This is a genomic window from Flavobacterium rarum (SeqCode) (assembly GCF_965234445.1).
GTDB classification, from domain to species: domain Bacteria; phylum Bacteroidota; class Bacteroidia; order Flavobacteriales; family Flavobacteriaceae; genus Flavobacterium; species Flavobacterium rarum.
This window is the reverse complement of sequence record NZ_OZ248479.1, coordinates 1-57,671: the sequence shown is the minus strand read 5'-3', so window position 1 is coordinate 57,671 and position 57,671 is coordinate 1. Positions and strand designations below refer to the sequence as shown.

Below are 57,671 nucleotides of genomic sequence, written 5' to 3'. Positions count from 1 at the left end.
TAATAAAGCATGTTTCTTAGCTTCGGCAATTTGACGGTCTTTGTTTACCACCACAATATCTTTACCGTGTTGCAATAGTCCAGTGTCAAATGCTTCGTAAGCTGAAGTTGATACTTTTGCCATAGCGATAGTCATGAAATATTCTTGTAAAACATTCAATTCTACATCGTTTTTACGGAATAAATCAGATGCACGCAAGGCCAATTCTTTCGAACCACCACCGCCAGGAATAACCCCAACACCAAATTCAACTAATCCCATGTAGGTTTCTGCAGCAGCAACCACTTTATCAGCATGTAAACTCATTTCGCAACCACCGCCAAAAGTCATTCCGTGGGGAGCAACTACAACTGGGATTCCGGAATAACGCACACGCATCATCGTGTCTTGGAACATTTTGATAGCCATATTCAACTCATCGTATTCTTGCTCCACTGCCATCATGAAAATCATTCCGATATTGGCACCAACAGAGAAATTCGCTGCTTGATTTCCAATAACTAAACCTTGGTATTCTTTTTCGGATAAATCTATCGCTTTGTTAATCGCAGCTAAAACATCACCTCCAATGGTATTCATTTTGGATTGGAATTCTAAATTCAAAATTCCGTCTCCCAAATCTTGGATGATCGCACCACTATTGCTCCAAACTTTTTTGCTTTCGCGAATGTTGTTCAGGATGATGAATGCATCTTGCCCAGGAACTTTAGTTTGTGATTTTGTTGGAATATTATAGAAATAAGTAGCTCCTTCTTTAATTGTATAAAAACTGGTATTTCCAGAAGCAATCATTTCGGTAACCCAAGCAGCAGGTTCTAGACCTTCGGCTTTCATGATTTCGATTCCTTTTTCAACACCAATGGCATCCCAAATTTCGAATGGACCATTTTCCCATCCAAAACCAGCTTTCATGGCATCGTCTATTTTGTATAATTCGTCTGAGATTTCAGGAATACGGTTGGAAACATAAGCAAACATACCAGAGAAACTTTTTCTGTAGAATTCACCAGCTTTGTCTTTTCCTTTTACCAGAACCTTAAATCTGTTGATTGGTTTGTCAATTGTTTTGGTTAATTCCAAAGTAGCAAAAGAAGCTCTTTTGGCAGGACGGTATTCCAAAGTATCCAAATCCAATGAAAGAATGTCTCTGTCTACTTTTTTGTAGAAACCTTGACCTGTTTTACTTCCCAACCATTTGTTTTCCATCATTTTGTTAACAAATTCCGGAAGTTTAAACAACTCGTGTTGTTCGTCTGTCGGGCAGTTTTCGTAGATTCCGTTGGCAACATGCACCAAAGTATCCAATCCAACCACATCTACAGTTCTGAAGGTAGCCGATTTTGGACGACCAATAACCGGACCAGTCAATTTATCTACTTCTTCAATAGTCAATCCCAATTCTTTTACCAAGTGGAACAAACTTTGAATTCCGTAAATTCCAATACGGTTTCCGATAAAGGCTGGAGTATCTTTGGCAACAACCGAAGTTTTACCCAAGAATTTTTCTCCGTATATCGTTAAGAAATCCAATACTTCTGTTGAAGTTTGTGGACCAGGAATAATTTCGAATAATTTTAAGTAACGAGCCGGGTTAAAAAAGTGAGTTCCGCAGAAATGTTTTTGGAAATCTTCGCTGCGTCCTTCGCTCATAAAGTGAATCGGAATACCAGAAGTGTTCGATGTTACCAAAGTTCCCGGTTTTCTGAATTTTTCAATTTGCTCAAAAACCATTTTTTTGATATCCAAACGCTCCACAACCACCTCGATGATCCAATCTACATTGGCAATCTTGGCCATATCGTCCGTAGTATTTCCAGTGGTGATTCGGCTGGCGAATTTCTGACTGTAAATAGGAGAGGGCTTCGATTTTAAGGAGTTGGCCAAATGTTCGTTTACCACACGGTTACGAACAATTTTACTTTCAAGTGTTAACCCTTTTTTGGCTTCTGCATCAGTCAATTCTCTTGGGACAATGTCCAAAAGCAAGACTTCTACACCAATGTTGGCAAAATGACACGCAATTCCTGAACCCATAATCCCGGATCCAATTACTGCAACTTTTTTAATGGTTCGATTCATCGTTACTGTTTTCTTGTTGATTAAATATGTTTTTATTCTGAATTAGTTCGTTTATTATTTCTGCTACTTCTATGAAAGTGTTTATCTTTTCTTCTGAAATGTGTTTTCTTACGGATTCATTAAAATTCAAAACGGTATTCTTTGAAAGTTCTCTTTTTTCTTTCCCAAAATCGGTCAGGTAAATCAAAACACCTCTACCGTCTTCTGGATTTTTCTTGCGGGTGATTAGCCCTTTTTCTTCCATCGATTTCAACGTTCTGGTCAAACTTGTAGCTTCCATTCCCATTCTGGGTCCCAATGCAGTTGACGGTGTTCCTTCTTCTCTGTCAATACTTAATAATGCAAATCCAGTTGCCATTGTAGCGTCATATTTTGAAGCTTCCTCATTATACATTCTGGATACAGCTTGCCAAGTTGCTCTTAGGATATAATCTATTGTTTTGTTTTTCATTTTCTACTATATCGATTTCAAAAGTAATAAAAAAAATACTATGCACGCATAATAAATTTCATTTTTTTTTAATTTTTTATAAATATAGATAAAAAACTCCTTTGAAATAAGGACTTTAGAAAATATTATGCATGCGCAGTATATTCTTATTTTAACAAAAAGTATACTTTTTTGAGTTTTGAGTAAAATGAGGTGAAAATTTGATTTGCAGTACACAAAAAGGGATTATTGGATGATCTGCTGCATTTGACTGACAACCGATAATCCGATTTATTCATTTTTTACGGATTACCGCAATTTTAAGAAATTTATTATAATTATATTTGAGGGAGTATTTTAATTATTTTTGAATTTTAGAATTGAGGGATAATCTTCTTCGAAGTAATTTCGATACATCAATCATATAGAATATTATAACAATTAAAATCTTTATATTTGAATTATAAACTTCATGAAACATGAACTGCAAAATATCATTTCAGGAAAGAGCTAAGCTAAGCATGGAGTAACTTGCCAAACAGCCACCAGTTACCTTAGAAGAAGCAAGAGCACAAGCAGAATGGCTTAAAAATAGTAGTATTTCTTTAGATAAAAAAAAGAGAATTTAAAGTTATAAATATAAAAGCGTCCCAATTCAGGACGCTTTTATATTTTTATCATCTTTTAGATTATTCACCCTTTCTTAAAATCCCCACTTTCTACATCTCTCAAAAACTGAATTAAGCTTGAGAGTTAAGTTTTTATTGGTTATTGATTTGTATTTTATTATAATTGTTTGGTTTATTGACTTGTATTTTTATTTAAAAACTGTTTTTATTGCCTTGTATTTTATTAAATATGTTATTTTTGTATAAAAATAGACATTATGTATATTCCAAGAAATATTGATATTGAGTTGATTAACTGGAAAAGTGATGAGAAAAAAAAGCCTTTACTAATAAGAGGCGCTCGACAAATTGGGAAAACCTCAGCGATTAGAAATTTAGGAAAGCAATTTACTCATTTTGTGGAAGTCAATTTTGATGAAAATCCGGAGTTTTCTCATTTGTTTGATAAAAGTTTGTCGCCAGACGATATTTGCCAGCAAATTGCAGTGATAAAGAACATTCCGATTATAGAAAATGAAACTTTATTGTTTTTGGATGAAATTCAAGCTTCTCCAAAAGCAATAGGAGTTTTGCGTTATTTTTATGAAAAAAAGCCAAATTTGCATGTGATTGCAGCTGGTTCGCTTTTGGAATTTACTTTATCAGAGATTCCTTCTTTTGGGGTAGGTAGAATCCGTTCTGTTTTTATGTACCCATTTAGTTTTGAAGAATTTTTAGTAGCATTAGGTGAAAATAGTTTATTGGAAAGTATTACCTCTGCTTCGCCTTCAAATCCTATACCATCGCTAATTCATCAAAAAACCATCGGAATAGTCAAGAAGTTTCTTGTAATTGGCGGTATGCCGGAAGCCATTACAACTTATATTGAAAAAAAAGATTTTCTTGCGGTGCAAAAAGTATTGGATGATCTCATTGTTTCTTATCAAACTGATTTTTCAAAATACAAACAGAAAGTGCCAAGTTTAAGAATTCAAGAAGTTTTTAGGGCTGTGGTACAACAAATGGGGAATAAATTCACGTATTCATATTCAAATTCGACATTAACCAGTAATCAAATAAGAGAGGCTTTAGAGTTGTTGCAAATGTCTGGGTTAGTATATTCAATAACACATTCCTCTTGTAATGGTATTCCTATTGGCGCTGAAATTAATGCAAAAAAAAGAAAATTTATTCTTTTGGATACTGGGATTTACCAAAGAATGTTGGGATTAGATTTGACTAGTATTTTTATTGAAAACGACACTGAATTTATAAATAAAGGAACCATAGCAGAATTATTTGTTGGGCTTGAATTGATAAAAAACAGTCCGGAAAACATTATTTCGGCATTGTATTATTGGCATCGTGAATCTAAAAGCAGCAATGCAGAGGTCGATTTTGTCATACAACAGGGTACCGCTATTGTGCCTATTGAAGTGAAATCAGGTACAAAAGGCGCTATGCAAAGTATGTATAAGTTTCTAGAAGAGAAAAAAAGCAATTTTGGGATTAGAACGTCATTAGAAAATTTTGGGATAGTTGAAACAATTAGAATAATCCCAATATACGCAATTGGGATTGCTGTAAGAAATAAGTTAAAACAAATTTAGTAATTATTGCAACAGGGAATTCTATGAGATCATTATGTTGTTTTTACGATTTCTTAAAACTCCCCACCATCCACGTCCCTCAAAAACTGAATCACGCCTTTGAAATAGTTTTTCTGGTCATCGTATTGCGAAAGATGGCTTCCATTAGGACAAAATATAAAGCGTCCGTTTTGCACTTCGTGGGACATCCATTCCATGTGTTTGGGATCCATAGTGTCGAATTTGGCACCTATCACCAGTGTAGGAACGGTAATCGTTTTGAGTCGGGCAGTTACATCCCAATCTTTTAATGTAGCGTTTCCGGTAATTCCAAATTCACTCGGGCCTTGCATATACACATACACAGACGGGTTGATGTGCTTGAAAGCTCTGTTTATGGATTCCGGCCATTGATCAACTGGCATTCTTAGTATGTGCTCGGTATAGTAATATTTAAACAGCAGTTCGGTGTATTTTGGGTTGGTGTAATCTTTGTTTTTTTCGAATGTTTTGATTTGGTCAAAAACAGCTTTTGGAAGTTTGGGCCCAAGAACTTCTTCGGCATATTTGTTGTAAGCAGGCGCGCTGGCCATCATATTGGAAATAATCAGTCCTTTGAGATTCTTTTGGTATTTCAAGGCATATTCCATCGCGAGGATTCCGCCCCAGGATTGTCCCAAAACATAAAAGTTGGTATTGTCACAATCGAGTGCTTTTCGAACCTGTTCTACTTCTTCGACAAAGCGTTCGTTGGTCCACAGACTATTGTCATTCGGTTGATCGGAGTAATAGGAACCCAATTGGTCGTAGTAGATATACTCAATACTTTCGTTTGGGAAATAGCCGTCAAAAGCTTCGTACAGTTCATGCGTGAGACCTGGACCTCCGTGAAGCAATAATACTTTTATGGTTGGATTATTGCCCACCGTCTTTGTCCAAACCTTGAAAGTGCCTTTTGGAGTGGTAATTGGAATCATTTTGATCCCGCCGGTAAACTGATCGTCTCTTTTTGCAAAACTCAGATAATTGGCTTTTATGCTGTCTTTGGTTTTTTCTTTACAGCCTGCAATTAAAAATAGGCTGATGAAAAGGAGGGAGTAGATTTTGATTTTCATACGTTGGTAGTATTTGTTTTTAATGGATTATGGCAGTTATCCTGCAATGTTTTTTCTCGCAAAGACGCAAAGTTTAGAACCCTTCTCTTAGCGCCTTAGCGCCTATGCGAGATATTGATTTATAAACCTTTTTTCAAAATTATTGTGAAGATAAGAAGTTTTTAAATACAAAAAGTCCCGATAGTAACTATCAGGACTTGTGAATTTTAATTTAATTGGTTTTTATTCGAAATGACCGTATATTTTAATATATAGGTTTTTATAAATTTCCAATATAATTTTTCGTTTCATTTTCAAAGTAGGAGTAAGGTGTCCTCCTTCAATCGACCAAACATCGGGTGTCAATTCAAAACGTTTGATTTGTTCCCAATTTCCGAATTTTGGATTGATATGATCAATTTCTTCTTGAATACGAGCAATCACTTTTGGATTTGCAATTACTTCTTCATTGGTTTTACCTACTTCAATTCCGTGAAGTTTTTCCCATTCTCTTATAAACTCAAAACTAGGCTGAATGAATGCTGCTGGCATTTTTTCTCCATCACCTATGACCATAATCTGCTCGATAAAACGAGATTGTTTCATGGTATTTTCGATAATTTGTGGTGCAATGTATTTTCCTCCAGAAGTTTTGAACATTTCTTTCTTACGATCGGTGATAGTCAAGAATCCATTGGCATCAACATTCCCGATATCTCCTGTATGAAAGTATCCGTCGATAATTGCTTCAGCTGTTTTTTCTGGATCTTTGAAATAGCCCATCATCACGTTTGGACCTTTGCAAAGTATTTCGCCATCTTCGGCAATTTTTACTTCAACGCCATCAATTGCTTTTCCGACAGTACCTACTTGAAAACCTCTGTTTCTCATGTCGTTTACAGTAATAACAGGTGAAGTTTCGGTTAAGCCATAGCCTTCCATCACAGGAATTTCGGCAGCAGCAAATACGCGTGACAATCTTTTTTGAAGTGCTGCACTACCAGAAACCATTAGATCCAAATTACCTCCCAAACCTTCTTTCCATTTGCTGAAAATTAATTTACGGGCAATCTTCAATTGGAATTCATACCAAAATCCATTGGCTCCATATGGTGCATAATGCAATCCTAAGTTGATGGCCCAAAAGAAAAGTATTCTTTTTATTCCTTTTAATTCTAATCCTTTAGCATAGATTTTATCGTACACTTTTTCCAGTAACCTTGGTACAGCTGTTATTACAGTTGGTCTTACTTCTTTTAGGTTGTCACTTATTTTATCAATTGACTCTCCAAAATAAACCGATACACCATAATATTGGTATAAATATAAAATCATTCTTTCGAATATGTGACAGATTGGTAGGAAGCTCAAAGCAACACTTTTTCCTGCTTCAAAAGGGATTCTTGGAGCACTGTTTAAAACATTAGAAACTATATTATTATGCGATAACATAACTCCTTTTGGTCTTCCAGTTGTACCAGAGGTGTATATTATTGTAGCTAAGTCTTCTGGTTTTACGTTGTTTTTTCGATCCTCAACTACATCTTGATTGCTTTTGTCTTCGCCAAGAACTAATAATTCTTTCCAATTTTTACAGCCTTCAATTTCATTAAATGAAAAAACATCTTTTAGCGAGGGAACATTCGCTTTGATATTGTTTACCTTGTTTAATACTTCAATATCAGAAACAAAAACATACATTGCTTCTGAATGGTTAAGAATATATTCGTAATCTTCTTGAGTAATTGTTGGGTAAATTGGAACAGTTTGGGCTCCAGTTTGCAAAACACCAATGTCCATAATATGCCATTCTGTTCTATTGTTGGTAGAAATTATGGCAATTTTATCATCTTTTTGTATTCCCATTCTCAACATAGCTCGAGAAATAGCATTCGCTTTATCGATATATTCTTGCGTTGAGGTTTTCACCCAAACACCATCTTGTTTGGTAACTAAAGCATCTGGTTTGTCGAAATTTTCTTTCTGATAATAAGGGAAATCAAAGAGGCGGGTGACAGTTATCATCGTGTATTTATTAATTTAGCTCGCAAATTAAATAAAAAATATCGATTTATTTTTTATTTTATAAAATAAAGACAAAAAATATAATTACATATTTAGCAATCAACGAAATCGATTTCTTAAAATTACGGAATAAGACTATTTTTTTGTGTTTTTTAATGCATTTCATTTTCATTTGGAGAAAAATTAAGCATTAGATTTTATTTACAAAAAGATTCTTTAATTGAGTTTACCAATTTTTGACAATCACTTTATTCAGAAGTAAGAAAGATCCAGTTTTTAATTGTAATAGTGTAGCGAATTTTTATAAAAAACGGTGTTCGTTATTGGCGAACGATTTCTGTAAATGATAATAAAAAAGTTTTTGATAAAATTTCATTGGTAAATAAAAAAGTCTAGTTTCATATTCGTCTACCCCCTTTGTCAAAGTTTAAAACTTTGACAAAGGTTAGTGATTCAACACAACGTTATTAATATTTATTTTTTTAGTTTTCCATTAAAATTTTAGGATAGCTAAAAATAAAAAAAAACAGTTTTATACCATTTAATCTTTGATTTTACTGCAATAAACACGCAACGTCTCTTCGAGTGATTTAGAATAGTAATGCGATAGCTTTACTTTTCTATCCCGATAATTATCAGGAGTATCGAGAAGCCTACAAGGTGCTGGTTCTCGATACATTTCATTAAAAAAAGCTAGCGCATTTTTTAAGGGAACACTCGAACAGACGTAGAACTAGATTGTTTTTTCAAGGTAAATTTAAAGTCTAAATGGTATTACTGATATTCGTGACTTTATAATTTACTGATTTTCTGCAATTATGGATTGAATGACTAGAAATTGATTTGTATTTTTAAAGAATGAATTACTCAATATATTCTTTGACTCTTTCGCCAGAAATATACATTTTCTTTTTATCATGGTGTACTGTGAAAGAGGTTAGAACCCATTCATCTTCTTCTTCAGATTTGGAACTGGCAGTATGAATTTTTTTATACCAAAAAGAATACGAAGCACTATTAAATCCCTCTTTGAAAATAGGTATGCCCAATTCGGAACATTCAATTCCCCAAATGATATTCTCTTTGATGAGATCTTCATTTTGCATTATACCTGAACCATCTTCGTTGAGTAAAGTTGTGGGTTCAATTTGGTTTGTATAGGTATAAAGTCCAATAATTGGGTAACCAATGGCTGTAGCAATATAATGATCTTTGTTATTGTATTTGATTTTGGTAACTTTGAGTTGAGCATAAGAATAAGTTGCACTTAGTATAAATACAACAAGTAATAATGAAGTTTTTTTCATGAATGTAGGTTGGTTTTAAAGGTATTATATTCTCAAAAAGATGGGGGCACAACTTTTGATAATTTTCAATAAAATTAATTAATATATTGATGAAAAAAAACTCATTTCAATTAAGAAATGAGTTTTTTTGGTTTTATATAAATGTCTTAAATTTTCTCAATCCATAATCTAGCATTCACAAACGCTTCATGCCAAGGTGAAACTTCATCATTTCTATCTTTTGGATAATGTGCCCAGTTCCATTGAAAAGTAGAACGTTCAATGTGTGGCATCATTACCAAATGTCTTCCAGTTGTATCGCACATCATTGCAGTGTTGTAATCAGATCCGTTTGGATTTGCTGGATAACCTTCGTAACCATATTTTGAAACAATATTGTAGTTTTCTTCCGGTTCTGGTAAATGGAATTTTCCTTCTCCATGCGAAACCCAAACACCCAATGTGCTTCCTGCCAATGTAGACAACATTACAGATTTGTTTTCTTGTATATTAACAGATGTGAATATACTTTCGTGTTTATGACTTTCGTTATGAAGCATTTTTCCGTGAACTTTGTGCTCTGGATTGATAACTTCCAATTCCATAAATAATTGGCAACCGTTACAGATACCAACCGATAAAGTATCTTCTCTTTTGAAGAAGTTTTTCAATGCTGTATTTGCTTTTTCATTGTATTTGAATGCTCCAGCCCAACCTTTGGCAGAACCTAAAACATCCGAATTGGAGAATCCACCAACAGCGCCGATGAATTGAATGTCTTCTAGATTTTCACGTCCCGAAATCAAATCAGTCATGTGAACGTCTTTTACGTCAAAACCGGCTAAGTACATTGCATTGGCCATTTCACGTTCAGAATTACTTCCTTTCTCGCGAATGATGGCTGCTTTTGGCCTTGGTTTTGAGTTGTCAATTACAGGTTTTTTTCCTGTAAAATGAGTTGGGAAAGTATAGTTTAAAACTTGATTTTTGTAATTGTCGAAACGGGCTTGAGCGGTTCCGTTTTTAGCTTGCTTTTGATCTAATAAGAAAGAGGTTTTGAACCATATGTCTCTGTATTTGGCAATGTCTAATTTGCACGGACCAAAGTCTAAAGTAGCTTCGGTTGTTGCAGTTCCTAATTTGTAGAAAGAAACTCCATTTGCGTTTAATTTAGCTTCCACTGCTTCGTCTGAATTGGCTTGGAAAACTACTGCAATGTTTTCGGCAAAAAGATATTTGATAATGTCTTTTTCTTCGAAAACTGAAAAATTAATTTTGGCTCCCAAATTCACATCAGCAAAACACATTTCTAATAAAGTAGTGATTAAACCACCACTTCCGATATCATGCCCAGCTAAGATTTGATTATCCAAAATCAATTCTTGCATGGTATTGAACGCATTTTTAAAAAATGCTGCGTCTTTTATAGTTGGAGCTTCATTTCCAATAGCATTCAAAGTTTGTGCAAACGAGGAACCTCCTAATTTGAATTCGTCTTGAGACAAATTAATATAATAAATAGAACCTCCGTCTTTTTGTAAAACAGGTTCTACTACTTTTCTAATATCAATACAATTACCTCCAGCTGAAATAATTACCGTTCCCGGTGCAATCACTTCATCGTTTGGATATCTTTGTTTCATAGAAAGTGAATCTTTTCCTGTTGGAATGTTGATTCCCAATTCGATTGCAAAATCCGAACACGCTTCTACAGCAGCATACAAACGAGCATCTTCACCTTCGTTTTTACAAGCCCACATCCAGTTTGCAGATAATGAAATTCCTTTCATTCCTTCTTTTATTGGAGCCCAAACGATATTGGATAAAGACTCCGCAATTGCAGTTCTTGTTCCTGCAACAGGATCAATTAACGAAGCAATAGGAGAGTGTCCAATTGATGTCGCTACACCTTCTATCCCTTGATAATCCAAAGCCATAACACCACAATTGTTCAATGGCAATTGTAAAGGTCCTGCACATTGTTGTTTGGCTACTTTTCCACCCACACAACGGTCTACTTTATTAGTCAGCCAGTCTTTACAAGCAACTGCTTCTAGTTGTAATACCTGCTCTAAATAAGTTGATATATTTTTTACATTATAATCTAATGCAGGATAGTTGTAATCAATAGTTTTATCTGTCATTACCGTTTTTGGGGAACTTCCGAAGAAATCTTCCAAAGCATAATCCATTGGTTTTAAACCTGTAGATTTTGATTCGAAAGTAAAACGGTGGTCGGCAGTTACGTCACCCACTTGGTACATTGGAGAGCGTTCTCGGTCAGCAATTCGCTGTAAAATATCGATGTCTTTTTGACCAATAACCAATCCCATTCTTTCTTGAGATTCGTTACCAATGATTTCTTTTGCCGAAAGTGTTGGATCGCCAACAGGCAATTTGTCCAAATCAATTAAACCTCCAGTTTCTTCAACTAATTCCGAAAGACAATTTAAATGTCCTCCAGCACCATGATCGTGAATAGAAACAATTGGATTATTATCGCTTTCTACCAAACCACGAATGGCGTTGGCAGCACGTTTTTGCATTTCTGGATTCGAACGTTGTATGGCATTCAGTTCAATACCGGAACCAAAAGCTCCTGTATCTGCTGATGAAACCGCAGCTCCACCCATTCCGATTCTATAATTTTCTCCACCAAGAATGACGATTTTGTCTCCTTCTTGTGGTTTCTTTTTTATGGCTTGGTCCAGTTTTCCGTAACCAATTCCACCTGCTTGCATGATTACTTTGTCGTAACCAACTTTGCGGGTTTTTGATTCCCCTTCTTTGGAAGGGTTAGGGGTGGTTTCTTCGTGTTCGAAAGTCAGAACAGAACCGGTAATAAGCGGTTGCCCAAATTTATTTCCGAAATCAGATGCTCCATTCGATGCTTTGATTAAAATGTCCATTGGAGTTTGGTACAACCATTTTCTAGCTGCAACAGCATCTTCCCAAGGTCTATTTTCTTCCAATCGAGAATACGAAGTCATGTAGACAGCTGTTCCTGCCATTGGCAATGAACCTTGTCCACCTGCTAAACGGTCACGAATTTCTCCTCCTGATCCTGTAGCAGCTCCGTTGAAAGGTTCTACAGTTGTTGGGAAATTGTGTGTTTCTGCTTTTAAGGAAATAACCGAATCAAATTCTTTTATTTCATAAAAATCAGGTTTGTCAGCGGTTTTAGGAGCAAATTGCTGTACTCTTGGTCCTTTTACAAAAGCTACGTTGTCTTTGTATGCCGAAACGATATCGTTAGGGTTTTCTTGAGATGTTTTTTTGATTAATTTAAAAAGAGAAGTTTCTTTTTCTACACCATCAATTACAAAAGTTCCGTTGAAAATTTTGTGGCGACAGTGTTCTGAATTGGCTTGTGAGAAGGCAAAAATCTCCGAATCTGTTAATTTTCTACCCAATTTGGTTGACAAATCATCCAAATAGTCTACTTCTTCTTGGCTTAAAGCCAAACCTTCTGTTTTGTTATAAGCAGCAATATCATCGATATTCAATATTGCTTCTGGTTGAATGTGGATGGTAAAAATATCCTGATTCAATTCGGTATATTTTTGCGAAAGCATTGGATCGAAATCATTGAAATCGGCAGTAGCTTTATGGAATTCTTCAATTCGAATAATTCCGGGAATCCCCATATTTTGAGTAATTTCAACCGCATTGGTGCTCCATGGCGTAATCATAGTGGCACGTGGACCAACAAAAAAATCCGACAAGACGGATTTTTCTATTTTATTGGAGTCGGCAAAAAGCCAGTTTAGTTTTGAAATGTCTTGAGCCGAAATTTCGTTTTGCGTATGTACTGCAAAAACAGTTTTGCTTTGGTTTTCAAAGAAATGGATCATTGTTGTGTAGTTTGTTGTATTTAACGGTGCAAATTTAGTTAATTAAGATTAAAAAAAGAATAAAAAAAAAGCGACAATTAAGTCGCTTTTTTAAATGGCACTAAATTTTTAATTAGTTGATTATTATCTTTTTGTAAATTATTTTTGAATCATCTGTTATTTTAACCAAATAAATTCCTTTTGAAAGAATGCTTATTGCTACAGTAGATTGCAGATTATTTTCTTTTGAATATATAGTATTACCTAACATTGAAAATATCTCGATAGCGAAAGGTTTATTCGTATTGTTATAATAAATGGTAAAATCACCATTTGAAGGATTTGGAAACAAAGAAATACCATCTGGTTCTATAACAGCTTCTTCTTTTATTTCTTTTGTGCTCGTTTTACTGCCAAGATTAGTGCAAGTATCTGTGGTAAATGAATCCCATTGTGTAGATAAATTAAATGTAGTGCTAGGTGAAGTGACAGTTGATTTTCTTCTCAAAGTAACATCGGCTGCAAAGTTTGATGTTCCTCCGTTGAAAGTTCCAATAACGTCGATAAGTACTCCATTTTTGAATAAACCTAAGGCATCGTTTCCATTAAAAGTTAATTCGGTTGATGCTGTCGAAATGTTGGCTATGGCTTTGTTATAACAAGCTGAAGCAATAGAACTGTTTACAAGAGTAAATTTACTTCCACTGTTTAATGTGCCAGATAAAGTTAAACCTGTACTCCAAGCTCCAGCTCCATTGGTTTGTTTTTTAACAGAATAAACAGATAAATTAACAGAGGCTCCAGTATTATTTGCGATTTCTAAAGCTTTATTGTTAGACGACCCTTCTATATATTCGGAGAAAAGTAATTCTGTGGCAGTTCCTCCGCTACTATTTGTTGTTGCTGATACAGTATTACTGGATGCAGAGGTATTTCCTGCGGCATCTTTTGCATTTACATAAAATGAATATGCTGTTGAGGCTGTCAGCCCAGTAATGGTAGCGGTTAATGTAGTAACTGTTGTTTTTAAAGTGTTATTCATATAAACATTATAACCGGTAACCCCAATATTATCTGTAGAAGTAGTCCAGCTTAATGAAACGGAAGTTGCTGTTTTGGTTGTTACCGCGAAATTTGTTGGTGCGGTTGGTGCTTGTGTATCTCCAGAAGTAGAACCCCAAATGGCTTGTACGTATTCAGGGTGATCAATAAAAGGGTTTCTGTTGTTTTGTTTTGCATAAATGGCATTGTTTCTAGCAATTTCTCTTGCACTTACTGGGTCTTGTGCGTTCCAAGTCAATAGTATATTTAGAAATGCAGTGGAGAACACTTTGTTGCTTGAACCATCAAACATAGGAAATGAATAAGTTGAAACTGTATTTTCATATCGTGTCGCAAAGTAGAAATACATTCGGGCAATGTCACCTTTGAAATCATTTATGGGTTCAAATACAGTTCCTGTATAACCTGAAACAGAACTAGTACCCAGTTTGCTGCCATTGAGCGTTGTTGTACTTGCGGTTGCAACTGTTCCATGGGGATAGTTTGACCGAATACCGTTTACTTTTCCGTCTGTTGGTGTAATAAAATGGGCATCAGATACCATTGGAGCAGCCGAATTAAAAGAGGATTGAGGTATGATGTGCTCTCTATTGTAGCAATCTCCTTCAACGGAATATGTTCCGCATCTTTGTGTAGAACCAGAAGTATAATTGTAAGGATCTGTTCCTGATGGTTTTTCGGAATACATGTCTAAAATTGTTCCGTCATTTTCATAAAAATTATCAATGTCAGAACTTTGATAAATAGTATATAAACCCGCATAACCATTATCAGTATGCCCTTTTACAATATTGTAGAGTTGCGTTTTTAAGGTATATCCTGACCCAGTTGCTGTTGAGTAATAACTACTCGGTATCTGTGCGATTCCAATAGTAAAGGTTAGTAAAAATAATAAAGAGTAAATTTTTCTCATAATTCAAAAATTAGGTTATTTGCAGTTTTATATAAAATACAAGTCTGATTATCAGAGCGGTATTTTAAATTCAAAACAAAAATATACTTTTTTGTATTCTAAGAAGTTAAGAAAAGGTAATATAATTATGTTTTTTCTGATATATTAAAATAAGATTATTACGATTTATCTTCTCTAGTTGGTTTTAACCTATTTTGTTTTTGGAAAAGGTTTGCTTTGGTAAGCACCTAAATCGGGAGGCGAAGTTCTTAGAATGCCAAAAATATCAAGTGGAATTAAATAAGTCGAATTTCCTTTTGCGAATGCAGAAGAGGTTTCGTCAATATTGAAATTATTAATATTAGGATTGAAGAATTTAGGATCTTTATTTAGGATAATTGCGTTGTAGTGAGCTGGGTCAGTGTCAAATTGATAATCGGGATCTTTTTCCTTATTGGACTTAATCAAGCAATTATTGAATTGGTAAACGAAAGACGCTCCTGTTTTTTTATTCAGAAACATCTCATTAGAGTATGAACCATAAATGATGCAATTATTAAAAGTGGCTTTGGTAAGATCTTTTGCTTCTGGTGTGGCATCAAGATTGAAATTACTTACCAAAAGTGCCAACTGTCCTGGGCTTGACCAATTGTTATTGAAGGTGCAATGTGTGAATTTGTAATTTCCACCATACGTGCACGCCAAACTAGCTTGTCCTGTATAGTTGATTACTATGTTTTCTCCTTCTACCTTTGCATTTTTGGCTTGAATTCCATAATTCGTACAATTATAAATTTGAGTGTTTTTAATACTTACTGTTGATCCATTGTTTCCATCAATCAATACTCCAACTGTGGCATTTTTTAAAGTAAGGTTTTGAATTTTATTGTTTGTACTTCCATTCTGTAGCCATATTGTTCCCCATTGTCCTGGAATATATGCAAAATCGGGCTGTAATCGATCACTACTAAAAATTACTTCATTTTCTAATTTGTCTGTAGTAGAAGCAGTACCATTTACATTTATAGCGCTATTTTTGGATACAATAAGCCCAGAATTGGCATGAAAATAGACTCTTGCTCCAGATTCAAAAGTTACGATTTCTCCTTCTGGAACTGCAGCATAACCATAAATGACGTAGGCTTTTTTGTTGTTAAAGAGGAGTTCATTGCCATGAATAGGATCATTTTTGTCTAAATAAAAACCATCAATTTTTTGGTTTCCAATTGGCAGCGTTTCAATGGTTCCATCTGCATTGCGATTCGGATATAAAAGAATAGCATCTTGTACAAGCGTTACCAATTCTACTTTTTGAAGATTGGCACCACTATCAAATTCAATTTGGTCTGTATATAAAAATTCTGTTGGTGTTGTAGTGTCACTTTGAACAGTAGTCTCGATAAAAATGTACATACTGTCTTTGGCCAACAATGTAATATTTTCGAACATTTTTCCTTGATTTCCTTGAGCTCCATCTACAGTCATTCTGTATTTTGAGCTTAATCCATTTTTGAATTTAATTATAGGTATGTTGATGTCGTCTTTGGAATGATTATAAACTTTTAAGGTGTAAGTGCTTGAACTTAAATTAGTAAAAACGGTGTCTAAATATACCGTGTCTTTGGAAAACGTTAAATTTCCGGTGCTTGGTATGGTTTCAAAATCAGATCGACACGAACAGAAAGTGAGGACAGTACCAAATATAAAAAGCAAAGAAAAGTTACGCATTTTGTTTTTTTTGTAAAAATAGGAAATAATCCTTTGGTTTTAAAGGTAACGTTTGCGATTGTGAGATGAGCAGCTTTTTTCTGAATAGAGCACGAATATAATATTAAGGAATACATCTCGATTTTGAAGGTCTCTCATTTGTTTTTGATAGGAGTTCCATTGGTTTTGGTAGGAGCTGTTATATAGTGAGACCTTTGTCAAAGTTTAAAACTTTGACAAAGGTTGCATTAAGACCATTAAGTTTTGTGTTTTTTATATCAGGTATTATCATTATATCTTATTTTTACAGTCAATAAAATTAATTTTATGGTAGTAGATAAAGATAAAATGCTCGAATATTGCAATCAATTTTCCAAAAATACGCTGATGGAAACTTTAAATATTGAGTATATTGATGCTGGAGAAGGATTTTTGGTTGCCAAAATGCCGGTAAATTCATCAGTTCATCAGCCAATGGGGTTATTGCATGGAGGGGCTTCAGTAGCTTTGGCAGAAAGTGTAGGTAGTGCCGCTTCGCATTTTTTTATAAATGCAAAAAACCAAGAAGTGCGTGGTATAGAGATTTCAGCCAATCATTTAAAAAGTATTCGAGAGGGAATTGTTTTTGGTACTGCTCGAATTATTCATAAAGGAAGAAGTCTTCATCTTTGGGAAATAAAAATTACGGATGAAGCTGGAAATTTAATTTCACTTTGTAAATTGACCAATATGGTTTTGACAAAAGAAGAAAAGTAAAATGATTGATTTTTATACGAAGATTAAAAAACAAAAAGAAGATAATCTGCCTTTTGTGTTGTATTGTAAACCTAATTCAGATAGTGTGATTGGTTTATTGCAATCCAATGATGTTTTGTATACTGTTGTTGATTTTAGTGAAAGAGGTTTTGTTTTTGCCTCATTTGATGGAAATCAAAAGTATTATATTCCAGAAAAGGATTCAGATACCATACACTTTGTTATTGAGAAGGAAATCAAAAGTGAAACTGAAATGGAGATTTCAGTTCCTAATAGTGAATCAAAAGTTTTTTTTGAAACATTAGTCAAAAATGGAATTCAAGCTATTGAAAAGAAGCAATTTAAAAAAGTAGTTTTGTCTCGAAAGGAGACTGTTACCTTAACTGAATTTGATTTAATTATTACTTTTAAAAAATTGGTTCAATTGTATCCTGTTGCATTTGTATATTGCTTTTTTCATCCAAAAGTTGGGTTGTGGATAGGTGCAACACCAGAACAATTAGTTAAAGTTGATGGTGGCATTTTTAAAACAATGGCTTTAGCTGGCACACAAAAAAACACTGATACAGAAGAGGTTAAATGGCATGATAAGGAAAAAGAAGAACAGCAATTTGTAACGGATTATATAGTTTCGGAGTTGAATAAAGTGTCTGATGATTTGTTGGTTTCAAAACCTCATAGTGTTAAGGCGGGCAGTATTTGGCACATTAAAACAGATATTTCGGGACAATTGAATTCAACAACCAATTTGGAAGAAGTGATTCGGTTATTGCATCCAACTCCAGCAGTTTGTGGTTTGCCAAAGCAAGAATCAAAAGATTTTATAGTAGAAAATGAAGATTACGATAGAACTTTTTACACGGGTTTTTTGGGTGAATTGAACACAAGTTCCGCAACAGATAAAAGGAGTTCAGATTTATTCGTGAATTTGCGTTGCATGAGTATAGACGAAGATTTTGATTCGGCACAAGCAAATTTGTATATGGGATGTGGAATTACAAAAGACAGTATTCCTGAAAAAGAGTGGGAGGAAAGTGTAAATAAATCTATGACAATGAAGAAGGTTTTGATTTAAGAGAAAAGATAACAGAAAACAGAAAACAGAAAATAAATGAAATTAGATATACTTGCATTTGGGGCTCATCCGGATGATGTTGAATTAGGATGTTCAGGAACGATTTTAAAAGAAATATCGTTGGGAAAAACAGTTGGAATAATCGATTTGACACATGGAGAACTCGGAACACGAGGTTCTGCTGCAATTCGAGATCAAGAAGCCAATGCTGCTGCAAAAATATTGGGAGTTTCTGTTCGAGAGAATTTGAATATGCGTGATGGTTTTTTTGTAAATGATGAGAAGCACCAATTAGAGGTTATTAAAATGATTCGAAAATACCAACCAGAGATCGTATTATGCAATGCAATTGAAGACCGACACATAGATCATGCTAAAGGAAGTAATTTGGTCTCAGACGCCTGTTTTTTATCAGGGTTATTAAAAATTGAAACGATTCTTGATGAGGAAATACAAAAACCATGGAGACCGAAAGTAGTGTATCATTATATACAATGGAAAAATATTGTTCCAGATTTTGTTGTCGATATTACAGGGTTTACAGAAACTAAAATTGAATCTATTTTGGCGTATCGTTCTCAGTTTTACGATCCAACTTCTAATGAACCCGAGTCACCAATATCGAGCAAAAACTTCTTGGAAAGCTTGAATTACCGTTCTAGAGATTTAGGAAGATTAACGGGTGTAGAATTTGCTGAAGGATTTACAGTTGAAAGGTATATGGTAGTCAATAGTTTAGGTGATTTGAAGTAAAATTATTGATTTTTTTTTAATATTTTGTTTGTAGAAGTGAACATTTGTTCTATCTTTGCAACCGCTAAGCGCAAATGGTGGTTGTAGCTCAGTTGGTTAGAGCATCGGTTTGTGGTACCGAGGGTCGCGGGTTCGAGCCCCGTCTCCCACCCAGAAATAATAAGCCTTGAAGAAATTCAAGGCTTTTTTTGTGGAACAAAGTTTGATTGTTATTTTAAATAAAAGTAACAGCACTACGATTTTAGAATAGAGACGAATTTCTTAGACTCCTAAAAATTAAAATTAGAAATAAAATAAACTTCTTTTTTAGAAATTGATATATAAAATATTTATTTATAATTTCGAAAAACACAAATAAATATCTTTTTTGTATTTGAACGGGAAAATAGTACATATAATCAATTATGTTGTTAAGTTTTTTACGATATTAAGAAATATATATAACTTTGCGATGTATTAATCGTTAAATCAGTTAGTTATGAAAAGGTATTTATTAATGATCGGAAAGGTATTGGGTGCAATGGTGTTTTTGTTTATGTTTACTTCTTATGACAAGAAAGATAATTCTTCAAACGATAAGGTCACTATCTGTCATATTCCTCCAGGAAATCCAGGTAACGCACATGAAATAGTAGTTAGCGCAAATGCAGTGCCAGCACATCTTGCCCATGGTGATTATTTGGGCAGTTGTTCTAATGATGAAGAGTAATGTATTTTTTTAAATTTTGAATTTGAAAATAGGAGTACGCTCTTGGTTTTGAAGTAGAATTCAGCTGCGGTAGATTTCTAATGCTGAATTTGGATTAAAGTATTAATTGTAAAAAAAACTGCCCAAAAAAAATATTTTTTCTGGACAGTTTTTTGTTTTTAGATTTGAATATTTATGTTTTAAGTTGTTGGTCAATGCAATAATCTAAACTGTTTTCATAAACATTTGGTTACTCAATACTAATTTTTATGGAGTAAAGTTTCTTACTGTAGTTTTACTGATCCAATTCTTTTTTAAAGGATATTATGAATTTTGCACCTTCATTAATTTTACTTTCTACTTCAATTTTTCCTCCCAAACTAGTAATGTGATTGTTTATTAAATATAATCCGATTCCTTTACTGTCAATGTGATTACTAAATTTTTGGTGCAAACCAAATATTTTGTCTTTTACCTGTTCCATATCAAATCCTATGCCTTTGTCTGAAAAAATTAATTGATCCCCATCATTTCTTTTTTTGGAAAATATCGATATGATTGGTGATTGCCCTGGTTTGGAGTATTTAATTGAATTTGTTATTAAATTTAGAAATATACTTTCTAGGAATTCTTTGTTAAAATTTATTTTTTCAAGTTCACTAAAATCAACAGAAAAGGATGTGTTTGAATTATGAATTAAAGAGCTTATTGAATTTATAACTGTATTTAAAGATTCATTAAAGTCCAATTCTTCTATTTTAGTAACTATATTGTCTTCATGAATTAAACTATCTACATAGTCGTTTAAAGTTTGTTTTAGATTTTCGCTAGTTGATTTTAGCATTTCGATAAATTCAAGTGTTTCTTGATCTTCAATTTTTGATAAATCTAAAAGTTCAAAAATTGAAAGCATATTGTTTACTGGTGATCTTAAATCGTGAGAATTACTGTAGCTTAACTTTTTAATTTCTTTATTGATTTTTGTGACTTTTGAAAGGAGAATGTTTCTTTCCTGTTCCAGTTTTTTGTTGTGAGTAATATTTTTTGCCACTGCATAAACTAATTTTTCACCTGCTATTGGCATTGATGTCCATGAAAGCCATACAATGTCACCACTTTTTGTTACATATCGATTTTCAAAATTCAATAGCGGTTTGTTGTTGAGAAGTTCATTTCTAACTTTAGTTGTATATTGTCGGTCATCTATATGAACAAATTCATTAATAGGTTTTGAAAATAATTCTTCATTTGTATATCCCAATAAATTAGATACAGCAGGATTTATTTTTACAAAAAAACCATCAAAGCCTGCAATACATAACAAATCAGCTGATAATTCGAAGAAATGCTCGAATATGTATTTGTTGATTTGAGGTGGATTTAAAATTTGCTTTTCTGTCATCATCTTCAATTGAAAATTTTTCTATTTTATGGATTAAATTAGACGAATTGTTTGGTATTTATTTATTAGGTTGTAAAGATGTATCATTGTATTATGAATAATATTTAATGGAACTCTTATTTTACTCAGTTATCCTTTAAGGATTTGAGCCTGTAATTTAATGAAAAAAGAGCTTTGAATAGTTTCAAAACTCTTTTTTTTATAAATACTGTTTAGTGACCACTTTTATTGAATCGGTTTGTCTACTACAATTCTGTCAGGCCTGTTGACCAAATCCCATGCAATTGCAAAAGCAAGTTGTGTTCTTTTGGCTAATGCATCAAATTCAATTTTGTCTACTTCGTCTGTTTTTTTATGGTAATCGGCATGTACTCCATTGAATAGAAAAACAGCTGGAATACCATTTTTAGCAAAGTTATAATGATCCGAACGCTCGTAGAAATGGTTTGGGTCTTTTGGATCATTAAATTTGAAATCCAAATCAATCTTCGTGTATTTTTTGTTTTGTGCAATGGTGATATTATGTAAATCGGTTGACAATCTATCTGCTCCAATTACATACACGTAATTGTTGGTTTTTTCATGCTCGACATCGCGACGGCCAATCATATCAATATTAATATCAGCAATGGTATTGGCAATAGGAAACAAAGGATTTTCAGAATAGAATCTTGAACCATGTAAGCCATGTTCTTCTCCTGTTACATGTAGAAATAAAATAGAGCGTTTTGGACCATTACCTGCTTTTTTTGCTTTTTGAAATGCTTCGGCAATTTGCAGAACAGCTACTGTACCTGATCCGTCATCATCTGCTCCATTGTATATGTCTCCGTTTTTTATTCCTACATGATCATAATGTGCAGAAATAACTAAGACTTCGTCAGGCTTTTCAGAACCTTCAATATAAGCCCAGATGTTTTCAGAATCTGGAAGGTTTTCGTTGTATTTTGCATTTAAATAGGATGCAGGAACGGATTGGTAATAACTGTTTGCTCCTTTTGGAAATGATATCTTACTTTTTTCGTATTGTGAGATTAAGTAATTTCCAGCTTTTTTTTGCCCTTTAGATCCTGTATCGCGTCCTTCCATCTCATCGGAAGCTACAATAGTGAGTTTTGTTTTTAGACTCTCTGCTGTAATAGAGTTCATGAATTTTGTAAGATCGTCTTTTTTGGTTGTCTTTTTTTGGGCAAAACAAGATAGTGTTGTAAAAACAATGATTAAGATTAGGGCTTTTTTCATTTATAGTTTTGAATTGGTTTAAAATTTATAAGTGCCATAAACTGTTTAGATGTTACACTTTATATGATTTTTTTTGAATAAAATGAATTTGGTATTAACTTGTTATTTTTTCAATACTTCATTTAAAAATAGTTTGAAATGTTCAAAAGAAAGTTTGGCCGCTTTCTCATTGTAAGCTGCTCCTTTTGAATTGTCAGTACCAGATTCAGGATTGGTAAAAGAATGAACAGCGTTGGCATAATAAATCATTTGCCAATCGGCTTTTGAATCTCGCATTTCTTTTTGAAAATTTAAAATTTCTTCTGTAGATACATACGGATCATCAGCGCCATGACATACAAGGATTTTTGCTGTTATTGGATCTGTAGTACGGAACTCATCTTTGGCTAAGCCTCCGTGAAAGGATACGACACCTTTTATATTAAGATGGCCACGAGCTGCTTCTAGCGCTCCGGTTCCACCAAAACAATACCCTATAACAACTATATTATTTGGATTGGCACCAGCAAGAATTAATTGTTTTAAAGCCAATGATATTCTTTTTTGGTAGGCTTCAACATTTTTTTTATAATAACCAGCATTATTACCAGCTTCATTGTTGTCTTTTGGATAATTTCCTTCGCCATAAATATCTGCAATAAAGGCATAATAGCCTAATTTAGAGAGTTTATCTGCAGTATCTTTAGAGAGTTTGTCTATTCCTTTCCAAGCAGGTAAAATTAAAATTCCTGGTTTTTCAATGCTCTTTTTTACCGGAACAATCTTAAAACCATTTAGAATTTGATTTTCATCTTTGTATTGAACTGGCTTTAATTGCGCAAAAGTCTGAATAGTAATCATTAACGTTCCGTATAATAAAAAATTTAAATTTTTCATATGTAGATAATATTTGTTTTTTAATTGAATATGGTATCGCCAGATCTTCATTGGTTTTTGCGACAACTGTTGCCATGGCGATTTCATAGCTTTAGTTTTTACAAATATCTGAATAATAATGAGATAAAAAAACCTCCAAAGTAATTACTTTGGAGGTTGGGTTTTAAGATAAATTGTAAACTACATTATTGATTATCGCGGCTTTAGTCTAATAAATGAATGTGTTTTTTTTGGCCACAGATTACACAGATTAGCACAGATTTTTTTTCACATATCTCAGATAAAATCTTTTTAATCCTTTAAATCTGTGGCAAAATAATTTGAAAAGCAATTTGTTTTTTAGGCCATAGCTATTCTCTTTTATTTATTCTCCTGGATGATACATGCGTTCTGCATTTTTTTGAACATCTTCTTTGTAAAATAATACGTCTTTGAATTGTCTTTTTTGATACATTACAGCTTGATCCATAAAATGTTTTGATTTTGGGTCACCGCTATTTCCTCCAGCCAAAAGTGATTTTGCTTTTACTTTTGGACCAAATTCAACAGCACAAACAAAACTGTTTCCATTGTATCCATAACGCTTTTTGGTTCCGTTTTGATACGCACTTTTGTAAGCGGGTAAACTACCCCAAAGAGCTGAACCATTACCAATTGGTAAGCTTACCTGAGAATCATTAAAGGATAAATCAATATCTCCAGAGGATCGCTGAAATCTATTGAGTTCGCCCCAAGGGATTTGCCAAGTTCCAAATTTTGATTTTAATTCATTTAGCACAGTTTGAAATTGCGGAATCATTTGGTCAGTTGTTGCAGTTTTGACAAATTGAATGGTATTTTCTACTTGATCTTTTTCTCCTTCATCAATATATACTTTCTGTAAGATTGGATCAAGTTTGTATGCCCATTCATTGGCCAATGTTGTGGCAACTGAGTTTTCATTTGCATAATAGTCCCATTTTTTTAATAAAGTAATAGGTTCTATTAATTCATTATAAATAGGATTTTCAGGATGTATGTTTTTTTCGAAACTAGCAATCAAGGCAGGAACTAAAACTTCAAAGATAGAAAGTTTGGAATCATAACCGTCAGCAATTATTTTATCTAGTGTATAATCTTTACCTTGACTTAAAACCCGAACAGCATTTACACCTCTAAAATTTTCACCGTCGGGAGCCATATACGGCAAGTAATTTTCTTCTTTTGGACTATTTGTTCCGGCAACGCTAAAGGGTGTTGAATTGCAATTTTGCAGCCAACCATTTGGAGGATTAAAAAGGTGTACTGTTTCGGATGGATTATGAAGTCCTTTCCATTGGGTTGTTGAAGAAGTTCCGTCCATCACTTTTGCCCAATTTAAGTTTTTGTCCCGTATCGGAATGAAATTCCCATGCCAATAGGCGATATTTCCTTTGTTGTCGGCATATACTGTATTGTTTGATGCATTGGCTTTCATTTCCATTGCTTTTTTATAATCGTCAAAGTTTTTTGATTTTGTACGTACCCAGCTTTGCTCTAAGCTTTTCATGGAACGGTTTCTTGACTTTAGGCTTATCCATTTACCGTCTCTTTTTGCCATTATCGGACCATTATTGGTGAAATAAGTGGTGAATATTTTTGGAATTAATTTGCCGTTTTCTAGATAGCTAATGGAAACTTTCTTTTCTATTACAGGATATAATTTGGTGTCATATTCATAAAAAAGTTTTTTGTTTTTAGTTACAATTTTTTCAGCATAAATATCGGCAACGTCTACATTTGATGAAGTGTGCATCCAGCCACAATTTTCGTTAAAACCTTGGTAGATAAAAAACTGTCCCCAAGTTACAGCACCATAAACATGCAAACCTTCTTCGCTATTGATTTGTATTTCGGGTCTAAAGTAAAAAGTAGTGTGTGGATTAATATACAAAATAGCATTTCCGCTAGCTGTTTTTGATGGAGCGATAGCAAAACCGTTGGAACCTGTTTGCATGTCTTTTACTTTTTCGATATAAGCAAATTTGTCTTCACCTCCATAAAAGGATTTTAATTCTGAGTTTGACAAATCTGCTGTGCTAATAGCACCAATGCTACCGTCTGTCCATAGTAAAGGGTACCAAGGTTCAAAATGATTTAGCATCAGCGGTTTTACTTCAGGATGTTTGTAGAGATAAAAGTTTATTCCATCTGCATAACTGTTTAATAATTTTTTTAACCAAGGGGCCGCATTTTTATAATCGGATTTGGCTTCGTTTGCATCAATTAATAAACGAGTTTCTAAGTCATTATATAAAACAGATTGTCCTTTTACTTCTGCAAGACGTCCTAGTTTGTCTATGTAATTCATTTCGACTCTCTTGAAATCATCTTCGCATTGCGCATATAACATTCCGAAAACTGCATCGGCATCCGTTTTTCCATAAATGTGTGCAATTCCCCAATTGTCTCTAATGATAGTAACATTTTCTGCTAGTTTTTGAAGTCTATTGATTTCTTTGGTATCTGGTTTTTGAGCAAAACCAGTCCAAGAAAAGCAAAAAAACAGAATGCCAAACTTGATGGAGATTTTATATTTATACATGTTACTTAATTTTGAATTTTTGACCTTCATAATAAATGCTCATTTCTAAACCTTTTATTCCAACAGCGTTATTTCTGGGTGCTTTTGTAATTCCTTTTGGGTTTTGAACTACGATTACTTCACTTTCGCCTGCAATTTCAATTTCTTTATTGCGTACGATTATTGCGGTACTTTCGTCTATTCCTATTCCTATGTGAGTTGGGAATTCAACTAGTCCAGAAAGAAGTCTATTGTAGCGGCTTCTTTTTAGGAAATGCTGATCTATAATTACGTTTTTAATTAAACCTAAACCTTCGGCAGTTTCTAGATTGTCATACCTTATATTATTAAAAGTTTCGGTGTATTTGGACTCCAATTTTTGATTTCCAGTAATCATGTGTTCGCACATTACAGCCGCTCCTGCACTTGTACCCACAATGGTGCTTCCGTTTTGGTACGCTTGATGAATGGCTTTGAAAACGGGCGTATTACTTACCACTCCCATAAAACGGGTTTGATCTCCGCCACTTATAAAAATAAGTTTTGCTTTTTGTAAGGAGTCTGTCAGAACTGGATTTGTAGCTGTTTGTTTATTGAAGTTCAGCATTACAATTGGGTTTGTTGTCAATTTTCGAACCTGTTCTTTGAAGTAGATATAAGCACTATCAGGTTCTTCGCTTGACATTGGTAATACAACGATATAATCTTTTTTCTGTAAACTTGAAATGGATAGAAGTTGACTCATTAATTTATCCGAACGATTTCCTCCACCAATTATAAATAATTTTCCTTTTGGGGTTTGGGCTTGATTGAAGTTGCAAACCAAAAATATAAGTGCTAATGGAAATAAATGTAAAATGGTTTTTGTGGTTAATTGCGTAGTTTTCATAACTGATTTTTTTGTTTTAGAAGGATTTATAATTATTCAATAGTAAGCACGCCATTTGTACTGTACATATTTTTATAAGTACCTCCTGAAACAGTAGTCCAATTGGTTAAGTCAAAACTGCCATTTCCTGTAGTGTTATTTCCGAGAATGGTATAAGCTTGAACTGCTTTGTTGTTTAAAATCCAATTCAATGGGGTAGCAGTAGTGCAATTTTCAGGAGCCCCTTCTTTGGCAAGCAAAAAATAAGCGGTTCCGTTTCCAAAAACAGTTGCTTTACCATTTTCATCGATACAAACAGCCGTTTCTTCTTCAACACCGATTCCTTTTGGATTTGTTATTGAAAAATCTTTTACTAATCGCGCTAGAAAAGTAAGGTGTCTTCCTTTTCTATCTGGATTGTTATAATGAGTATCGGTAATGGTGTTTTTTAAATACGGATTGTTTACAAATTCTCGTTGTATGGTCATATCCGCATTATAAGGATTTGCTAATGCTTGGGCAGAAGTTACAGAGCCTTTTTCGGCTGTATAAACTGCGTCTCCCATAATGGCACAACCAGCACTTGTTCCACCGATTGGAATTTTCTTTGTTGCAATTAAATAATTAAGAGCCTCTTCGACTAAAGTGTTTTTCCAAAAATTAATATAATTGAATTGGTCACCTCCAGCAATGAAGACCATTTCGGCTTGTTTTATTCTTTCGGCCACTTTTGGGTTATTGGCCAAATCGGTACTGTTGATTAATAAAGTTTCAACCGAATTTACTTGGCTTTTTCCGTCCACTTTAACCAAGTCGTAAAGGTATTGATTGTAACCTGTGCCACCAGTTGACCTTAAAATAATGACATCACCGCCTTTACTTTTGTTGATCATCCACTTCATAGCAGCATCTACATCTGTAGACCCACCCATTAAAACAGTTCCAAAACTTGTTATTGCACTTACGTTGCTCGTGTCTCCCACAATACCAATTGATGATGGCAATTTAAAAACGGGTATTGGAGTGGGAGTTGGGCTTGTTTCATTTGAACTACTATCGCAGGATAAAAGTGTAAATGATAAGCTAAAACATGAAGTAATAAATGCTAATTTTTTGGTTATTTTAATGAATAGATTTGAGGTCATTTTATAGTGGTTTATAGAGTTACGTTTCGCTTAAAAGCACAACCTAACTCGATTATGGAATCGGTTTTGGCAATGCCTGGTATATTGTCTATTTTTTCATAGAGTAATTTTCTCATGTGCTCGTGATCTTTGGCTATTAATTTTATGTATAGCGTAAAGGATCCAGTAATGTAATAACATTCGGTTACTTCGGGAATGTTTTTCAAAGCTTCAATAACTTTATCGGAGTCTTGATCTTTGTTTAAAGTGATTCCTGTAAAAGAACCCCAATCGTATCCTATTTTTTTTTCATTTAGTACAGGTTTTATGCCAACAATAATTCCTTGTTCCATTAATCTATTGATGCGTTGATGCACCATAGTATTCGATATTTTAAGATTACTCGCAATTGCCGAAAAGGCCATTCTTCCATCTTTTTCTAATTCTTTAATAATGTTGATGTCAAATTCATCTAATACGTCCATATCTAGTTTTTTAAGTTAAAATCACTTTTTTTTACAGTTATAAAAGTAATTATTTTTTAAACATATCCAATATCATTCGGTAAAATGAATTGTATATTGACTGAAATGACTTTATTTTAAATGAATATTAAAAATATTTACTTTAAATGATTTAATTACAAGTCAAAATTAGTTTTTTATTTGCAAAATAAAAAATTTTTGTTACTTTTGTGTAAAGTTTTTAAAATAAATAAGGAATCATGATACATACAGCGCAACAACTTTCTTCGAAATCGGAAGTTTTAATTGAAAAAGAGAATAAATATGGAGCACATAATTACCATCCTCTAACAGTTGTTTTAGAAAAAGGAGAAGGTGTTTTTGTGTGGGATGTAGATGGAAAAAAATATTATGATTTTTTATCAGCTTATTCAGCTGTAAATCAAGGTCATTGCCATCCGAAAATTGTTGGAGCGATGGTGAAACAAGCACAAACATTGACATTGACTTCACGTGCCTTTCATAATGATCAATTGGGTGTTTATGAGGAGTATATGTCAAACTATTTTGATTTTGACAAAATATTACCGATGAATACTGGAGCTGAAGCGGTAGAAACCGCTTTAAAATTGTGCAGAAAGTGGTCTTATGAGGTGAAAGGAATTCCTGAAAATCAAGCGCAAATTATTGTTTGTGAGAATAATTTTCACGGTAGAACTACTACTATTATATCTTTTTCTAATGATGAAGGAGCTCGTAAAAGTTTTGGTCCTTTTACAGATGGATTTATAAAAATACCTTACGATGATACCGATGCTTTGGAGAATGTACTGAAATCTTCAAAAAATATTGCTGGATTTTTGGTAGAGCCTATTCAAGGTGAAGCAGGTGTTTATGTGCCTTCTGAAGGTTATTTGGCAAAAGCCAAAGCGCTTTGCGAAGCTCACAATGTTTTGTTTATTGCAGATGAAGTTCAAACTGGAATTGCTCGTACAGGTAGACTATTGGCTACTTGTGGTAACTGTTCTTGCGAAAAAGGATGCGAAAATAGACCTGAAGTAAAACCAGATATTTTGATTTTAGGGAAAGCAATTTCTGGAGGTGTTTATCCAGTTTCGGCAGTATTGGCCAATAATGAAATTATGAATGTCATTAAACCAGGACAACACGGTTCTACTTTTGGTGGAAATCCTGTAGCAGCGGCAGTCGCAATGGCTGCTCTTGAAGTAGTACGTGAAGAAAATTTATCTGAAAATGCAGAGAAATTAGGTGTTATTTTAAGAAAAGGATTGAACGAAATCGCAGAAAGAAATCCATTAATCGAATTGGTTCGTGGAAAAGGACTATTGAATGCCATTGTAATTAATTGCGGTGAAGATTCAGATTTGGCTTGGGATATCTGTCTTCGTTTTAGAGATTATGGATTATTGGCAAAACCAACACATGGAAATAAAATACGTTTTGCACCGCCATTAGTAATTACAGAAACTCAAATTCAAGAGTGTTTGGCTATCATCGAAAGAGCTTTAAATGATTTTAGATAAGATTCTAAGTTACTAAGATTCTAAGTTACTAAGATTCTAAGCTTCTAAGCTTCTAAGCTTCTGAGAGTCTAATAGTCTAATAGTCTAAGTAATCTAATAGTCTAATAATCTAATAGTCTAATAATCTAATAGTCTAATAATCTAATAGTCTAATAATCTGTTCATGCAAAAAGTAATTAAAATAATAAAAAACCGATCTGATATCGGAGCTGGTACTCGAGGATCGGATATGGGAATTGATGCCATTGAAATTGCGGCTATAAATAAAAACAGTGAGTATTTTAATGAATATGAATTTGAAGATGTAAAAACACATAACGAATCTATTTATGATAAATACCGAAGTTCTGTTGCCAAAAGAATAGAACATGTTGTAGAGCAATGTACCCGATTGAGTAATGCGGTTAAAAAGAACTTGAGCAATAATTATTTTCCAATTGTATTATCTGGAGATCATTCCTCCGCTTTAGGGACAATAAGTGGCATAAAAGCGGCTTACCCCGACCAAATAGTTGGTGTAATTTGGATTGATGCCCATGCCGATTTACATTCGCCATATACAACACCATCTGGAAATATTCATGGTATGCCATTGGCGGCAGCTCTTGGAGATGATAATTTGGATTGTCAAGTTAATACTGTGGCTCCAGATACTCAAGAGCATTGGATTGAAATGAAAAACATTGGTATCCATGGCCCAAAAGTATTGGCAGAAAATTTGATTTATTTTGGTGTTCGCGATACGGAAGAAGCAGAAGACAGGCAAATCGAAAAACTAGGGATCCGTAATTACAAAGTTGATGAAACACGTTTTAGAGGATTGGAGATTTGTGTTGATGAAGCATTGGCAAAATTATCGCATTGTGATGCTTTGTATGTTTCTTTTGATGTCGATTCTATGGACTGTGATTTAATTTCTTTCGGTACAGGAACTCCCGTTTCTAGAGGATTTGATCAATATGAGATTATTGAAATCATTAATCAAATTATTCGGTCCAAAAAAGTGGTTTGTTTTGAGGTGGTTGAAGTAAATCCACTTTTGGATACCAAAGGAAATAAAATGGCAGAAACCGCTTTTCAGGTTCTAGAAGCTGTAACGGCAAATTTGGTTTTGCCTATAGAGTAATTAGTTTGTTTGATTATAAATATTTGAAATTGGTAAAAAGCCTGAAAACATAGTTTGTTTTTGGGCTTTTTTATTGCTTAAAAAGGAGTGGATTTTGATGCTTAGGTTCATTTCTTTTTAATAGGCTAAAACATTTCAGCTACAACTAATACCATACATATTTATTAAATAGTCCAATGGCAAGGGGTGTAATATTGATATAGTATGAAAACGGTCCTTTTTTTGGGACTACATTGACCCGAACGATAGCGAACAGGCGAAGCAATACATAATCGGTATTACATGAACATATAATGTGATTCCTCCTTCGTCGCAATGACAAAAGCCAATCATTAAGAAAACGGCATAGGATAATTATTAGTTATTGTAATCTTTAATATATTTAGTTTCTCAATCAAATCTTTTGAATTTTGGTTCATCTTTGATTTTTTGGTTTAGAAAAGAACAAAAAAAAACCATCCGATGAGGCGGATGGTTTAATTGAATCTAGAATACAAAGTTCTTAATATCCTGGATTTTGAGTTATTTTCTTATTATTGTCGGTTTCTCTTAAAGGAATTGGGAATACCAATTTATCAGAATCCCAAGGAAGAGAAGAAGTTACAGAACCTTTGGTTCTTTTGATATCATGAATAGCAAAACCTTCCATTGCCAACTCTAAAAATCGCTCGTTCAAAATTTGATTTAAAGTTAGAGAAGTAAAATTAGTAGCTTTAGCACGAGTCCTCAATGTATTGATATCATCTAATGGAGTAGCTCCTATTAATGAATTAAGTCTCAAGTTACATTCGGCACGTATCAAAAGCATTTCGGCTAAACGTATAAAAGCAACATCTGCGAACTGATTGGTGTATTTTAATGTTAATATTTTGGAACTACCTACATAATTGAAATTTCTTCTTTCATCATTTGGATCTGTAAATCTATTCAAATATGGTGTTCTAATAGCAATATCTCCTCCACGACCACCTACGCTTTTACCACCATAATGAGTTAAGAGTTCATTACTTCCTGTTTGAGATGTAATTTGGATTGCAAAAATATCTTCAACTTGATTAGAGTCGTGATTAAAAGCGTCTTTATAGGTAGCAGATAATTTTGCACCGCTGTTTGCAATTACATCTTGTGCTGCGTTTAAAGCCGCTGGGTAATTTTGCTGTTGTAAATAAACGCGAGCTAATAGGGCTTTTGCGGCATATTTGTTGGCATAAAAACCATTGTCAGCAGGTAAATCAGTATAAGCTTGTTCTAAACCATTGATCACTAATTGATACACTTCATCGACAGAGCTTCTTTCTTGTGCTAGGTCAGTGTTAGTATAATCATAAAAAGCTTTAGGTCTAATTACAACTCCCAATTGGCTGTTAGCACTAAGTGTAGCGTCATATGGCTTTGCAAAGAAACGAACTAAATCAAAATAAGCCAAAGATTGTAGAAATTTCGCTTCTGCAATCATTACCTTCGCTTTATTGGGATCTTGAACTAAACCTATGTTTTCAATTACTACATTAGTAGCATTAATAATTTCATAGTTGGATGCCCAAATATCTCGTACCTTCGTATTATCTACTAATATGCTCTTTCTATATATTTGTGTATATGTATTAAAAGTCCCCCCCCATCTAAACTCTGTAGTAGTAGTAGATGCTGTTTGTGCAAGTAAATCAGCTGAAATTTGCGTGCTCCCTCCATATGCATCTGTGTCGGCAAGTATAGCATAAGTCCCTGTTAATACGTCAGTAATTCCTTTCTCAGTAGTTAAGGTTGTACTACCATCCTCGTTTTGTTTAGGATCTAACTCTAATTGGCTGTCACAGCTTATAATAAATGCTGCGAATATTGTAAATAATATGAATTTAATTGTTTTCATTTGATTTTTTTTTAGAAATTAAGATTTACACCTAATGCAACTGTTTTTGCTGGTGGAGCCGAATAAAACTCTTCACCGATACCCGCATCGTCTCTTCTAGCTTCAGGGTCAAAACCATCATAATCTGTAAAAGTAAGTAGGTTTACACCTGATATATAAAAACGTACATTGCTCATACCCATTGAATTCAGGGTTGTTTTCGGTAATGAATAACCAAAAGTTAAGTTTCTTAAACGAATAAAATCTGCTTTTTGTAAGAAACGAGTAGACTCTCCAGCTCCGTTATTTATACCTAATCTAGCTTGAGGTACATTAGTAATGTCCCCAGGTTTTTGCCAACGATTCATTTGATCAAGCGTTTGATTGTCGAAATCAAAAGCATTTACTGACATAAATCTTCCTGCCGAGTTATAAATGCTAGCTCCCCATTCGCCTTGGAAAGTAAAAGAGAAATCGAATCCATTAAAGTTCATAGTGTTGGTTAAACCAGCCATCAATTCAGGAAAAGGATTTGATGTTACAATTCGCTGTGCTGCGGCATAACTATTTGTGGTGGTTTTATCCAATGTACCATCTGCTTTTATAGTATTTAAATAATATAATGCATCTCCATTAGTTGAATCAACACCTGCGTATTCTTTCAAGTAAAATGCAGAAGCATTTTCACCCACTCTATTGATCGTAAAAGCACCTATAAGGTCTGTATTGTTGTTTGGCAATTCTTTTACTATAGTTTCATTGGTAATAATGTTGAAATTAGTTGTCCATTTCAATTTACCATTATCAATATTTACGGTGTTAAATGTAAACTCCAAACCACTACTTTCTAATACACCGACGTTTTTATTAATATTTGAAGTTCCAGAACTTAAAGCCAGCGGCACGCTAAATAATAACCCGTCCGTAGTTTTCTTGTAATAGTCAAAATCTAAACTAAATCTGTTTAAGAAACCAACTTCGAATCCTAAATCAACTTGAGAAGATTTTTCCCAAGTAAGATTTGGGTTTCCTGCTTGCGTAAAGCTAAGTCCTGTTTTTAAATTATATGAGTTTGGACCGTAAAGCTGACGAGAAGCAAAATTTCCAATTTCAGCATTTCCTAATTGTCCCCAGCTCCCTTTTAATTTCAAGAATGAAAGGATATTGTTTTCTTTCAAAAATGACTCTTCTGACATAATCCATCCTGCAGAGAATGATGGGAATGTACCGAATCTGTTGTTTTCACCAAAACGAGATGAACCATCACGACGGATACTTGCCTTTAATAGGTATTTGTTCTCATACGAGTATGAAACCCTTCCAAATAAAGAAGAAAAAGCATAATCAGTTTCGCTTCCAGAACCATCATTTACTTCAGCACCACCATCAACAGTTTGAAAGTTGTCATTTGGGAAATATAAACTATTTGCATCTTGATATCTTCGGTTGAATTCATTAAACTCCATACCTGCAACAGCATTGATGGTATGTTTTTCAGCAAATGTTTTGTCATATGTAAAATAGTTTGACCAAATATAGGTTTCATTATTTACAGAAGAGGCAAATACCTCTCCATTTGTAGCCATATTCGGGTAATTTGCGCCGTTCCAACTATCTTCAGTCTGTGATAATAAATCATAAGCAAAATCAGTGGTAAATTTCAAGGAAGGAATAATTTTGTATTCTCCAAATACTTTTCCAGTTACTCTTCTCATGATTGTTTTCCAGAAAGAGTTGTCAAGTGCCAAAATAAAGTTGTCATACAAAGTTTCTGGATTGCCTGTTCCATCAGCCAAGCGAATTGGGGATAAAGGAGATTGGGCAACCGCTTGTAGAGGTGTAACAAATGATCTGTCATCTTGAACTCTTTGAATTTCAGATCTTGAAAAACCGATGTTCATCCCTAAATTCAATTTGTCTGTAACTTGGTGTGATAGATTCGTTCTTGCAGTAACTCTTTGCAATTCATTGCTTGTTATTATACCTACAGTCTTATTATATGCACCTGCAAAGAAATATTTTGTTTTATCGTCTGCACCTGAAACTGAAAAATCAGCATCTGTTGTTAAACCATTTTGGAAAGCTTCATCTTGCCAGTCAGAATCTACTTCGCCATTTCTCCAATCAGTACCTTGAGCTAAGTAGTCAAACGTATCTTCTGCTTCTTGAGCATCTCCATTAGAATTTATTGAGGCTTCTGTAAAAAGTTCAACATATTGTGCGGAATTTAACCATTCTCTTTTATTTGTAGGCGAGCTAACCCCTTGAGAAAAGTTAAGTGCGAAAGCTCCTTTACCTAATTTTCCTTTTTTGGTAGTAATAATCACAACTCCGTTTGCACCACGAGCGCCATAAATTGCAGCTGAAGAAGCATCTTTCAATACGTCAATAGATTCTATTTCATTAGGGCTTAATGTCACTAAAGGATTTGTAGGAGCTCCGTTACTAGACTCGTTGGTAGTTACCAATGGAATGCCGTCTAATACATATAACGGTTCTTTTCCAGCACTAATACTTGCTGCTCCGCGAACTCTTACTTGCATGCCACCTTCAACTTTACCGTTGGTTTGGGTAATTTGAACACCAGCTAATTTACCAACTAAAGCATTTTGAACGGTAGCCACAGGAATTTGCTGAATGTCCTTGGAGGTTACTTTTGCAACGGCATCAGTAGATCTTTTTTTACTAGTTGTACCATAACCAATAACAAGTACCGTTTCTAACTCATTGGTAGCGTTTGCCATTTTCACATTTACAGTAGAACTAGCAGCTACTTCAGTGGTTCTCATTCCGATAAAAGTTACTATTAAATTGTCCCCTTTTTTGGCATCAATGCTAAATTCACCGTCAAAACCAGTTTCTACACTCGATTTTGTTCCTTTTATTAAAACGTTTGCTCCAGGAATTGGCATTCCTGCTTGGTCTGTAACTTTCCCAGTTACTTTAATTTCCTGAGCACTGGCTATTTGCACAAAAAGCACAAATAGTAGCCCAAAAAAATACTTGAAATTAATTTTCATGTTTAGATTTTTTATGATTAGTTGGGTCAAATATCATAATATATTGTTAAACAAAAAATTTTATTTTAATAAAAAAGCTTTTTTGGCTTCATTATTATTGAAAATTTATTTTAAACGATATATAATTATGTTATTTTAACTAAATTATTAAAAAAAATAAAAAATATATAAGTTTGAAAGTGGATTTGTATTTAATGAAAAGTTAAATATGACTATATTTTTTCTTTAAATAATTGAATTTTACTTAAATGAACTATAATTAAAGTTAAATTAAGTGATTGATTAGCTGTTTAAGTTCTAGATTTTTGTTTTTTATTATTTATTTAAGATAAGTTTTAACTTTGAGAAAAATAATCTGAAGAGTTTGTTTTACAGTATTGTGTTTTATAATTATACAATAAAAAAGATTGTAAATTGTAAATAATACTTATATTTGCAATAAGTATATTTACTTAGTTTTAATCTCAATTCAGTAACTATGAAACAAATAAACAAACCAAAATTAACAATAGTAGGAGCTGGTCCTGGTGACGTTGAGTTAATTACATTAAAAGCAATAAAAGCGCTTGAAAGTGCCGATGTCGTTTTGTATGATGCTTTGGTTAACGAAGATTTGCTAAAGTATTCAAAACAGGCTGAAGTGATTTTTGTTGGTAAACGTTTTGGTTGCCACGCTTACAGTCAAGATCAAATTAATGATCTAATTGTATCGATGGCTCAAAAGTATGGACATGTAGTTCGTTTAAAAGGCGGTGACCCATTTGTGTTTGGAAGAGGTAGTGAAGAAATTGATTTTGTACAACAGTTTGGTATTGAAACCGCAATTGTACCAGGAATTTCATCTGCATTGGGAGTACCAGCATCCAACGGAATAAGTTTAACACAACGCAAAATTGCAGAAAGTTTTTGGGTAATCACAGGAACGACTTCCGATCATAAATTGTCCAAGGATGTTACTTTGGCTTCACAATCATCAGCGACTGTTGTGATTTTGATGGGTATGAATAAATTGGATGAAATTGTTACCTTATATCAAAAGAATAGAACAGATGATTTGCCTATTGCTATTATTCAAAATGGTACAAAGAACACAGAGAAAAAAGCAATAGGAACTATAAGTACTATAAAACAATTGGTGAAAGACAATCAGTTGGCTTCGCCTGCTATCATTATTATAGGTGAAGTTGTCAATAATGCATCAAAACTTACTTCTTATATGAATACTAAATTGTCCAATGATTGTCTGTTGGATGATGAGTTCGTATTGCAAAATCTGGATAGTTTTGATTTTACGGTTGTAAAAAGAAAATAAGAAATTTAGAAACAGTGAAAATTGGTTGGTTGTTTTAATTGTCGTTGCTGAAATTAAAGTTATATTTAAACTGTAGGTAACTATTCAGCTTACAGGAAATTTGTATAGGATTTTAAATAAAAGCAGACACAAATTGCATAAATTTACACGAAAAAACATCTGTTTTAATTTCACAAATTAGTGATGTTGATAAAACTAGTGAAATATTATTTTCTAATTGAATCCAATTTGTGCTGATTCGTGAAATTTGTGTCAAAATTTTGTTAGGCTGAATAGTTACAACTGTAGCTTTGTATGTAACAAAATGATTGTAATTTTGTCTTACAACTTAAATCGTTTTTAATATAATGTAAATATGAAAAAAAACACACTAATTTTTCTTACTCTTATTCTAACAGTTCACTTTACTGTTGTAGCGCAGTCTATTGATAAACTGATTACTCCCAAAGAAGTAACTCGCGTCGAAACCGTACTTGCCGCCGATAATATGCAAGGCCGAAGAACCTTTACACCTGGAATTGACAAAGCTTCAGCCTTTATCGAGTCGGAATTTAAAGCAATTGGATTGCAACCTTTTAATGGTGCAACCAATTTTCGACAAGAGTTTTTTATGACGGATTCAAAAGCTGTTTCTTCAAAAATTACAATTAATGGTGAGGAAATATTTAATAATCAAGTTGTAACTTTCTCTTATCAACCCGAAGTTTCGTTGACCGAAAAGAGCGATATTTCTGTTGTCAATATCAATAAAGGGGACAATATTGGTCAAAAATTTAATGAATATTACAACAGTACCAAAAGTCTATTGGTTTTAGTAGATGATTCATTTAAAAATGTTTTGCCCAACTTACAACAGATTGATAGAATAACGGCAAATCCTGGAGAAAATACTATTTTGTTTGTATTTGGAGTTTCGGATGCTACTACTTTTACCATAGATCTTACCAATACCATCTCCAAAAAGCCGTTGAATAATGTAGTTGGTGTTTTGCAAGGGAAAAGTAAACCGAATGAATATGTAATTTTTTCTGGACATTATGATCATTTGGGAATAGGTTCTCCTCAAGAAGGGATGCCACACAATGCAACTGATTCAATATATAATGGCGCCAATGATGATGCCGCAGGAACTACAGCTGTAATTATGCTGGCGAAGTATTTTAAAAAGAGAAATAACAACGAAAGAACTATAATTTTCACAACATTCGTTGCTGAAGAATTAGGAGGTTATGGTGCTAAACATTTCTCAAAACAATTGGCTCCTGAGCAAGTTATTGCTATGTTTAATCTAGAAATGATTGGTACAGAATCCAAATGGGGGAGGAATTCAGCCTATATTACGGGTTTTGAAAAAACAAATATGGGGGCCATTTTACAGAAAAATCTAGAAGGCTCTGTTTTTAAATTTTATCCGGATCCGTATCCAGAACAAGAATTGTTTTACAGATCGGATAATGCGACTCTTGCCAAATTGGGTGTTCCTGCTCATACAATTTCGACTTCAAAAATGGATAGTGAACCCAATTATCACAATGCCAGTGACGAAGTTGGCACTCTTGATATAAACAATATGACTGAGATTATTAAAGCAATAGCTATAAGTTCGTCCAGTATTATAAGCGGAAAAGATACGCCTTCAAGAGTTGATACTGCTCAATTGAGGTAAATTTCTATTGTTGTTTTAAAAGCTACTAAACCCTATACAAATGATTTTTCTGTTCATTTGTATAGGGTTTTAAGTTTTAGTCTACTTTTTGTTACTTTTCAATACTCTAATGGTGGCCCAACAACAATCATTTCATGGGCTTCAAATATTTGTGCACCCTCTTCAGGAGTTGGAGGGCTCGATAGATTGCCAATAGTTCTAAAAAAGTCTTCCATTTTACCTGCTGGATTAAAAAAGAAGAGCATTTTGCCTTTGTCGGTAAGTTGTGTAAACGTATGTGGAATTTGTCTTGGTAAAAAAATAGTGTCGCCTTGCTTTAGCTTGAATTTGTCGTTGTCAATTTGAAAAAGATAGTCTCCCTCTAGAATATAAAACACTTCGTCTTGATAGGGATGTACGTGCAATGGTGGGCCTCCTTTTTCATTGTCTTGGTATTCAAACATACTAAGATTTCCACTAGTGTCTTTTGATGAAATTTTAATATCATTTGGATTTAGACCTCCAATTTTGGTAGTTTCAGAAAATCGACTTTCATTTGTTTTTACTACAAAACTTTTTGTTAGGTCAATTTTCGCTGGGTTATTAATTACATTTTGCATCTTAAAAGTTGTTTAAGTTTTTGATATACAAAATTGTAATAATTATTAAAATTGGTATTGGTAAAAAAACGACATTCTAATAAGTGTCCGCTTCACCAAATTCTCGCTCTGGTGAATGTAGATCCAATAAATGAAATTCAATGGGGGTTTGTTGGGTAAATGATTTGTAATCTTTGACCAAATGCTGGTAATCATAATAACCACATTGAATGGCAATACTCAGCCAGTCCAAATTGGGGTTTGCATTTTTCATCCGAAAGGCATTTTCAAAGCGAATTACTTTGTTGTAATATTTAGGAGAAACTCCCATTCTTTCTTGGAATTTACGTTCCAATTGCCGAATGCTCAAACAGGATTCTTTGGCAAACCAGTCTAAGGAAATGTTTTCTTTATTTGATAACAAAATATCGCAAATAGAATCGATTTTGTGTTTCTCTATTTTGATTTTCGAAAATTGATTTTTTAAAAAATCTTCGACTACAGCAATCATTTTTGGAAAGTCTTCAGTATAAAAAAGTTTCTCGTTTACCTCTTGAATCAAATTTTTTGAAAAAATCATTTCGGCATCAAGGAAACTATTGGTCAATTCAAAGGATGGTATACCAGTCAAACGATATAATGCTCCTGGTCGAAAAACAATCTGAAAAACCAAAAAGTCTTTGCCAATAAATCGATGTGTTACTTCCCTTTGTTGTCCAAAAAGAACAGCGGAAAGATTGGATATTTTGTTGGTACATTGTGTATAATCAACCGTTTCGGTGTCTCTGGGGTAAAAACTAAGGCAATGTTCTGGTTTTGGGGCATAAGGTTTGAACGGTAAAGATGTATTAGAATCAAAGACACAGCGAATCACTCTGTAAACCCTTACAAATTCTTGTAAATAGGGACTGGGATGAAATTCATTTAATACCATATTTTAAAAGCTTAAAACTATCTAATAAACTGATAATCAAATATAAAATTAAGGTATTTTGTTGATTTGCAGCGAAATGCTGTTTTTAATTTGAAATAATTAACATTTTCCCCGGAAGCACCGAATATGTTTTTCCTTCTTTTTTGAAATATATGGTTAACGAACTGGCATTGAAAATCTTATTTTTATCGACAGAAATTTTTAAATTATTAAAGGCATTGATGTAATCAACGATGTCAATTTGTTTGGCATAATATATGTTAGGATTGTTGGCTAGCATCTTGAAAAATTTTTCTGTTTCAATCCATTTGGATTCATCAGATCCCATTTCATAACTATGTCCCCAAATATCCATTAAAGCCAAATCTTTGGTTTGAATAAAGGTGTTTATGGTTTGATAAAAAAGGTCCAATTCTTTTTTATCATTTTCGGGTTTATTCGGTTCATAATAGGCTTTGGAAAATTGATGCATCGTAGGCCGCCATTGCAGGAAATTTTCAGGAATATTGAAAGTATAAGAATCATAAACCGTTCTTGCATATTCAATGCCTAATCCTTTGATGGTTTCAACTATAAAGTCGTTGTAATTACCAAAGGGATACGCCATTCCTCTTACGGGATAGTTGACGAGTCGTTCTAATTCTTTGCGATCTTCGGCAATTTCGTAAACAATATCAATTTTGGATAAGGTGTTTAAAAACGGATGATTTGCCGAATGAACCGAAACTTCATGTCCTGTAAAAAGCTCTTTTATCTCTGTTTTGTTGAGGTAATTTGGAAGTCCCAGTTTGTTTGAATTGAGATGAAAAGTTCCTATTAGTTTGTATTGTTTCATTAGTTTTACCAATCGTCTGTCTTCGGAGCGACCGTCGTCATAACTTAAAATCAGTGCTTTGAATTTGCCTTCCGGAAAAAGCATTTCGATAGGAATTCCGATTTTGGTTATTTCAGGATTGGTTTGCGCATGTGCTGTACAAAGGAAGATAAAAAGAGTAAATGTTAGAATTGTTGTTTTCATGTTTTGTAAATAAAAATAGTAAACTTGCTATCAGTTTTTTATTGAAAAGGGGTGATTTGTAATTATTTTAAGTTTTGGGACTACTTATGTTTTACACTAATGTAAGTCCTGTTTTCGGATTTGTCACCCGAGCGTTATCGAACAGGCGAAACAAATCATTAAAAATACAAAACCATCTTTCCATTAAGGCAAATACCCAAATCCGTTGTAGTAAGCTGTAAGCAGAAGTGATGATTATAGTATTGGATACGCAGTTTTTACTTTTTCTGCTACAATTATAAATATTGTTTCAATTCCACTATATGTTTTACCACGATACCTATTTAGGCTTCCTTCTTCTTTTATTCTGTTTTTTAAAGCAAAATCAAGTTCAATTGACAGTTGTTGAATTGACCATGAAATAGGAAATAATGTTGTAGGGTCATTTCGGGCAATCCAGTTTTCATTTTCATCAAACCTTGCCTCAATTCTTGCTAATAAAACTCCATTATTATTTTTGTCTAAAACTTCTATTATTTTGATAAATTTCTTATCGTAAAAATGTACTCCGGAAACTCCATTTGATTTTTCATCACCACGAACTACATGCTGCCATATTTCTATAATTTTTGGATCTAAATTGGTGTCCTTTGGAATTAATAAATAATTTTCGATTTTACTAATATATTTTTCTTGTACTATATTATGCGCACGTTTTGGATTACTTTTTTTAAGTTTGGCGAAGATTTCTGATTGTTGCTCCAACATCTTAAGATTAAAGTATGGACCTTCTCCATATGCAAATTCAATTATTGGATGTGTAGTAGGAACTGCAAAAATACGTTCTCCAACAGTTAAATCTCCTTTAGCTGTTGATATAGCATCTGGAAGAATGTAATAGCAATAATCCATAAGATGTCTTTTTTAGGCAGGGCATTACCGCCAAATAGTAAATAAATCGGATATATTTCAAATTTTTATAATTGCTAATTTACTCAATACTACTTGTTAATTTAGTATAAAAGATTATTATTTTTAGCTAGTCTATTTGTGTTTTGAGGAGTGAATTTTTTAAGCTTTTGTTTTAATGAATTTGAAATTACTAATGAAATATGTTCTTATGTATCGTGAAGCCCGCGAGATGGGTAGGAGTAAGCTACCGAAGTAGCACGGATGACCCGACAGCATAAAGGAAATGGGCCGACTCACCGCAACGATAAGTAGGCCCATTTTCTTTATGGTGGCTCGCCCAAAAGATCTTTGGTGAACCGATGATTCAAAAACAATTAATTAAACCGTTGCTTCTACCAATGCTATGAAACTGCTTTTGGATGCTTCGCAGAGTGAACAACAATACTCTTCTGGAAGGTCTTTGAAAAAGGTTCCTTTTTGGATGCCTTGAAGAACATCGCCATAGTCTGAATTGTAAATCGTTAAGCATTCTTGACATTGATGAATGTCTTGCGCTTTGGTTTCTTTTTTTGAGGTAATGTTTTCGAACTCGAGTACGCTATTTCCAAGTTCTTCGAAATACTTTTTACTCAATTCGATCAGGATATTGGGCAATTCCAACTTGTCTACATCTTGTGCGTGTACAATGTATTCCTTGGTGTTGGGGTCGAAATTTTTGGCGTACAAAACGTTGAAAGTATCTCTTATTTTGATGGATTCAAGGTCTTTTGGAGATTCGTTTTTTTCGATAACAACCGAGGTAAAATAATGTCCCTCTCGATTGTAATCGGATAACCCGAAAGTAAGTCCGTACGTACTGATGTCGAATTGGTCAAGCGTTCTTACAAGGAAGGTTTTGAGATTCAAAGCCCATTCCATCGCCACAGGCAAGTGCCAGTTGAGCTCCAATAAGGAGTGTCTAACGTTGATTCCTTTTTTGCCGAGGAATTTTTCCCAATCGAGTTTGCGTTCTTTGGGAATTCCTTTGATGATGAAGGATTTCCAAGGCGTGATGCATATTTTTCCGATTTTGCAATCAAAGCACAGATCGCACATTTCTTTTAAAAATTGTAAATCGTATAAATTATTTCTCCAATACAAACCGAGCCAATATTGATCGATTCCGAGTCGGTTCATTCCTTCGTAATACGGGAAGGGGTAGAAAGGGATGTTTAAAGGCTGATCGATGGTCCTATTATTAGTGTCCAAATCGCTTATGAGTTGGAAAATCATTTCGGTAGAATCGGGCTCTTCCTGAAGTATTTTTTCGATTTCGTAATACACTTTGCCAATATCCCAGCTGTAGATTAACACAGGGAAAAGTTCCATTTTGTCCCACTTTGGCAAGCGCACATACAAGAACCAATAATCTTCGTGGTGCGATGCGATAAAGTTAATGTGTCCTGTGAATAGGGGAACGAGTTGTTGTTTGGGGTCAGTAATATTGACCTTTAATTGAGGCTGTTCCTTGAATTGTTCCAGTATATAAAGGAATTTGTTTCCGGTAAGCCATGGGGTATTCCTGAAAATGTCGGTTGAAACATAGGAGGAAACGATGTTGTTACCACTCATTTCGTTGGGTAATACAAAATGATGCTTCCCGATTTTTTCGAGAGTGTTGTTTTTGAACCCTTTTGGGAATATAATGTCTTGTCTTGAACCAAAAGAAATGGCATCAAGACCTTGCTCGAGTCCCATATTTACAATTTCTCGCAATTCTCCTGGAGATAGTACTCCACCTTTTACTATGAGTCTTGTTAATTCCATGTTTTTTAGTTTTATTGTTGGTTGTTTAAAGGTTTAAAATTGTTTAAAATGTTTAATCGTTTGAAATTGTTCAAGGTTTGTTGTTTTGATGTTTATTTTTATCAAGATGAGACTATTAAACAATTTTAAACTTTAAACAATTTAAACCCTACTTCACCTTTGCCAATAGCTCCTTCACTTCGGTTTTGCAACTGCCGCAACCAAGTCCTGCTCCAGTGGTTTTGCACAATTCGGTAAAATTGGTCACACCGCTTTTGATACATTCTTCGATATTGCCGCTTCCAACTTGACTACAAGAACAAACGAGTTTTCCTAGTACTGGTTTGGCTTCAGAACCACTTCCTCGAAGCAAAGTGTTTCTTTTGTCGGCCAATTCGATTTTACTTTCAATCATTGTTTTGAATTCAGCAAACTCGTTTTTGTCTCCCATAAGGATAGCGCCAATTAGCAAATCGTTCTTAACAATACACTTTTTGTAATAGCGTTTTCCTAAATCGGCAAAAACAATTTCTTCGTAGGAATCGTCATTTTCGGGAACTTCAATTTCTCCAATTGAACAGAGATTGATGTCTTCTAGTTTTAAGATATTCATCAACACCGAACCTTTGTAGAAGCTACTAATGTCACCTGCTATAAAGTTAGCCAAAACATCAGCTTGTTCTTCGGCGGCAGAGGTGATTCCGAATAGCATATTATTAAATTCGGCAATCTCACCTATTGCAAAAACAGCTGGATTAGAGGTTTGTAAATATTGATTTACTTTTACGCCGCGTCCACAAGCCAGCCCCGTTTCTTTCGCCAGTTCAATGTTTGGAATGGTCCCAATGGTGTACACAATTGCATTGGCTGTTATAATTCGACCACTTTTTAGTGCGATTTCAATTTCGTTTGCATTTTCGGTTTCAAATACGGTACTGACTTCGTTGTCAAAATAAATTTGTATGTCTCTTTGTTGTACTTCTTCGGCCAATAATTTACTGGAGATGCGATCCAATTGGCGCTCCATCAAACGAGAAGCTCGTTGTACAATTGTAATTTTTACTTTTTTGTGTTTAAGTGCAGCTGCCAACTCCAATCCTAATAATCCTCCCCCTACAATTACTACATGTTGCTCTTCGGCTGGTAAATTGGTTTCTTCTAAGTAGTGCTTGAGCCTATCAGCATCTTCTTTTTTGCGAATAGTAAATCGACCTGGAAGATGTAATTGTGCATTTTCGGGTATAAATGGACGACTTCCTGTTGCCATAATCAACATATCAAATTGATGGGTGTTTCCAAGACTATCCGTTATTGTTTTACTATTTGCATTCACATTTTCTATCGCTACACCCGATTTCATTGTAATATTCAATTGACTTAAAGCTTCGTCTTTTATTTTTAAAAGGTTTTCCCAAGACAGTTCAGCAGTTACATATTCCGGCAATAATACGCGATTGTAAAAAGGGTTTTCTTCGTTGGAGAATACTATGATTTCATCAGTAGTATTGATTTCTCTATAATTTTGTATAAATCGGAAAGCAGCAGCTCCAGCACCAACGACAGCTATCTTTTGAAATGGTTTTACATATTTCTCAATAGCAACCGTGGTGTATTTAAAATCGGGCTCTTTGGATATAGGATCGACAATGGTGTTGGTTAAGTTGTTGGTTCTGTTCAAATCATTGTCCAATTGTTTCCCCCAGTGCATTGGTAAAAATAGAACACCTTCTTTGATGGTATCTGTCACTTTGGCTTTGACACGAACTTCACCATTTTGACTAGAAACCACAACTATATTTCCGTTTTTAATGGTTGCTTTGTAAGCGTCTATTGGGTTGATTTCGAGAACTGGGCTAGGAGTGTGGGTCATTAATCGGGATACTTTTCCCGTTTTAGTCATGGTGTGCCATTGATCACGAATGCGTCCCGTTGTTAATATAAATGGATATTCTTCAGATGGCAATTCAGAAGTATTTTCGATACTAGTTGGAATATTGAAAATCGCTTTTTGAGATGGTGTAAAGAATTTTTTATCCGAGAATAATCGGGGAGTACCAGGATGTCCATAATCTGGAACTGGCCATTGAAAAGTACCCTCGTTTTTAAGTCTTGTATAATTTAAATACGAAATATCAATATTGGTACCTTTTGTCATCAGACAATATTCTTTGTAAACGGCTTCGGTGTTATTAAAATTAAAACCGGAGAATTTCATTTTTTTTGCAAAACGCAACAAGATTTCTACATCAGACAAAGCTTCACCCGGTGCATTTATCCCTTTTGGCAAGTAAGAAATACGTCGTTCTGAGTTGGTCATTGTTCCTTCTTTTTCCAACCAACCAGCAGCAGGTAAAAGCAAATCGGCAAACTTAGCTGTATCTGCATTGTGGGAGATGTCCTGAACGACTACAAATTTTGCGTTTTGTAATGCTTTCTCCACTCTTCGAGCATCTGGTAAACTCACTAAAGGATTGGTGCAAATGATCCAAATGGCTTTCATTTTACCCGATTCCAATGCGTCAAACATTTCGGTAGCGGTCAATCCCGGTTTTTCTGAAATGGATTCGACTCCCCAAAAATCGGCCACCTCTTTGCGGTGTTCTGGATTGTTTAATTCTTTGTGAACGGCTAGTAAATTCGCCATTCCACCTACTTCTCGTCCTCCCATAGCATTGGGTTGTCCGGTAAGCGAAAAAGGTCCTGCACCGGGTTTTCCTACTTGTCCTGTGACCAATGAAAGGTTCAATAAAGCGGTGTTTTTGTCTACACCAATAGCGCTTTGGTTCAATCCCATCGCCCACATTGATATAAATCCTTTTGCTTTTCCGATAATGTCAGCAGCCAAATGAATGTCTGTTACCGAAACACCACATAATTTGGATGCTTTTTCGAAAGAACTGTTACAAACCATTTCTTTATAAAGGTTATAGTTTTCGGTATGATTTTTCACAAAATCGGAATCTACATATCCTTTTTCGATCAAGCGTTTTCCAATGGCGTGATACAAGACGATGTCTGTTCCAGGAAGTATTTGTAAGTGCAAATCGGCTACCATAGCAGAGTCGGTTCGTCTCGGGTCAACAACTATGATTTTTGTTTTTGGATTTTTCTCTTTGTGTTGTTCAATTCGTCTGAATAGTATGGGGTGACAAAATGCAGGATTGGCTCCTGTTATCAAGAAAGTATCGGCAAGTTCGATATCGGCATAAGCAACAGGAACCGAGTCTTCACCAAAGGTTTTTTTGTATCCAGCAACTGCCGAGCTCATGCAAAGTCTGGAATTGGTGTCTATGTTATTGGTTTTTAAAAAACCTTTTACTAGTTTGTTAACCAAGTAATATTCTTCAGTCAGACATTGTCCTGATATATAAAAACCAACACTGTCTGGTCCGTGTTTTTTTATAATAGAAGAAAAAACGGCTGCTGCACGATCCAAAGCAGCATCCCAACTTACTCTTTCTTTCGGATGCGATTTGCTCCAGCGCATTTCTGGATACAGTATTCTATCCGAAGTGTCATTGACAACATAATGCAGGTTCATCCCTTTAGAACAAAGCATTCCTTTGTTTACAGGGTGGTCTTTGTCACCTGTAACCGTCACTCCATTTTTAGAATCATTTTTTACAATAATTCCGCATCCTACTCCACAATAGGAACACGTAGTTTTGATTTCTGTATTTTGCATTATGATATATCTTTGTTTATAGCGTAGTCTTGTTGCTGTTTAATGTAAACTGTACGCAGACAAAAATAAGTAATAATTACGTATAAATACGTATAAAATTAATGTAATTTTTAAGTTTTGGGAATTTTTGATAAGAATGATAAAAAGGTGCTCTTATTTTTGGATTATTAGAAGTCAAGGGAGGTATTAATTGATGATGTTTGAAATTTTTATATTATTTAAAGTTTAAGTGATTAGTAAAAGGATAGTAAGAATAGTATAAAATGGTGTCTTATAGTTCAATCTGTAGTTAAAATCTATTATTATAGTTTAATAAAAACGATTGCTTTCTAGGGCCAAATAAAACCAGGCAACATTTCTTTAAAACGATTTAAAAAGCCGAACTTTGTGCGTAATAAAAACACTATAAATGACACTTCATATAGAAACTCCAGCTCTACTATTTTCGGCCACTTCATTGATACTCCTTGCTTATACAAATCGATTTTTGACGGTTGCAACAATTATTAGAGGTTTGAAAAAAGCCTATAAAGAAAAAGAAAATAGTATGATTCTGCTTGAAATTAAAAATCTAAATCTCAGACTTACTTTAATTCGTTACATGCAAATGGCAGGTGTTATGAGCTTATTCTTGTCGGTATTTACAATGTTAGTTTTGTTTTTGGATCACCAACTAATTGGAATTTATTTGTTTGCAGCTAGCTTGTTATCATTATTAACCTCTTTGGCTCTGTGCTTTTGGGAAATTAATATTTCTGTAGATGCTTTACGTTTGCATTTAAGTGATTTGACACACAAAGAACTCGAAAAAGAGCATCACCCTACTATTGTGGAATAAATGGACTAATAAAGAGTGTGTTCTTTTATTTAGAACAAAAATTAAATTTTGATCCAAGTAAAATTGACATTAAAATAATCCGTCACAAGGACTGTTTTAAAACTTATGAAACCCATAAGATTTCCATTATAAAATACTTTACCTTTGCCCGCTTTTAAAAAATTTAAAGATGATAAAGAATCCAGTGTTAAAAGGTACTTTTTTGGTTGCTCTTGGTGCCACAAGTTTTGGTATGCTCGCTACTTTTGTAAAAATGGCTTATAATGAAGGCTACACTACAGCCGAAGTAACAATTGCGCAATTTGTATTAGGAATTACAGGATTACTAATCGTAAATGCATTTCAAAAAGTAAAAAGCAAAGTTGAGGTTGTAAAACCAACATCTAAAGCTATTTTTCAATTAATGACAGCAGGAACATCACTTGGTTTAACGAGTGTTTTTTACTATATGGCTGTCAAATACATTCCCGTTTCTATTGCTATTGTTTTATTGATGCAAACAGTCTGGATTGGATTAATTCTGGAAATGATTTTAGAAAAAAAAATACCATCGAATCAAAAAATAATTGCCGCAGTTATAGTATTAATTGGTACTCTTTTGGCAACAAATATATTTAAAACTGAAATTCAATTCGATTGGCGCGGTATTGTTTTTGGAATGCTAGCAGCATCTTCTTTTACAACTACAATGTTTACAGCCAATAGAGTTGGTCTTGGAATTTCAAATGCACAACGAAGTTTGTACATGCTTTTGGGTGGAGCAGTAATTGTATTTGTTTTTGCTATTGCAACTCAAACTACTGCTTTCAATTTTGGGATATTCTTAAAATGGGGAATAGTTTTGGCTCTTTTCGGTACAATTATACCTCCAATGCTTATGAATGCTGGGTTTCCTCTTACCGGAATTGGATTAGGTAGTATTGTTTCAGCTTTGGAACTTCCTATTTCTGTACTAATGGCCTACTTTCTTTTAAATGAAGATGTGGTATTTGTACAATGGATGGGGATTTTTTTAATTTTATTAGCCATTGTTATTATGAATTTGAATTTCGATAAAAAGCAAATGCGTTGACAACCAGTATTAAAAAAATAAATTTGTAGTCAATATGTGTTAATTTTTTTATAAATTCGTAATAGATACCATTTCAGTAATTTTAAAAGGATTTGTATCGGTACAGTTTATTAATTAACTATTAATTTAATTTTTTTAATTATGAAAAAACTTTTTGCAGAATTTTTCGGAACTTATTGGTTGGTATTTGGAGGTTGTGGTAGTGCATTATTTGCAGCTGGGATACCCAATTTGGGAATTGGATTCATTGGTGTTTCATTGGCTTTTGGTTTGACTGTTTTGACAATGGCTTATGCGGTTGGACATATTTCGGGAGGTCATTTTAATCCCGCAGTTTCTTTTGGTTTATGGGCCGGTGGAAGATTTTCTGCCAAAGAATTGCTTCCATATATTGTTGCACAATGCATCGGTGCCGTAGCAGCTGCTGGAAGTTTGTTCACTATTGCTTCTGGAAAAGCAGGTTTTATGATCGATAATACCAAAGCGGGTGCTTTTGCATCCAACGGGTATGATGCTTTTTCACCAGATGGCTACTCAATGCAATCCGCTTTTATAGCCGAGTTTTTATTGACACTGTTTTTTCTTCTTATAATTCTTGGCGCAACTGATAAGTTTGCTAATGGAAAATTTGCTGGAATTGCTATAGGTCTTGGACTTACTCTTATTCATTTAATAAGTATTCCAATTACAAATACCTCTGTGAATCCTGCAAGATCATTGTCACAAGCGATTTTTGTTGGAGGTGAACCATTATCTCAACTTTGGTTGTTTTGGGTAGCACCAATTTTAGGGGCTATTGTAGCAGGATTTATTTATAAAAATTTGTTGCAAGATCATTCTGAAGCGTAATATTTATAAAGTTAACTATAATGAAGAGAAAAACTGAGGCAAAATCTTTGTTTTTCTCTTTATTTTTTTTTGATAGTTTAGCCTAATAATTGTATGTGTTTTTTAAACTATAGAAATGGAAAATCTCAACTATTTTTTTTAATTGACTACTATTTTCTTTAATTTATTGAGTTTTATACTAATTGAAATTAGATATAAAGTGTCGTTTAATTCCTTCAATTAGTGCGTTATAATTCAGTGTGTTATTTTTAAAAAGGATAGTGCAAAATAATAGATTTGAAAAAAATAAAATTTTTTCAAATTAAAATGAAAAGTAATAATTTTTTTTATTAATATTGGTATAAGATTTAAAAACAAATTTATTAATCATTAACACAAAATTGAATTAATTTTCACCTGATGAAAAAGAGCAACCGCATAGAATTAAACTGGGAACAAACAGAAAAACTTGTTACATTGGCCCAAGAAGAAAGAAATCCATTTGAGATTATCAAGAAAGAATTTGGATTAGCTGAAAAAGAGGTTCTGGAAATTATGAAGAAGAAAATGCCCGCAGAAAAATTTGAAATGTGGAAAAAGAAAGCTATCGCAAGTAAACCTAAACCTAAACCTTTAAAAATCGATGAATTTGACGAAGATTTAGATGGTAAATATTATATCAAAAACAAATTAGATTAATTTATAAACTCCTGTAAAATAGGAGTTTTTTTATGCTTGTTTGTTATTTAAATTCGTATACAAATTCTTTTATCACTTTTTTGTAACATTTTTCTCTTTGGAAATACTAATTACCAAAACAAACAACAAAATGAAAAAAACACTATTGACTTTTGCTTTAACTTCCTTGATATGGGTGAGTAAAGCAAACACTATTGTACCATTTGATTCAAAAAAAGAAGAAATTGAGGTAAATATTAATCTTACAGATGTAAAAGACGATCAAGTTTTGGTTACTGTTAAAGCGCCAAAAATAAAAACTGCTACAATTACATATAGCCTTCCGAAAACAGTTCCAGGAACTTATTCTGTAGATGATTATGGTAAATATATTGCCGATTTTAAGGCTTTTGATGCTAAAGGAAATCTATTAACTGTTACTAAAACGGATGATAACACTTGGTCTATACAAAATGCAAAAGCATTGGTTAAAGTAACTTATTTAGTAAACGATACTTTTGATACCGAAAAAGGCAGAGGTTTTGGAAAAGATGATGTATTTTCTCCATCAGGAACCAATATTGATGCAGGAAAAAACTTTATGTTGAACCTACATGGATTTGTTGGTTATTTTCAAGACAAAAAAGAAATGCCGTATAAAGTAACCATTACACATCCTGAAACTCTTTGGGGAGCTACTTCAATGATTGATAGAGATGCGTCCAAAACTGTAGATCTTTTTGAGATGCCTCTTTACTCAGAATTGCTTGAGAATCCAATTATGTATTCAAAGTCTGATTATACTAGTTTTACTGTAGACGGAATGGATATTCAGATTGCAGTATACTCACCATCTGGTAAATTTACAGCAGAGAGCATAACTCCCGAAATGAAAACGATGATGACAGCTCAAAAAACATTTTTAGGAAAAGTAAATTCTACCAAAAAATATACAGTTATTCTGTATCTTTCTACAATGACTCCTACAGATGCAAAAGGTTTTGGAGCATTGGAACACCCAACTGCCACAACAGTTGTGATGCCAGAAATGATGCCTAAGGATGAATTAGTAAAACAAATGAAAGATGTGGTTTCTCACGAATTTTTTCATATTGTAACTCCATTAACAATTCACTCCAAAGAGATTCAGTTTTTTGATTATAATGCGCCAAAAATGTCACAACATTTATGGATGTATGAAGGGGTGACGGAGTATTTTGCCAATCTATTTCAAATCAATCAAGGGTTAATTCATGAAGACGAATTTTACACTCGAATAGCAGGAAAAATCGAACACGCAAATACAATGAATGACACTATGCCTTTTACAGTTATGAGTGCAAACGTGTTAACAGAACCTTATAAAGATCAATACTTAAATGTTTACGAAAAAGGAGCATTAATTGGGATGTGTTTGGATATTATAATAAGAGAGAAAAGCGAAGGAAAAAGAGGTATATTGGATTTAATGCATCAATTATCTAATGAATATGGAGTTTCAAAACCTTTTAATGATGCCGATTTATTTGCAAAAATAACTTCGTTGACGTACCCAGAAGTAGGAGATTTTTTGACTAAATATGTTTCTGGACCTACTCCAATTCCTTATTATGAGTATTTGGCTAAAGTTGGAGTTGCAAAATCAAGTATGAAAACACCAGAAGGAATATTCTTGAAAGGTCAAGTTCCTTACATTGGAGTAAATCAAGCAAACAAAGAAATTTTTGTTGATCCCAAAAAAGAATTAAATGTTTTCTATTCTACTTTGGATCTTAAAGGCGGTGATGTCATTCTTGCTATCAACGATATATCATATTCATTAGACAATATTTACGACATGATTACAGAAAGTATGAAATGGAAAGAGAATGATCCTATTACAATAAAAATAAAACGTGACGGAAAAGAGCAAGTGCTAAAAGGATTAGTGAAATTCCCATATATTGATACTGATGGACTAAAAGCTACCGATAGCTCTAAAGCATCATTAAAAGATGCTTGGTTGAAAGGATAGTCTTACTAACTATATTAGAAATCCCAAACTAGAAATAGATTGGGATTTTTTTTTGAAATTCGATGAGAATACAATGATTCATTCCAACAATTTTCTTTATTTTGCGCCAAAAATAAAAAAACATTGAAATTGTTTGGATCTAAAAAATGAATATATAGGTTGACAAAGTAATGTTATAAAAAAAACAAATTATCTACACATGAAAAATTCTATTATTGCTTTTGTTGGGCTTTTCCTTTTGGTTGCTTGTAACAAAAATGAATCAAAAACTAATTTGCATATTACTGGAAATATCAAAGGATTAAAAGAAGGAACTTTGTACATTCAAAGGTTTGCAGATTCTGCACTTGTTGCCATTGACAGTATCAAGATTGATGGGAAATCAACTTTTGAAACAAACATAGATTTAAAGTCCCCTGAAATGTTTTATTTATATATGGACAGAGGAGTAACGAATTCTCTTGACAACAACATTATGTTTTTTGCTGAGCCAGGCACCATTAATATTGAGACGAACTTGGATTCATTTATCACTAGTGCAAAAATAACAGGTTCAAAAAATCAAGAATTATTTGAAGAGTATAAAAAAATAAATTCTCGCTTCAATGATGAAAATCTAACTTTGATTGAACAAAAATTTAAAGCTATAAAAAGCAATAATTCCAAAGCAATAGACAGTATTGCTACTTTACAAGACAATAATGTTAAAAGAAAATATCTTTACGCAACCAATTTTGCAGTAAATAACAAAGATCATGAAGTTTCTCCTTATATTGCATTGGCTGAAATATATGACATCAACATCAAATATTTGGATACCATTCAAAAATCGATGACTCCAAAAGTTGCTAAATCTTTATATGGTGAGAAACTAACCAAATATGTAAATGCCATAAAAAAAAGTGGAGAAAAATAAAAATTTTTCAAATGTAATAAAACCGTCTAATAATCATAGACGGTTTTTTTATGTTCCTATTCCAATATTTTTGAGCCTTTTGTGCCATTTAATCTTTGATTTTACTGCAATAAAAACGCAACGTCTCTTCGAGTGATTTAGAAAAGTAATGCGATAGCTTTACTATTCAAAATTGTATCTAGAAGGCTACAAGGTGAGAGTTTTTGATACATTTCATTAAAAAAGCTATCGCATTTTTAATGAAATACTCGAACAGACGTAGAACTAGATTGTTTTATCAAGGTGAATTTAAAGTCTAAATAAGTATTATATTTTTATGATGTAATTATTTTAATCGACATAACGGATTAAAATAAAACTGTCCCCAAAAAAATCGGGAACAGTTTATTATAAATTAATGGAAATTAGCCTTATTTTCTATCCATTTCTTTAGATAAGTTAGGTTGTTTTTCGTTCATAATTTTGGTAACTGTTGAATGCATCCAGATTAAACAAGTGGCGGATAAGAGTAATATAAAGATCCAAGAACTTGACCAAACACCTGTGTTGGTTAATAAATATCCAAATATAATTGGTCCGAAAAAACCGCCTAGGCCTCCAATCATACCTACCATTCCACCTACAACTCCTACTTCGGTTGGGAAATATTCTGGAATGTGTTTGTAAACTGCTGCTTTACCAATTCCCCATGAAATTCCAATTAAAATTACCAATACTAAATATACCCACATGTTGGCGCTGAAATGAATGGCAGTAATTCCTTTTGCAAGTAGTTCTTTTTTCTTTACCTCTTGGTTTTGAGTTACTACAACTTCTTGCCAAGAATTACTTGTTGGGAATATTGTGTTTTCAATTGGTTTGTGTTTTTTTAAATTGATAGGAAATTCTTTTTCGCCCACTTTTACAAGTTCATTAGATACAGCTGTAATTGTACCCTTTTTGGTGGCCATTACACCAGGTCCAGCTGTTGTAATATCCATTTTTGGAATCATTAATAAAGCACTCAAAATCACTGAAGAACTTAATACCCAATACATTACTTTTCTAGCTCCAAATTTATCAGATAGATAACCACCAAAGGCGCGAATAACTCCTGAAGGTAAGCTAAACATTGTTGCAAACATTCCGCCCATAACCAAGCTTGTTTGATACACATTCATAAAGTTTGGAAGTAACCATTGAGAATAAGCAACAAAACAACCAAAAACTAAAAAGTAATACGCTCCAAAACGCCAAACTCTTACATTTTTTAAAGATTGTAACATTTGTGTAACTGTCTTTGTTTGGTTTTCCATTTTTTTGTTTTTAGCAAAAACCAAAAAGATTATACCAATTACAACTAATGCCGTTCCGTATATAATAGGAAGTAGTTTCCATCCGTTTTGAGGATCAGAAATAGAGAATTGATTGAGTAAGGATGGAGCAATAAAAGTAGTAATAGCAGCTCCAGCATTTCCCATACCAAAAATCCCTAATGCTCTTCCTTGCCATTCTTTTGGATACCAAATAGAAGTAAAACCAATACCAACAGCAAAACTGGTTCCAACCATACCAAAGAGAAAGCTTAAAAGTGCAAACATAAAAAAGCTATCCGCCAATTGTAATAGAAATAAAGGAATAGAGCAAAGGAGTAATAAGATTGAAAACACATATTTTCCTCCGTATTTATCTGTTAGAATACCAATTGGTAAACGCATTACCGATCCCGTTAAAATAGGGATTCCTAAAAGCCATCCTACTTGAACAACATCCCATTTGAAGATGCCATTGTCTACTAAAAAGGTTACTAGAACTCCATTAAGTGTCCAACAAGCAAAACATACGGTAAAAGCTAAAGTATTTAAAAATAAAATACGGTGTGATTGAGAAAGTGAGTTTGATTTTGACATAATACTTATATTTTTTTACAAAACTAAGTAGTAAATGTTGTCTAAAAGCTGCTAAAACGCAGTTTTTGAAAATAAATTAAGTATTTATACGTATATTATAAAAAACTTTTAAGTTTCTGAGGAGCTTAGTTTCTAAGTAATTAAATAGAAGTTATAGGTAACTAAATTTTGATTTAAATTTTAAGAAATCTTAACCCCGATAGCTCAATGCTATTAAGTGAAGAAAATAGTGCTGATTCTACTAGGATTGCCGAGTCACTTGTGTAATCTCTCCTCCTTCGAGATGACAAACTTACGCGATATTGAATATTTGAATATCTAAATCATCACTTTTTGTCATTCCGAGGTACGAGGAATCACATGATTAGAGAACTCTAGAAGCTATCAAGTACTGAAAAAACTAATTATGTTAAGCTTTTTTTTTCTAGCAAAGACACAAAGTTTAGAACCTATTTCTTTGCGTCTTCGCGTCTTTGCGAGAGATATATTTTGAAAAAGCGTAGTGAGAAATCTTTAACTTAATGACATTGCCCGATAGCTATAGATACTTAGTTACTTAGCATCTTTACAGAAGTGAATACTCCGTTGCTTTATTGGAAAGTTCCATTAAGTTTTTTACTTTCAATTTCTTCATTAGATTAAAACGATGTACTTCAGCAGTTCTTTTGCTGATGTCTAACGCTTCTGCAATCTCTTTGTTTCCCTTGCCAGATAATAGAAGTTTAAGAATTTCTTTTTCTCGTTTGGTTATTAAAAGTTCCTCGTCCAAAGTTTGTTTGGTTTCTAAGGATTGTTTTGTATTGGTTAATTGTTCAATCAAAATAGAAGAAATATCACCACTAAAATATTTTCCGCCATTGGATACGGTATGCAATGCTTTTAAAAATTCTTCTTTGCTAGAACCTTTTAGTAGGTATCCGTCTGCACCAGCTTTGATGGATTTTAATACGTACTCTTCGGATTCATGCATGGATAGCATTACAATTTTTACTTGATTGTTTTTGCTACGTAGTTGTTCAACGACTTCAATTCCGGTAAGATTAGGCATTCTAATGTCGAGAATTAATAAGTCGGGCTGAAGTTGGTCTATTGCGGTTAGTGCTTCAAGACCATCAGTAGCTTCGCCTACGACAGTTATGTTTGCTTCGTTTTCTAATAATGATTTTATGCCATCCCTCACAAATACATGATCATCTGCTAGAACTACTCGAATTGTATTATTCATAATATACGTATTGTTCAATGCTACTTTTTACGTAGATTCATCTAATTTAGATGCTAAGATACGTAATTTTCAATTTCTATCCCAATTTCAATGTCAAAAATCAAATTCTTAAATAATTAAAATAATGTAAGCTCCTTTGTTTTAGTTTGTTGTTTTGAATAGCTAAGTCGCGAGAAGGATAAAAGGGGTCACATAAATTTTATGGGGATTAAGCAAAAAGTTTTTCCATTCTAAAGAGAAAGAATTTCACATCTACTACGCCTCTTTGATTTGCTCTAAAGAGTTTTATTTTGGAATTAAATGATTCTGCATTTGCATTAGTATGTCTGTTTTTAAAGAAGTTTAAAATGGTTTCTAAATGATAGTTCAAACTATTTGCAGCGGTATTAAAAACAGTTATTTTGAGTT

The 57,671-nt window shown here is 33.6% G+C and carries 41 protein-coding genes and 1 tRNA gene (1 of these 42 running past the window's edge); 16 read left to right on the top strand and 26 right to left on the bottom strand.

Annotated elements, in window-relative coordinates:
- A protein-coding gene (locus tag AC8GF4_RS00210) for a 3-hydroxyacyl-CoA dehydrogenase/enoyl-CoA hydratase family protein (protein ID WP_506591589.1) crosses the window boundary here: on the bottom strand, positions 1–2,079 show its 5' portion. The gene continues 312 nt to the left of window position 1, outside the view; only the first 2,079 of its 2,391 coding nucleotides appear in the window; its start codon is at positions 2,077–2,079; its stop codon lies beyond the left edge, outside the window.
- Positions 2,063–2,530, bottom strand: a complete 468-nt coding sequence (locus tag AC8GF4_RS00205) for a MarR family winged helix-turn-helix transcriptional regulator (protein ID WP_506591587.1) — start codon at positions 2,528–2,530, stop codon at positions 2,063–2,065. The genes AC8GF4_RS00210 and AC8GF4_RS00205 overlap by 17 nt, the downstream gene beginning before the upstream one ends.
- Before the next feature lie 865 nt (positions 2,531–3,395).
- Between AC8GF4_RS00205 and AC8GF4_RS00200 the strand changes: the two genes are divergently transcribed.
- Positions 3,396–4,727 carry an ATP-binding protein gene (locus AC8GF4_RS00200; RefSeq protein WP_506591585.1) on the top strand — a complete coding sequence of 444 codons (1,332 nt, stop codon included), beginning with the start codon at positions 3,396–3,398 and terminating at the stop codon, positions 4,725–4,727.
- Between the two features lie 53 nt (positions 4,728–4,780).
- On the opposite strand, the gene AC8GF4_RS00195 is transcribed toward AC8GF4_RS00200, so the two are convergent.
- The 6 genes from AC8GF4_RS00195 to AC8GF4_RS00170 form a co-directional block, all read right to left on the bottom strand.
- Positions 4,781–5,821, bottom strand: a complete 1,041-nt coding sequence (locus AC8GF4_RS00195; RefSeq protein WP_506591583.1) for a proline iminopeptidase-family hydrolase — start codon at positions 5,819–5,821, stop codon at positions 4,781–4,783.
- A gap of 222 nt (positions 5,822–6,043) precedes the next feature.
- Positions 6,044–7,825: an AMP-dependent synthetase/ligase gene (locus tag AC8GF4_RS00190; protein WP_506591581.1), complete on the bottom strand. Its 1,782-nt coding sequence runs from the start codon at positions 7,823–7,825 to the stop codon at positions 6,044–6,046.
- 863 nt (positions 7,826–8,688) lie between these two features.
- Entirely contained in the window at positions 8,689–9,132 is a 444-nt protein-coding gene (locus AC8GF4_RS00185) for a hypothetical protein (protein ID WP_506591579.1), read from the bottom strand.
- Between the two features lie 146 nt (positions 9,133–9,278).
- The gene (gene purL / locus AC8GF4_RS00180; protein ID WP_506591577.1) at positions 9,279–12,965 is read right to left on the bottom strand and encodes a phosphoribosylformylglycinamidine synthase; all 3,687 of its coding nucleotides are present in this window, start codon (positions 12,963–12,965) and stop codon (positions 9,279–9,281) included.
- Between the two features lie 112 nt (positions 12,966–13,077).
- Complete coding sequence (locus tag AC8GF4_RS00175; RefSeq protein ID WP_506591575.1) at positions 13,078–14,919, bottom strand: endonuclease; 1,842 nt, start codon at positions 14,917–14,919, stop codon at positions 13,078–13,080.
- Between the two features lie 189 nt (positions 14,920–15,108).
- Positions 15,109–16,626 (bottom strand): right-handed parallel beta-helix repeat-containing protein, encoded by a 1,518-nt coding sequence (locus tag AC8GF4_RS00170; protein WP_506591573.1) that lies wholly within the window; start codon positions 16,624–16,626, stop codon positions 15,109–15,111.
- A 306-nt stretch (positions 16,627–16,932) separates the two neighbouring features.
- Between AC8GF4_RS00170 and AC8GF4_RS00165 the strand changes: the two genes are divergently transcribed.
- The 5 genes from AC8GF4_RS00165 (at position 16,933) to AC8GF4_RS00145 (ending at position 19,898) form a co-directional block, all read left to right on the top strand.
- The gene (locus AC8GF4_RS00165) at positions 16,933–17,361 is read left to right on the top strand and encodes a PaaI family thioesterase (RefSeq protein WP_506591571.1); all 429 of its coding nucleotides are present in this window, start codon (positions 16,933–16,935) and stop codon (positions 17,359–17,361) included.
- A gap of 1 nt (position 17,362) precedes the next feature.
- Positions 17,363–18,436: a chorismate-binding protein gene (locus AC8GF4_RS00160; RefSeq protein WP_506591569.1), complete on the top strand. Its 1,074-nt coding sequence runs from the start codon at positions 17,363–17,365 to the stop codon at positions 18,434–18,436.
- Between the two features lie 36 nt (positions 18,437–18,472).
- Positions 18,473–19,189 (top strand): bacillithiol biosynthesis deacetylase BshB1, encoded by a 717-nt coding sequence (gene bshB1 / locus AC8GF4_RS00155; RefSeq protein ID WP_506591567.1) that lies wholly within the window; start codon positions 18,473–18,475, stop codon positions 19,187–19,189.
- 76 nt (positions 19,190–19,265) lie between these two features.
- Positions 19,266–19,341, top strand: a tRNA-His gene (locus AC8GF4_RS00150).
- A gap of 326 nt (positions 19,342–19,667) precedes the next feature.
- Positions 19,668–19,898, top strand: a complete 231-nt coding sequence (locus AC8GF4_RS00145) for a hypothetical protein (protein ID WP_506591565.1) — start codon at positions 19,668–19,670, stop codon at positions 19,896–19,898.
- Positions 19,899–20,172: 274 nt separating this feature from the next.
- On the opposite strand, the gene AC8GF4_RS00140 is transcribed toward AC8GF4_RS00145, so the two are convergent.
- The 7 genes from AC8GF4_RS00140 to AC8GF4_RS00110 form a co-directional block, all read right to left on the bottom strand.
- Positions 20,173–21,282: a PAS domain-containing sensor histidine kinase gene (locus AC8GF4_RS00140; RefSeq protein WP_506591563.1), complete on the bottom strand. Its 1,110-nt coding sequence runs from the start codon at positions 21,280–21,282 to the stop codon at positions 20,173–20,175.
- Positions 21,283–21,504: 222 nt separating this feature from the next.
- The gene (locus tag AC8GF4_RS00135; RefSeq protein WP_506591561.1) at positions 21,505–22,521 is read right to left on the bottom strand and encodes a M28 family metallopeptidase; all 1,017 of its coding nucleotides are present in this window, start codon (positions 22,519–22,521) and stop codon (positions 21,505–21,507) included.
- Between the two features lie 102 nt (positions 22,522–22,623).
- Positions 22,624–23,397 carry a dienelactone hydrolase family protein gene (locus AC8GF4_RS00130; RefSeq protein ID WP_506591559.1) on the bottom strand — a complete coding sequence of 258 codons (774 nt, stop codon included), beginning with the start codon at positions 23,395–23,397 and terminating at the stop codon, positions 22,624–22,626.
- A gap of 364 nt (positions 23,398–23,761) precedes the next feature.
- A complete protein-coding gene (locus tag AC8GF4_RS00125; RefSeq protein WP_506591557.1) occupies positions 23,762–25,960 on the bottom strand; it encodes a penicillin acylase family protein in 2,199 nt (732 codons plus the stop codon).
- Between the two features lies 1 nt (position 25,961).
- Positions 25,962–26,828: a cyanophycinase gene (locus tag AC8GF4_RS00120; RefSeq protein ID WP_506591555.1), complete on the bottom strand. Its 867-nt coding sequence runs from the start codon at positions 26,826–26,828 to the stop codon at positions 25,962–25,964.
- A gap of 32 nt (positions 26,829–26,860) precedes the next feature.
- Positions 26,861–27,952: a cyanophycinase gene (locus tag AC8GF4_RS00115; protein ID WP_506591553.1), complete on the bottom strand. Its 1,092-nt coding sequence runs from the start codon at positions 27,950–27,952 to the stop codon at positions 26,861–26,863.
- An 11-nt stretch (positions 27,953–27,963) separates the two neighbouring features.
- Positions 27,964–28,416 carry an Lrp/AsnC family transcriptional regulator gene (locus tag AC8GF4_RS00110; RefSeq protein WP_506591551.1) on the bottom strand — a complete coding sequence of 151 codons (453 nt, stop codon included), beginning with the start codon at positions 28,414–28,416 and terminating at the stop codon, positions 27,964–27,966.
- A 239-nt stretch (positions 28,417–28,655) separates the two neighbouring features.
- On the opposite strand from AC8GF4_RS00110, the gene rocD reads away from it, so the two are divergent.
- Positions 28,656–29,939 (top strand): ornithine--oxo-acid transaminase, encoded by a 1,284-nt coding sequence (rocD, locus tag AC8GF4_RS00105; protein WP_506591549.1) that lies wholly within the window; start codon positions 28,656–28,658, stop codon positions 29,937–29,939.
- 163 nt (positions 29,940–30,102) lie between these two features.
- A complete protein-coding gene (locus AC8GF4_RS00100) occupies positions 30,103–31,065 on the top strand; it encodes an arginase (protein WP_506591547.1) in 963 nt (320 codons plus the stop codon).
- Positions 31,066–31,567: 502 nt separating this feature from the next.
- Here the strand turns inward: AC8GF4_RS00100 and AC8GF4_RS00095 are convergent.
- A complete protein-coding gene (locus AC8GF4_RS00095; protein WP_506591545.1) occupies positions 31,568–32,935 on the bottom strand; it encodes a RagB/SusD family nutrient uptake outer membrane protein in 1,368 nt (455 codons plus the stop codon).
- A gap of 11 nt (positions 32,936–32,946) precedes the next feature.
- A complete protein-coding gene (locus tag AC8GF4_RS00090) occupies positions 32,947–35,934 on the bottom strand; it encodes a SusC/RagA family TonB-linked outer membrane protein (RefSeq protein ID WP_506591543.1) in 2,988 nt (995 codons plus the stop codon).
- 478 nt (positions 35,935–36,412) lie between these two features.
- On the opposite strand from AC8GF4_RS00090, the gene cobA reads away from it, so the two are divergent.
- Both cobA and AC8GF4_RS00080 read left to right on the top strand, forming a co-directional pair.
- Positions 36,413–37,246 carry a uroporphyrinogen-III C-methyltransferase gene (gene cobA / locus AC8GF4_RS00085; RefSeq protein WP_506591541.1) on the top strand — a complete coding sequence of 278 codons (834 nt, stop codon included), beginning with the start codon at positions 36,413–36,415 and terminating at the stop codon, positions 37,244–37,246.
- 355 nt (positions 37,247–37,601) lie between these two features.
- Positions 37,602–38,912 carry a M28 family metallopeptidase gene (locus tag AC8GF4_RS00080; RefSeq protein ID WP_506591539.1) on the top strand — a complete coding sequence of 437 codons (1,311 nt, stop codon included), beginning with the start codon at positions 37,602–37,604 and terminating at the stop codon, positions 38,910–38,912.
- Between the two features lie 98 nt (positions 38,913–39,010).
- Here the strand turns inward: AC8GF4_RS00080 and AC8GF4_RS00075 are convergent, their stop codons facing one another.
- From AC8GF4_RS00075 to AC8GF4_RS00050, 6 genes are all read right to left on the bottom strand, one after another.
- Positions 39,011–39,511 carry a cupin domain-containing protein gene (locus AC8GF4_RS00075; RefSeq protein ID WP_506591537.1) on the bottom strand — a complete coding sequence of 167 codons (501 nt, stop codon included), beginning with the start codon at positions 39,509–39,511 and terminating at the stop codon, positions 39,011–39,013.
- Between the two features lie 76 nt (positions 39,512–39,587).
- Positions 39,588–40,424 (bottom strand): helix-turn-helix domain-containing protein, encoded by an 837-nt coding sequence (locus AC8GF4_RS00070; protein WP_506591535.1) that lies wholly within the window; start codon positions 40,422–40,424, stop codon positions 39,588–39,590.
- Between the two features lie 85 nt (positions 40,425–40,509).
- Entirely contained in the window at positions 40,510–41,442 is a 933-nt protein-coding gene (locus AC8GF4_RS00065) for a polysaccharide deacetylase family protein (RefSeq protein ID WP_506591533.1), read from the bottom strand.
- A 234-nt stretch (positions 41,443–41,676) separates the two neighbouring features.
- Positions 41,677–42,333 (bottom strand): EndoU domain-containing protein, encoded by a 657-nt coding sequence (locus AC8GF4_RS00060; RefSeq protein WP_506591531.1) that lies wholly within the window; start codon positions 42,331–42,333, stop codon positions 41,677–41,679.
- 378 nt (positions 42,334–42,711) lie between these two features.
- A complete protein-coding gene (locus AC8GF4_RS00055; protein ID WP_506591529.1) occupies positions 42,712–44,139 on the bottom strand; it encodes a rubredoxin in 1,428 nt (475 codons plus the stop codon).
- Between the two features lie 148 nt (positions 44,140–44,287).
- A complete protein-coding gene (locus tag AC8GF4_RS00050) occupies positions 44,288–47,803 on the bottom strand; it encodes a molybdopterin-dependent oxidoreductase (RefSeq protein WP_506591527.1) in 3,516 nt (1,171 codons plus the stop codon).
- Positions 47,804–48,212: 409 nt separating this feature from the next.
- On the opposite strand from AC8GF4_RS00050, the gene AC8GF4_RS00045 reads away from it, so the two are divergent.
- The 6 genes from AC8GF4_RS00045 to AC8GF4_RS00020 all read left to right on the top strand — a co-directional run bounded on the left by AC8GF4_RS00045 (position 48,213) and on the right by AC8GF4_RS00020 (position 54,149).
- Complete coding sequence (locus tag AC8GF4_RS00045; protein ID WP_506591525.1) at positions 48,213–48,641, top strand: DUF2721 domain-containing protein; 429 nt, start codon at positions 48,213–48,215, stop codon at positions 48,639–48,641.
- Positions 48,642–48,810: 169 nt separating this feature from the next.
- Entirely contained in the window at positions 48,811–49,713 is a 903-nt protein-coding gene (locus AC8GF4_RS00040) for an EamA family transporter (protein WP_506591523.1), read from the top strand.
- A 141-nt stretch (positions 49,714–49,854) separates the two neighbouring features.
- Entirely contained in the window at positions 49,855–50,562 is a 708-nt protein-coding gene (aqpZ, locus tag AC8GF4_RS00035) for an aquaporin Z (RefSeq protein WP_506591521.1), read from the top strand.
- A gap of 399 nt (positions 50,563–50,961) precedes the next feature.
- Complete coding sequence (locus AC8GF4_RS00030; protein WP_506591519.1) at positions 50,962–51,240, top strand: DUF2805 domain-containing protein; 279 nt, start codon at positions 50,962–50,964, stop codon at positions 51,238–51,240.
- Positions 51,241–51,370: 130 nt separating this feature from the next.
- On the top strand, positions 51,371–53,233 hold the full coding sequence (locus tag AC8GF4_RS00025; RefSeq protein WP_506591517.1) for a M61 family metallopeptidase: 1,863 nt from the start codon (positions 51,371–51,373) through the stop codon (positions 53,231–53,233).
- A gap of 199 nt (positions 53,234–53,432) precedes the next feature.
- Positions 53,433–54,149 (top strand): DUF4369 domain-containing protein, encoded by a 717-nt coding sequence (locus AC8GF4_RS00020; protein WP_506591515.1) that lies wholly within the window; start codon positions 53,433–53,435, stop codon positions 54,147–54,149.
- 410 nt (positions 54,150–54,559) lie between these two features.
- Here the strand turns inward: AC8GF4_RS00020 and AC8GF4_RS00015 are convergent, their stop codons facing one another.
- From AC8GF4_RS00015 to AC8GF4_RS00005, 3 genes are all read right to left on the bottom strand, one after another.
- Complete coding sequence (locus AC8GF4_RS00015; RefSeq protein WP_506591513.1) at positions 54,560–56,038, bottom strand: MFS transporter; 1,479 nt, start codon at positions 56,036–56,038, stop codon at positions 54,560–54,562.
- 565 nt (positions 56,039–56,603) lie between these two features.
- Positions 56,604–57,263 carry a response regulator gene (locus tag AC8GF4_RS00010; protein WP_506591511.1) on the bottom strand — a complete coding sequence of 220 codons (660 nt, stop codon included), beginning with the start codon at positions 57,261–57,263 and terminating at the stop codon, positions 56,604–56,606.
- Positions 57,264–57,471: 208 nt separating this feature from the next.
- Positions 57,472–57,671, bottom strand: a 200-nt coding sequence (locus tag AC8GF4_RS00005; RefSeq protein WP_506591509.1) for a transposase, incomplete at its 5' end; no start/stop codon positions are given.

Coding starts and splice junctions, on each gene's coding strand:
- AC8GF4_RS00185 (WP_506591579.1), bottom strand. CDS start 9,132: ATGAAAAAAACTTCATTATTACTTGTTGTATTTATACTAAGTGCAACT.
- AC8GF4_RS00170 (WP_506591573.1), bottom strand. CDS start 16,626: ATGCGTAACTTTTCTTTGCTTTTTATATTTGGTACTGTCCTCACTTTC.
- AC8GF4_RS00140 (WP_506591563.1), bottom strand. CDS start 21,282: ATGATGACAGAAAAGCAAATTTTAAATCCACCTCAAATCAACAAATAC.
- AC8GF4_RS00075 (WP_506591537.1), bottom strand. CDS start 39,511: ATGCAAAATGTAATTAATAACCCAGCGAAAATTGACCTAACAAAAAGT.
- AC8GF4_RS00160 (WP_506591569.1), top strand. CDS start 17,363: ATGATTGATTTTTATACGAAGATTAAAAAACAAAAAGAAGATAATCTG.
- AC8GF4_RS00110 (WP_506591551.1), bottom strand. CDS start 28,416: ATGGACGTATTAGATGAATTTGACATCAACATTATTAAAGAATTAGAA.
- AC8GF4_RS00205 (WP_506591587.1), bottom strand. CDS start 2,530: ATGAAAAACAAAACAATAGATTATATCCTAAGAGCAACTTGGCAAGCT.
- AC8GF4_RS00200 (WP_506591585.1), top strand. CDS start 3,396: ATGTATATTCCAAGAAATATTGATATTGAGTTGATTAACTGGAAAAGT.
- AC8GF4_RS00145 (WP_506591565.1), top strand. CDS start 19,668: ATGAAAAGGTATTTATTAATGATCGGAAAGGTATTGGGTGCAATGGTG.
- AC8GF4_RS00020 (WP_506591515.1), top strand. CDS start 53,433: ATGAAAAATTCTATTATTGCTTTTGTTGGGCTTTTCCTTTTGGTTGCT.
- bshB1 (WP_506591567.1), top strand. CDS start 18,473: ATGAAATTAGATATACTTGCATTTGGGGCTCATCCGGATGATGTTGAA.
- AC8GF4_RS00095 (WP_506591545.1), bottom strand. CDS start 32,935: ATGAAAACAATTAAATTCATATTATTTACAATATTCGCAGCATTTATT.
- AC8GF4_RS00130 (WP_506591559.1), bottom strand. CDS start 23,397: ATGAAAAATTTAAATTTTTTATTATACGGAACGTTAATGATTACTATT.
- AC8GF4_RS00040 (WP_506591523.1), top strand. CDS start 48,811: ATGATAAAGAATCCAGTGTTAAAAGGTACTTTTTTGGTTGCTCTTGGT.
- AC8GF4_RS00060 (WP_506591531.1), bottom strand. CDS start 42,333: ATGGATTATTGCTATTACATTCTTCCAGATGCTATATCAACAGCTAAA.
- AC8GF4_RS00055 (WP_506591529.1), bottom strand. CDS start 44,139: ATGGAATTAACAAGACTCATAGTAAAAGGTGGAGTACTATCTCCAGGA.
- AC8GF4_RS00090 (WP_506591543.1), bottom strand. CDS start 35,934: ATGAAAATTAATTTCAAGTATTTTTTTGGGCTACTATTTGTGCTTTTT.
- AC8GF4_RS00175 (WP_506591575.1), bottom strand. CDS start 14,919: ATGAGAAAAATTTACTCTTTATTATTTTTACTAACCTTTACTATTGGA.
- AC8GF4_RS00015 (WP_506591513.1), bottom strand. CDS start 56,038: ATGTCAAAATCAAACTCACTTTCTCAATCACACCGTATTTTATTTTTA.
- AC8GF4_RS00190 (WP_506591581.1), bottom strand. CDS start 7,825: ATGATAACTGTCACCCGCCTCTTTGATTTCCCTTATTATCAGAAAGAA.
- AC8GF4_RS00125 (WP_506591557.1), bottom strand. CDS start 25,960: ATGTATAAATATAAAATCTCCATCAAGTTTGGCATTCTGTTTTTTTGC.
- rocD (WP_506591549.1), top strand. CDS start 28,656: ATGATACATACAGCGCAACAACTTTCTTCGAAATCGGAAGTTTTAATT.
- AC8GF4_RS00030 (WP_506591519.1), top strand. CDS start 50,962: ATGAAAAAGAGCAACCGCATAGAATTAAACTGGGAACAAACAGAAAAA.
- AC8GF4_RS00100 (WP_506591547.1), top strand. CDS start 30,103: ATGCAAAAAGTAATTAAAATAATAAAAAACCGATCTGATATCGGAGCT.
- purL (WP_506591577.1), bottom strand. CDS start 12,965: ATGATCCATTTCTTTGAAAACCAAAGCAAAACTGTTTTTGCAGTACAT.
- cobA (WP_506591541.1), top strand. CDS start 36,413: ATGAAACAAATAAACAAACCAAAATTAACAATAGTAGGAGCTGGTCCT.
- AC8GF4_RS00070 (WP_506591535.1), bottom strand. CDS start 40,424: ATGGTATTAAATGAATTTCATCCCAGTCCCTATTTACAAGAATTTGTA.
- AC8GF4_RS00115 (WP_506591553.1), bottom strand. CDS start 27,952: ATGACCTCAAATCTATTCATTAAAATAACCAAAAAATTAGCATTTATT.
- AC8GF4_RS00195 (WP_506591583.1), bottom strand. CDS start 5,821: ATGAAAATCAAAATCTACTCCCTCCTTTTCATCAGCCTATTTTTAATT.
- AC8GF4_RS00010 (WP_506591511.1), bottom strand. CDS start 57,263: ATGAATAATACAATTCGAGTAGTTCTAGCAGATGATCATGTATTTGTG.
- aqpZ (WP_506591521.1), top strand. CDS start 49,855: ATGAAAAAACTTTTTGCAGAATTTTTCGGAACTTATTGGTTGGTATTT.
- AC8GF4_RS00165 (WP_506591571.1), top strand. CDS start 16,933: ATGGTAGTAGATAAAGATAAAATGCTCGAATATTGCAATCAATTTTCC.
- AC8GF4_RS00050 (WP_506591527.1), bottom strand. CDS start 47,803: ATGCAAAATACAGAAATCAAAACTACGTGTTCCTATTGTGGAGTAGGA.
- AC8GF4_RS00065 (WP_506591533.1), bottom strand. CDS start 41,442: ATGAAAACAACAATTCTAACATTTACTCTTTTTATCTTCCTTTGTACA.
- AC8GF4_RS00045 (WP_506591525.1), top strand. CDS start 48,213: ATGACACTTCATATAGAAACTCCAGCTCTACTATTTTCGGCCACTTCA.
- AC8GF4_RS00025 (WP_506591517.1), top strand. CDS start 51,371: ATGAAAAAAACACTATTGACTTTTGCTTTAACTTCCTTGATATGGGTG.
- AC8GF4_RS00080 (WP_506591539.1), top strand. CDS start 37,602: ATGAAAAAAAACACACTAATTTTTCTTACTCTTATTCTAACAGTTCAC.
- AC8GF4_RS00120 (WP_506591555.1), bottom strand. CDS start 26,828: ATGAAAACTACGCAATTAACCACAAAAACCATTTTACATTTATTTCCA.
- AC8GF4_RS00135 (WP_506591561.1), bottom strand. CDS start 22,521: ATGAAAAAAGCCCTAATCTTAATCATTGTTTTTACAACACTATCTTGT.